The sequence below is a fragment of the Alterinioella sp. genome, from assembly GCF_058343375.1.
The window spans coordinates 1-55,382 of the sequence record NZ_JBTUJH010000008.1 but is presented as its reverse complement, the minus strand read 5'-3'; the positions used below and the strand labels follow the sequence as shown (position 1 = coordinate 55,382).

Genomic DNA, 55,382 nt, shown 5'->3' with positions numbered 1-55,382 from the left:
ATCGACCGCCATCCACATGATCGACACGGCGGTGCGCTGGCTGGCCACCTATTTCCCCGACAGCGATTACCCCGAACCGCTGCGCCGCCACTATAACAAACTGGTGGGCAACCTGTATGATGAGGTGCGCGATTTCATCTGCCTGCATTATGCGCTCGGCAATCGCACCGATTCGCAATATTGGATCGACGCGCGCACCGAATTGGAGGTTCCCGACAGTCTGGCCGAGAATCTGGAGGTCTGGCGGCACGCATTGCCCGGAGCCTATGATCTGAAATTCGATTCGCTGTTTTCCTATGGCACATATCAGGCGGTGCTGTTGGGCAAGCGGGTCTATGAGACCGGCTTTGCCGCACCGGGTTTCATGAAGAACCTGCATCTGCGGCAAGACCTGTGGCAGGGGCATCTGCAAAAGGCGCGGGCCACAACCGATATGCTGGTCGCCAGGATGGCCGATCATCACCAGCTGCTGCTTGAACTGCGCGGCGAACAGGTGCCGCCGAAACCGGCGGTGCCGAATTTCGCCATGGCACAGCCCACGGTGGGGATGCCGGGCGGGCCGCTGCCGCGGCTCAAGATCAACCCGACGCCCGCGCCCGCCCCGGTGGCGGCAGCGGCAGATAATGCGGCAGATAATGATGACGACGCAAGCCTGTTGTAAGCGGCAAAGGGGGGCACAAGATGGCCGGAGGATGGGCAAAGGACGGCGCGGTCAGCGAGCAGATCGAGGCGTCGGTTCAGGATGAGCTGGCGCGGATGCAGGCGCGCAAACCCCCGGTGGGCGAAAGCCGGACCGAGTGCGCCGAATGCGAGGAACCGATCCCCGAGGCGCGCCGTATTGCCCTTGCCGGGGTCAAACTATGTATCGACTGTCAGCAAGAGCGTGACGGCGGGTTTCAGGCGCGCGGCTTCAACCGGCGCGGATCGAAGGACAGCCAGTTGAAATAGGGCGCGGGAAAAGGCCTTTGCAAAGGCCTTGCAAGCGGTTTCGAAACCGCTTGGCCGCTCATTGCCGATCCCGCCCGCCCCGAAACCAACGCCAGAGCGGCCGGATATCGAGCGCCGCCACCGCCAGCCCGAGCGGGATCATCCAGAACCCCAGGATCGGCAGAAACCCCAACAGCCCGCCCGCGATCAGCGCCAGCCCCAGCAGCAACCGCAGGCCCGGCGGCACATTGGCCCGGATCCAGACCAACGCCCGCGTGACCTGTCTTCTGGCCTTCACCCAATGAGTTCGAAGATAGGCTCTGGCTTGGTCGATCATCGGGCGGCCCGCCTGTGGCCGGGCAGGCCCTTGCGCATGATCTGCGGTGGCCCGGCGCGCGCCCCGCTATCGCCCAACCCGCCGATCGGATCGTCATGCCGGGTCAGATCGGCGACGCGGCTCGCCTGTGATCTGTCCAGGGGGGCGATGAAAAGCGCGGCTGTGTCAGGTGTGGATTTTTGCCTGTCGGTATCGGTCATGGTTTCCTGGCCGTCATTTCAGGAGGTTGGATTCCAGAGGCCGGGTTCGTCCGGGGCCCGGCACCTTCGCGCGCGAAATTTTCCACTGGACGGTGTCCGGCAACCCTGTTTACCCCTCCATCGCCTCCAATTCATCAATGAAGCCTTCGATCATGGACAGGCCCTTGTCCCAGAAGGCCGGGTCGCTGGCATCAAGGCCGAAGGGTTCCAGCAATTGCTTGTGGTGCTTTGATCCGCCCGCCTTCAGCATCTCGAAATATTTCTCCTGAAAGCCGTCGCCGCCCTCGGCATAGACCGCATAAAGCGCGTTCACCAGCCCGTCGCCAAAGGCATAGGCGTAGACATAGAAGGGTGAATGCACGAAATGCGGGATATAGGCCCAGAAGGTTTCATAGCCCTCCATGAAGTTGAACACCGGGCCCAGGCTTTCGGCCTGCACCGACATCCACAGCGCGTTGATATCGTCGGGGGTCAGTTCGCCCGCTGCGCGGGCGGCATGCAATTTGCATTCGAAATCGTAAAACGCGATCTGGCGCACCACGGTGTTGATCATGTCCTCGACCTTGCCGGCCAGCAGCACCTTGCGTTGCGCGGGCGTCTCGGCCCCGTCGAGCAATTTGCGGAAGGTCAGCATCTCGCCGAAGACGGAAGCCGTTTCGGCCAGGGTGAGCGGGGTCGAGGACAGCAATTCACCTTGCCCCGCCGCCAGCCGCTGATGCACGCCATGGCCAAGCTCATGCGCCAATGTCATCACATCGCGGGGTTTGCCGAGATAGTTCAGCATCACATAAGGATGCACGTCGCTGACCGTGGGATGCGCGAAGGCCCCCGGTGCCTTGCCCTCCTTGACGCCGGCATCGATCCAGCCCCGGTCAAAGAACGGTTCCGCCAGATCGGCCAGGCGCGGGTCAAACCCCCGATAGGCCGCCATCACGGTCTTGCGGGCGTCGGCCCAGGTCACCAGCGCCGGATCCTCCATCGGCAAGGGCGCGTTGCGGTCCCAGACCTCCAGTGTTTCCAGCCCCAGCCATTTCGCCTTGAGCGCGTAATAGCGGTGGCTGAGGCGCGGATAGGCGGCGACGACGGCATTGCGCAAGGCCTCGACCACCTCCGGCTCGACATGGTTGGCCAGATGGCGGCCGGCCTGCGGTGTGGGCAGTTTGCGCCAGCGATCCTCGATCTCTTTTTCCTTGGCCAGCGTGTTATGGACGCGGGCAAACAGGCCGATGCGGTCCTGGAAGGTGGCCGCCAGCGCGCGGGCACCGGCCTCGCGCCGGTCGCGGGCAGGGTCCGTCAGCAGATTGAGCGTGGCCTCGATCGCCATGCTCTCGCCACCCACATCAAAACTCAGCCCCGCAATGGTTTCGTCAAACAGCTTGTTCCAGGCCGCCGCCCCGACCGGCGATTGGTCATGCAGGAATTTCTCCAGCTCATCGGACAGTTGATAAGGCTTCATCGCGCGCATCCGGTCCAGCACCGGGCGATAGCGCGCCAGATCCGCGTTGGCACCCATCAGTGCCTCATAGACATCATCATCAATGCGGTTGAATTCGAGGCTGAAAAACACCAGCGGCGTGGTGGCATTGGTGATCGCCTCCTGCATGTCGGACATGAATTTCCCGCGCGCGGGATCGGTGCTGTGCTGGTAATAGCGCAGCCCGGCAAAGGCCATCAGCCGCCCGGACACCATGTCGATCTTCTCATAGCGCTGGATGCAGGTCGCCATGTCGGATGCCGAAAGGCCCGCCAGCCTGCCCTCGAAATCGGCCGCGAAACCGGCGCATTCGGCCTCCAGCCAGGCCTTGTCGCGGGCGATCTCGGGCGCGTCTTCGCCAGTGTAAAGATCGCTCAGGTCCCATTGCGGCAAATCGCCCAGATCATCGCTGCCTCCGGTGGCGTTGGCATCATGCAACAATTCGGGGCGACCGGGGCGACCGGGGCGGAGATGGAACATCTGGAACAAGCCTCATTTCGAATATCATCAGGCAAGATATGCGGGCTGGTCCGGGCTTTGGCAATGGCCGGCAGGGGCAAAACCCACAGGGGTGGATTTCTGCCTGAACTTTGTTAAATTCGGAACCCGAGATTCCTTCGAGCGGTATGAAACCAGGGTCATGACCCGAATTCAAAAGGGAGCTTGAGAATGAAAAGATTCAGACTGTTTCTGACGCTCGGCCTGGCCAGCGTCATATTGACGGGGTGCGCTTTGTTCGGGGATTCATTTACCCCGGACGTCTCCATCGTCCGGGAGGATGTCCAGACCATAACCTATCTGGGCCTGGATTATCAGATCCAGGACATCACGTATGAAGATAGTGACGGGCAGCGCGAAAGCAGGCGATATGTCATTGTCGACACGCGTCGTATCCCTTGTGGTCGCGCGGATTGTCGGGATGCGCTGATGCGTGCCATCAATGATCAGGATGCCGGATCGGACGATTACTGAGGTCTCACAGCTCGACCGGGTCGGTCACGGCATCGGCCTCCGGTTCGGTCTCGACCTCTGGGTCGGGATCGGCCTCTGGCACGGGATCGACCCGGCGGCGGATGAGGATATCACCATTGGGCAGAATTTCGGGCGCGTGATAGGCTGACATGTCGCTGATCATGCCGTTCAGATCCTGCAACAGCGGGATCATCTGATCTTCGACAAAGGGGCGCATTTCATCCATCAACCCTTCCAGGATCAGCCGTGAGCCTTCGGAGAGCAGCCCCAGACCGTCGCGGATGCCGGGTTCCTCGGCGTCCTGCGCGGCAGCGGGCAGGGCGAGAAGGACAGACAGGGCCAGGGGCAGGATAGGTTTCATAGCCTTGAATATGGGGAAAATTGCGGCGCGTTTCAATCCCGTGGCCCCGGTTCGGCTGAAAGCTGCATGGAAACCGGGAAATGGTCGGACGCTGTCAGCAGCGCCTTGCAAAGCAGATCATCGCGCCAGCAGACCGGGTCATCGAACGGGTGCCAGATGCGCCAATTGGCGGCGCGCGGGCGAATCAGCGGGCAGACCATGAGGTAATCCAGCAGCGCCGAGAGATAGCGGTTTTCTTCGCGCAGAAAGAACCGCGCCGTGGCCGGTTTGGCGGCCAGGCGCGATTGCAGCGCGCGGGTGGCATGGGGGTCGTAGAGCTGCTGGCTCGATGGCAATTCGCTTCCCAGCACGATCTCGACCCCGGATCGCCCGAAAAGCTGCTCGAATTCATCCAGACCCGGCCCATCATTGAGATCACCGGCCAGGATCAACGGGTCGCGCGCCGCCAGATGATGGGCCACGCGTTCGCGCAGCCAGATACATTGGGCCAGCTGTTTGCGCCGGTTGGCAATGGCCAGCCGCATCATTTCATCGCGGTTGCGCGCCCCATGCGGTGCCTTTGATTTCACATGCACGCCGATCATGCGAAACAGGCTGTCGGCGGTCTCGATCTCGGCCTCGAGCGGCGGTTTGGAAAACCGGATCAGGTCTTCGGTGGCATCAATATCGAGATCAATCCGGTAGGTGCTGTCAAAGCGCGGCGCGATGCGCGAGCCTTTCTTGCCGGTTTCCGCGCCAATCGGGTCATGGCGGGCGGCCATCACATCGGGATCGTAGAGCAGCATGATCTCCTGCTGCGTGTCATTCTCGAAGCCGACCAGCACCTTGCGGGCGCGGATCCCGGCGAAGGCCGCGAAATTCTCCAGCGCCTGCGCCCCGTCGCGGTGGCGTGAGATGTCGGGGGCCTCGATCACCATCACCGCATCGGCATCGAGCGCCTGAAACACCTGCGCCAGAGCCGCAATCTGCTGGCTGCGCGTTACGTCCTGACGGCCCGACCAGCGGTCATCATCGAGCAGCGCACCCTCATCATCGAACAGGTTGGCGAACCATTCGACATTATAGGTGACGATGCGCATCGGCCCGTTACCCGCCATGATGGGACTGAATTTCCTCCCAGGCCCGGTTGATCGCAATCAGCCGGGTCTGGGCCAGTTTCACCGCCTCCTGCGGCACGCCGCGCGCCATCATCCGGTCGGGGTGGGTTTCGCGCACCAGATCACGCCAGGCCTTGCGGATATCGGCCAGTGCCATGGTGCTGTCGACGCCCAGAACGGTGTAGGGATCGGGGGCCGCATCGGGCACGTTGCGCGCCCGCAGGGCGGCAAATTCACGCGGTGACATCCCGAAGATTTCGGCCACGCGTTCCAGAAACAGGTTCTCATTCGGGTGATAGGTGCCATCGGCCACGGCGATATGGAACAACCCATCCATGAGATCGGACAGCACGGCGCTGTCGGCCTCGAACATGGTGGCGATCTTGCGGGCGTAATCCTCGAACCCCGCGACATCCTCACGCGCCAGGTTGAAGACCCGGGCGGCGGATTTCTCACCGGCCTGCGGGATGGCGAAGACTTCGCGGAAGGCGGTGACCTCGTTGCGTGTGACCTGCCCGTCGGCCTTGGCCATCTTGGCCCCCAGCGCGATCACCGCAATGGCAAATCCGACCCGAAGCTCCGGCGGCTTGCGCAGCGTGTCGAACATGGTGCCAAGCCCCTCGCCAGAGGCAAGGGCAGACAGGGCTTCGGTGATCCGGGTCCAAAGTGACATGGGGAAGCTTTTACCCGGATCGCGCGGGAATGTCAGAGGAATTTCTGTATCAGCACCAGATCATGCCAGCGCCCGAATTTGCGCCCGACCTGGGCCAGGCGGGCGGTTTGGCTGTCGCCAGGTGCGGTGTGAAAGCCGATGGCGGCGGGGATCACAGCGTGACGGTTCCGGCTGGCGTGGAAAAGGTTGCGGTGATCCGTGGCGCGGGGCCGGGCGCGATATGCAGGCGGGTGTCGGTGATGAGGGGGGCCAGGGCGGCGCGGAGCGCTTCTGCCGCCGGATGGGTCAGGGTCAGGCCGGTCAGGCGGATATCCTGATCGGCCAGGCGCGGCGCGGGATGGGCGCTGCCCTGCCATTCGATCAGCGCCGGAAAGCAGCCATCGAAGGGCAGTTTGCCATTGGCGGGAATAGCCATGCGCCAGCGGAAATCCCCGCGCGCAAGATCGCGGATAGTGCCCGACCCTTCCGGGGCCATGGCCAGCGCTGCGGCCAGATCGGGGGCGCGGCAGATCCAGTTGGTGATGCGTGGCGGCCCGGAGAAACCATCCAGATCGAACCAGCGCGGCTGATCGGGGCCGGGGGCACCCGGGTTGATGGCGATGACCTCAAGATATTGCGCGCGCCCAAGTGACAGCAGCCGGTTATGCGTGCCCATATGGGGGTGTTCACCAATGGGTGACAGATCGACGCCCAAAGCCGCCTCGACATGGGCGGTGCCGGCCTCCAGACCCTCACAGGCGATGGCGATATGATCGAGCGTCAGCATGGGCGGCGGCCTTTCGAAAATGTGCAGTCAGGTGATGAAACCCTCTTGGCAAATCGGGCGCAAGGGGATCAACCTCGCCGCCATGGATATGACCGGGAAAAAAGCCGCCCTGCGCCAGGCCGCCCTTGCCGCGCGCAGCATCGATTTCGGCACCGGGCTGGACGGAGCCGCGCAGGCGCGTTTGCTGGACCGGATCGGGCCGCTGCGGGGGGCGGTGATCGCGGGCTATATGCCGATGCGCACCGAGATCGACCCGCTGCCGGTGATGACGGAACTGGCGGCTGCGAACCGGATCTGCGTGCCGGTGATTGCGGGCAAGGGACTGCCGCTGCGGTTTCAGCAATGGCATCCCGGCTGCGCGATGATCGACGGGCCGTTCGGTGCCAAGGTGCCTGAGGCCGGCGATTGGCTGGAACCGGAGCTGCTGATCGTGCCGCTGGTGGCCTTCGATGCCGATTGCAACAGGTTGGGCTATGGCGGCGGGTTTTATGACCGCACGCTGCAACGGTTGCGCGCCCGGCACCCCACCCGCGCCATCGGATTTGCCTATGATGCGCAAGAGATCTCCGGGCTGCTGGTGGAACCCACCGATCAGGTGCTGGACGCCGTGGTCACGCCGACCCGCGTGATCGGGCCCTTGCCGCCACGCGCGCAAACGCCTAATCGGGATATATGAGACTTCTTTTTCTGGGCGATGTGATGGGCCGGGCCGGCCGCAGCGCAATCTGCGAGACGCTGCCGCGATTGCGCGCCGACTGGCGGCTGGATTTCGTGGTGGTGAATGGCGAAAACGCCTCCTCCGGGCTTGGCTTGTCACAGGCGCATGCGCAACTGCTGTTGCAGGCTGGCATTGATTGCCTGACGCTTGGCGATCATGCCTTTGATCAACGCGACATGCTGCAATTCATCGACAAGGAGCCGCGCATCCTGCGGCCGCTGAACTACGCCAAATCCGCCCCCGGGCGCGGCGCGCAACTGTTTACGGCACCGGGCGGGCGCAAGGTTCTGGTGGCGCAGGCCCTGGGGCAGGTGTTCATGAAACGCCCGTTTTCAGACCCGTTTTCCGCCCTTGAGGGCGTGTTGCGCAGCCATCCTCTGGGTGGTCTGGCGCAGGCCACGATCATCGACATCCATTGCGAGGCGACATCCGAGAAGATGGCCCTGGGCCATTTTTGCGACGGCCGCGCCAGCCTTGTGGTGGGCACCCATACGCATGTGCCGACCGCCGATACGCAGATCCTGCCCGGCGGCACCGCCTATCAAAGTGATGCCGGCATGTGCGGCGATTATGACAGCGTGATCGGCATGGAAAAGGATGAACCCCTGCGCCGCTTCATCACCGGCATGCCGAAGGACAGGTTCACGCCCGCGCGCGGGCCCGCGACGCTGTCGGGTGTGTATGTCGAGACCGATGACAAGACCGGCAAGGCGATCTCGGTTTCGCCGGTTCGCATCGGTGGGCGGTTGCAGCAGACTATGCCCGTGTTGTAGGGGCAGACCCGTTGATCCTGCGCCTTGTCAGGGAAAAACCTGTCAAACCAGTGGTGCCGGGTTCATGGGGCCGGAGCCCGGGCGGTGGTGTGGGATAAGCGGCACCGCCAGGTCTTTCTCATCGCTCAGGTGGCGGGCGAGAAAGGCTTCGATCACCTTTGTCACGCCGACCAGCCGCCCGGCCAGATCCGGCGCATCGCGGTCGCGGTTCAGGCCGCTTCAACGCCTTTCCCCAACACCTGCAAAACGAATGCCGCTCAGATAGGACATCTCACGTTTCCAGGTCGAAAGATCCCTGGTTTGGAAATCCGACAGGCTGGAATGGCCGCAAGCGCGCGCGAGGGTTTGCATGAGTTCCACGCTGGCACCGAAATAGCGGGCGAGCCGTTCGGCACCGGTCTGCACATTCAGACGCTGGCGCAGCTCCGGCTTCTGAGTGGCAATACCGACGGGGCAATTATTGGTGTCGCACATCCGTGCCGCGATGCATCCAACCGCCTGCATGGCTGAGTTTGAAACGGCAACGGCGTCGGCACCGAGGGCCATCGCTTTGGCAAAATCCTCGGCCACGCGCAGCCCGCCGGTGATGACCAGCGTCACCTCACGCCCCGTCCTTGCGTCCAGATGCGCCCGGGCCCGGGCCAGTGCCGGGATTGTCGGCACTGAGATGTGATCGCGGAAGATGAGCGGTGCCGCCCCGGTGCCGCCGCCGCGGCCATCGAGGATGATGTAATCGGCACCGGCCTCAAGCGCGAAATCGATATCATCCTCGATGTGATTGGCCGAGAGCTTGAAACCGATCGGAATTCCGCCTGACCGCTCTCGCACCTCATCGGCAAATCTGGCAAAATCAGCCGGTGTTTTGAGATCGGTGAAGGTTGCCGGAGAGATTGCCGACTGTCCCGGCTCCAGCCCACGCACCTTGGCGATCTTGCCCTGCACTTTCTCGCCGGGCAGATGCCCGCCGGTGCCGGTCTTGGCCCCTTGGCCGCCCTTGAAATGGAACGCCTGCACTTTTTCTGTCAGGTCCGGCCGCCAGCCGAACCCGGCCGAGGCAAGCTCGTAGAAATAGCGGGAATTTTCGGCCTGCTCCTCGGGCAGCATCCCGCCTTCGCCGGAGCAGATGCCGGTGCCCGCCATTTCCGCGCCGCGCGCCAACGCCGTCTTGGCCTCTTCTGACAGCGCGCCATAGCTCATGTCGGAGACAAAAAGCGGGATGTCGAGCCGCAAGGGCTTTGCCGCGCGGGGACCAATCACGACCGCGCTATCAACACCGACATCATCCAAGAGCGGCTTGCGGGCCATCTGTGCGGGAAGAAACTGGATCTCGTCCCAGTGTGGCAGATCCTTTCGCGGCACGCCCATCGCACCCATTTCGCCGTGGTGGCCGAGCCTGGACAGCCCATCGCGCGCCAGTTCATGGATGCGCGCGACGGTCGGTTCCTCTGGCGTGGGCGTGGCTTGGGGTATCTTGCGCTGCGGCGCGGGGGCGGCATCGCCTAACTGCAGGTCCTCCAATCGGGTATGGCTGCCGTCGCAGAAGGGTGCGGTCGCACTGGCCTTGCACTGGCAGAGCATCCTTGAGCCCGACGCCTCGGCCACGAAGCTGAGCGGTGTTATCCCCGTCCCCTTGTGGCTGCCGTCGCAGAACGGCTGGTTTTGCGAATGGCCACAGCGGCACCAGTGGTATTTCTTGCCTTCTTCCAGCTCTACACGGGCGGGTGCCTTGGCGGCAATGATAGGGACAGAGTCACGCATGTTTCAATCCAGTTTTGAACGGTCATGCGGCAAGCTATAGTTCATCTCGGGGCCGCGCGATACGATCCGGTTCGGCTTTGCCGTCTTGTGGCCGGCGCGATCGTCGAGGGCCCGCTATCGGTCAGCGTGCCGCGGGAATTCGGGATCGCCATTCTCGATCCCGTGCTTGTCGCATTCAAGGCCCGCTACCCCGAGATCCAGCTCACCGTCGATTTCGACGACCGCGCCGTGGATCTGGTCCGGGAGAACTACGATCTGGCCATTCGGATCACCGGCGAACCCGATGCCAGCCTTGACGCGGAGAAAATTGGCACTTTCTGCCACGCCCTCCATGGTGCCCGGACTATCTGTCGGGGCGGCCGGAGGTGACATCCCTTTGTGATCTGCATGATCACCCGATCTTGCACTTCGGACCCGCCCGCCGGGCCTATGGGATTTCCTGTCATCCGCGGGAAAGCCGGATCGCTTCGCGTTTGCGCCATTTCTCAATTCAAATAGCGGTTTGTTCCTGCTGAATGCCGTGAAGGCCGGTCAGGGCATTGCCCGGCCGCCGGATTTCATAGTGCGGGATGCTGTCGCGAATGGTGATCTCGTGCCCGTTCTCGAACAGATCTCGGTGCCGGAGCTGGGGATCTATAGCGCGTCGCGCCTGATCGGATTCGAGCATTCATCGGCCGGACCGAGGCAGCGTTCGCGCAATCGAATGCGTTCGGGCCGGCCGGTGAATTCGATTTGGCGCGACGCGCTCTATGTCATTCGCGCCGAGGGCCGTCGCCTGAACCGCATGATGCGGCTGTTCGCTGATGAAATGAAACAGATTTTCCTGCTCCGCCAACGGGGCTGACAAAGGTGCCATGTGGCTGAACCAAGCGCCAATCGCGGGTTTTTCGCCAGCCGAAAGGTGCCGGGAGGGCAGATTCCTTTTATCGCTGCCTTTTCAAAGCGGCCTTTGGAATCCTGATCCCAACTGTGCCGGCGGGGCTTTTCCTGGTTCAGCCGCGACCGAAACGGGCGCTTGCGGAAGGGTCGGCCCCCGGCCCATGATGGGCCTGCATCCCAAGGGGCATTTGCGACCATGTTAGCTGACCTTCTTTCGCCTGGCGCGCAGTCGATCCTGACCCTTGCCGTGGTTGGCGCGATGTTCGTGCTGTTCATCCGCGAAACCTATCCGACGGAAGTGGTGGCCATTGCCGGGGTGGCGGTGTTGCTGGCGGCGGGGCTGTTGCCCTATGAGGCCGCGCTTGGCGTGTTGTCGAACCCCGCGCCCTGGACCATCGCCGCGATGTTCATCACCATGGGGGCCTTGGTGCGCACCGGTGCCTTGGCGCAGTTTACCGCCATTGCCGAGGCGCAGGCGAAAACCCGGCCCAAACGGGCGCTGGCGGCATTGCTGGGATTTGTCGTGCTGGCCTCGGCCTTCATGTCGAACACGCCGGTGGTGGTGGTCATGATCCCGGTCTTCGTGCAGATCGCCCGCGCGCTTGGGCGGCCCGCGTCACGGCTGCTGATCCCGCTCAGCTATGGCGCGATCATGGGCGGCACGCTGACCTTGATCGGCACCTCGACCAATCTGCTGGTCGATGGTGTGGCGCGCGCCAATGGCATGGAACCGTTCACCATTTTCGAGATCACGCCGGTGGGCATCGTGGTGGTGATCTGGGGGATGATCTATCTTGCGTTTTTTGGCCCGCGCCTGCTGCCGGATCGCGATTCGATGGCCGATATGCTGTCAGGGCGCAAGCGGATGAAATTTTTCACCGAGGTGGTCGTGCCCGAGGACAGCGCCTTTATCGGGCGCAATGTGACCGAGGTGGATCTGTTTCGCCGTGACGGCGTGCGCCTGATCGACGTGCTGCGCGGCGACGCATCGCTGCGCCGGAACATGGGCCAGATCGTGCTGCAGGCCCGTGACCGGGTTGTGTTGCGCACCGATATGGCCGAGGTTCTGGGCCTGCAACAGAGCAAGCAATTGCGCACCGTCGACAAGCTGAGCTCGGTTCAGACCACCACTGTCGAGGTGCTGATCACGCCGGGCTGCAAGATGGTGGGCCGGTCCCTGGGGGCGCTGCGCCTGCGCCGCCGCTATGGGGTCTATCCGCTGGCGGTGCATCGGCGGAACCAGAATATCGGCCGGCAGTTGGATGAGCTGATCGTGCGGGTCGGTGATACTTTGCTGATCGAGGGCGACCCGGCCGATATCCGGCGTCTGGCCGCCGATATGGATCTGGTCGATGTCAGCCAACCCACGGAACGGGCCTATCGCCGTGGCCATGCGCCGATCGCCTTTGCGGCCATGGCGGGTATCGTGGTTCTGGCCGCGCTTGGCATGGTGCCGATATTTCTGGCCGCGGTGCTGGCGGTGGCGCTGGTTCTGGTCACCCGCTGCATTGATGCGGAGGAGGCGTTTTCCTTTATCGACGGGCGGCTTCTGGCGCTGATCTTCTCGATGCTGGCCATCGGGGCCGCGCTGGAGGCCACCGGGGCCGTTGCCTTGATTGTGGATGGGCTGGCCCCATGGTTGACCGGGCTGCACCCGTTCTTTCTGGTCTGGGCGATCTATCTGATCACCTCGGTCCTGACCGAACTGGTGTCGAACAATGCCGTGGCGGTGGTGGTGACGCCGGTGGCCATCGGTCTGGGCACTGCCATCGGGGTCGATCCGCGGCCACTGGTTGTTGCGGTGATGATTGCCGCCTCGGCCAGTTTCGCCACGCCGATCGGATATCAGACCAACATGCTGGTCTACGGCCCGGGCGGCTACCGTTTTACCGATTTCATGAAAATTGGCATTCCGCTCAATCTGAGCCTAGGATTGGTGGTAAGCCTCGTCATCCCGCTGCTTTGGCCGCTGTGATCCCCGGAAAAGGACCTCTCCCATGCGTCACTTGTTTCTTCTGCCCGTCCTGGTGGTCGCTGCCTGCGGCTTTGCGCAAGCGCCGCGCCCTGCCGAGGTGATGCTGACGCAGAACAGCCTGTCGGTGCGGATGGGCAATGGTGAGACCTGTCAGGGCCCGCGCCCGGCGGGGGTCAGCGGCGGCTGGTCGGGCCGTTTGCAGGGCTGTTCGGCGGCCTATGATTACCATATCGCGATGGAGCCCGGCACCAACCCGCTGCGGATGGCGTTTGACGAGATCCGGGGGGCCGTGGGGCTGCAAGGCACGGCGGTGCCGATAGCCACCATCACGATCAGCGATGGCACCGGGCGCGATTATGTCTATGCCACGCCGGAACGCCGGATGCGGTAGGGGCAGGAACCTCGGTTCAAAGCGGCCAGAACAGCAATATGGCCGGGATCGAGACCGCCACCACAATGATCTCGAGCGGCAGGCCCATGCGCCAGTAATCGCCAAACCCATAGCCGCCGGGGCCAAGAACCAGCGTGTTGTTCTTGTGCCCGATCGGGGTCAGGAACGCGGCCGATGCGGAGATTGCGACGGCCATCAGGAACGGGTCGGGATTGACGCCCAATGTGGTGGCCATCTGGATGCCGACGGGGGCCGCAACGATCGTGGTTGCGGTGTTGTTCAGCACATCCGACAGCGTCATGGTCACCACCATCAGCACGCTCAGCACGACCCAGGGCGGCATGCCTTGCGTCAGGCTCACCAGGGCACCGGCGATCAACTGGGTGCCGCCGGAGGCATCCAGCGCCGCGCCAAGCGGGATCATCGAGCCAAGCAGCACCACGACCGGCCATTCGATATGGTCATAGATCTCGGCCAGCGGCAGGATCCTGGCCAGCACATAGCCGATCACCACCAGACCAAGCGCGATGGGCAGATAGAGCAGCCCGAGCGAGGCCGCCAGCACCGCCGCCCCGAACAGCCCGATGGCGGCCCAGGTCTTGCTGTCCTGGGTCACCGCCAGACCGCGCCCGGCCAGCGCCAGCCCGCCGACCCAGTCGATCACATCATCGGTGGCGTCCGTCGGTGTCAGCAACAGCAGGATATCGCCCGGCTCGATCACCGTCTGGCGCAGGCGTTTGGTGATGCGCTGGCCGCGCCGGGCGATGCCCATCAGCACCGTGCGTTTGCGCCAGGAAAGCCCAATCGCCTGCGCCGTGCGCCCGGCAATGCGGCTGCTGTCGCGCACGACCACCTCGGTCAGGGTCACGCCTTCGCCGACCACATCGCTGATGGCGTGGCCTTCGGGCATGAAATCAAGTTTGGTGGCGGTGCGAAATTCGTCCAGCGCGTCGGGTGCGGCCTCCAGCACCAGAATATCGCCGGCCCGCAATTGCAGATTGCGCCCGGTGCCAAAGCGGCGTTTGCCATCCCGGATCAGGCCCAGAATGGCGACATCGGCCTTTTCGGCCGGCTCCATCAGATCGCGCAGGCGCTGACCGACCAGCCTGTTATCCTCGGGCAGGGTCAGTTCGGCAATATAGGGGGCCAGTTCGCTGAGCGGATCGGTGCCAACGCCGGAATCGCGCTTGGGGATCAGCCGCCAGCCAAACAGCGCCACAAATGCCAGACCGGCAATCGCGGCGGTGCCGCCCACGGGCGCGAAATCGAACATGGAAAACGGCGCGCCGAGCGATTCCTCGCGGATCGCGGCGATGATGATATTGGGCGGTGTCCCGATCAGCGTGACCATGCCGCCCAGGATGGTGGCAAAAGACAGCGGCATCAGCGACAGGCCGGGTGAGCGGCCCGCCTTGCGCGCGGTGGCGATATCGACGGGCATCAAAAGCGCCAGCGCCGCGACGTTGTTCATGAAGGCCGACAACACGCCGCCCACGCCGCCCATGATGGCGATATGGGCACCCAGTGACCTTGTGCTGTCGACCAGGGTTCGGGTGATCAGGAACACGGCCCCCGACCGGACCAGACCCGCCGACACGATCAGCACCAGCGCCACCACCAGGGTGGCGGGGTGGCCGAACCCGGAAAACGCATCCGCGACCGGCACCACACCCAGAACCACCCCCGCCATCAGCGCCCCGAAGGCGACAAGATCATAGCGAAACCGGCCCCAGAGAAGCAGGCCGAAGAACCCGCCAAAAAGCGCAAACAGGATGATCTGATCACTGGTCATGGTGCCGTTCTAACCCGGCCTGACCGGGGCGTCACGGGGGGTATCAGATGAATTCTGCCGTCGGGCCTGGGCGCGCATTGGCCACGGCCAGCGCATCCGACAGCGCGATCGATCTGTCAAACAGCGCCCGCCCGATGGTGGCCCCGGAAATATGCGGCACATATTTCAGCCGCGCGATATCATCCAGCGACCGCGACAGCCCGCGCGCGATCACCGGCGCGCGCGCGCCATCGGCCAGTTGCGAGACCAGCGCCAGCGAGCCATCGCTATCGGCAATATCGGCGTCGATATCGGTGATGATGAACGCGGCCAGCGGATCTTCGGCGAAGGCGGCAATGAAATCGGCCGGGGTGATCGCGGCGGTCGAGCGCCAGCCATCGCTCATCAATCCGCCCTGATACACATCGACAGAAACGACGATCTGATCGGGATAAAGCCTGGCAGCCTGTTTCACCAGGTCGGGGTTTTGCACGGCAAGCGAGCTGACAGCGATCCGCCCGGCACCATTGTCGATCCATTTGGCGATGCTGTCCAAGGTGCGAAAGCCGCCGCCAAGCTGCACCGGAATGCCGGAATGGCGGATGATCTCCTGGACGATCTCCTGGCTGCCATCATCGCCGACGACCCAGTCGAAATCGGTCAGGTGCAGCCATTCGGCACCGTCCTCGGCAAAGCCGTGCGCCTTGGCGACCGGATCGACATGCCAGATCTGCGGCTCTTCCAACCGGCCGCGATGCAGGCTGACGCAGCGGCCCTGCTGCAATTCGATGGTGGGATAGATCATCATGGTGGCACCCTCCGGTTTCCTGAGCAGCATCATTACCCGAATCGCGCCTGCGCGGGTAATCTGAAAACGGCACGGGCACGCCGTTCCGCGGCGTGAAGCGCCACCTTGCGCCGGTCGCGCGCGATGCAGTAGAAGCCTTGAAACTTGCGTGATTTGAGAGGGAGAGGTGCCATGGCGGGCCATTCAAAATGGGCGAATATCCAGCACCGCAAAGGTCGTCAGGATAAATTGCGGTCCAAGCTTTTTTCCAAGCTGGCCAAGGAGATCACGGTTGCCGCCAAGATGGGCGACCCCGACCCCGACAACAACCCGCGCCTGCGCATGGTGATCAAGGAAGCGAAATCGCAATCGCTGCCGAAAGATGTGATCGACCGCGCGATCAGGAAATCCCAGGCCGGTGAGGGCGATGATTACGAGGAGATTCGCTATGAGGGCTATGGCCCCGGCGGCGTGGCCGTGATTGTCGAGGCGATGACCGACAACCGCAACCGAACCGCGTCAACCGTGCGCTCGACCTTCGCAAAACATGGCGGAAATCTGGGCGAGACCGGATCGGTTTCCTTCATGTTCGAGCGCAAGGGCGAGATCGTTTACAGCGCCGATGCGGGCGATGAGGACACGGTGATGGAGGCCGCGATCGAGGCCGGGGCAGAGAATGTCGAATCGAGCCCGGACGGGCATGTCATCACCTGCGCCGATACCGATCTGAACGAGGTGTCCACCGCGCTTGAGGCGGCTCTGGGCGAGTCGGAGACTGCGAAACTGATCTGGGCCCCCTCGACCACGACCGAACTTGATCTGGAGGGCGCGCAGAAGCTGATGAAGCTGATCGACACGTTGGAAGATGATGACGACGTTCAGCGCGTCACGGCCAATTTCGAGATCTCGGACGAGGTGATGGCGCAGTTGGGCGAGACCTGAAACCGGCGGTCACAGGCCGTGCGCAAGCTGTGCACATCGCGTGCATAGCGGATATGCCCCCGCAGCCGACCCGGCCTGCGGGGCATTTTTCAGATCGGGCCCTGGACGCAGCATTTTGTTCGGTCTGTCGGGCGCGGGCCGGGCGTGGCGCGCGCGGGCCGGTCGACCTGACCCTCCGGGCAGGGTAAGGCCAGGGCGGAGCAGGCAGGGGGCAGATCATGGTGCAGGCGGCAATGGCCGGGTTTTATCTCGGGCTCAGTCTGATCCTGGCCATTGGGGCGCAGAACGCCTTTGTCCTGCGTCAGGGGCTGCGGCGGGCGCATGTGGCCCCGGTGGTGCTGACCTGCGCGATATCGGATGCGGTGCTGATTGCGCTTGGCGTCAGCAGCTTTGCGGTGATTGCCGATTTGATGCCCTGGGTGGTGCCGGTATTTCGCTATGGCGGGGCGGTGTTCCTGATCTTTTATGGCGGGCGCGCCTTTGGTGCGGCCTGGCGGGGCACCGTCGCGCTGATGGCGGCAGGGACCGGGGCCGGGTCGCTTCGGTCTGCGGTTCTGACAAGCCTGGCGCTGACCTGGCTCAACCCGCATGTCTATCTCGATACGGTCATTCTGATCGGCACCATCGCGACCCAATACGAAGACAACCGGCTGTGGTTCGGGGCCGGGGCCGTCACCGCCAGTTTCGTGTTCTTTTTCGCGCTTGGCTATGGCGCGCGGGCATTGGCACCGGTTTTCGCGCGCCCCCGCGCCTGGCAGATGCTCGACATCGTGATCGGGCTGATCATGTGGGCGATTGCGGCCAAGCTGATATTTGCATTCTGACCCGATAACCCGCTTGCCGCCGCCCGTGCTTTGCGGTCTCTTGCGCGCCATGTCTGACACCGCCCGTTCAACCCCTGTCGCGCGCCCCGGTTGGGGCGTGTTCTGGATGCTGGTGACCGGGGCCTGTTTCGTCGGGGTGACGGCGATTGTGAAACTGGTGGGCAATGACATTCCGCCGGCGCAATCGGCCTTCATGCGCTATGCGCTTGGTCTGGTTCTGATCATTCCGATGATCCGGCCGATGCTGCGGGCGGGCCTGAGCCGCCGGGCCTATATGCTGTTTGGTCTGCGCGGGCTGGTTCATACCGGCGGCGTGATCTTGTGGTTCTATGCCATGACCCAGATCACCATCGCCGAGGTGACGGCGATGAACTATGTCACGCCGGTTTATGTCACCGTTCTGGCGGCGCTCTTTCTGGGTGAAAGGCTGGCCTTTCGGCGCATTGCGGCGATTGGCGTGGCAATGATCGGTGCGCTGGTGATCCTGCGCCCGGGTATTCGCGAAATCGGCCCCGGCCATATTGCCATGCTCTTTACCGCGGCCGCATTCAGTGTCGGCTATCTGGTGGCCAAGATCATGGCCGATGAAACCTCGCCCTCGGTCGTGGTCGGCATGTTGTCGATCACCGTGACGCTTGGCCTGGCCCCGTTTGCCTGGGCCGTCTGGGTGCCGCCAAGCTGGGAACAGGTGGGCTGGATGTTTCTGGTCGCGGTCTTTGCCACGGCGGGGCATTTCGCCATGACCCTGGCCTTCAAGGCGGCCCCGCTGGCGGTGACGCAGCCGGTCACCTTCATCCAACTGGTCTGGGCGGCGCTATTGGGGGCGTTGTTCTTTGACGAGCCGACCGATGGTTTTGTGATGCTCGGCGGCGGGATAATCATTGCCGCGATCAGCTATATCTCGCTGCGTGAGGCGTTTTTGCGCCGCCGCGCGGTCACGCCCGCCGTTGCCCAGACAAAGCTGTAAACGGCCCCGCCAGAAAACCGATAATCACGCGCGAAACTTGATGGGGATCAAGGTATTGATCCGGTGACGGGGCTATGATCGGGCGATATCCGAAACACGAGGAGGACCGCAACCGATGTCGCATACCCCGCATGAGCTGGCCGATGATTTTCCAGATCAGATTGACCGTATCCACAGGCTGAAAGCCGAGAATAGGCATTTTGCCAAGCTGGTCGACGATTATCACGAGGTAAACCGCGCCGTGCATCGCGCCGAAACCGGGGTTGAGCCATGCGAGGATCTGGCCGAGATCGCCATGCGCAAGACCCGGATGCGGCTGAAAGACCAGATCGCGGCAATGCTGGCCGCCGCCTGAGGCTGTATCGGGGCAGGGTGCGGTGACGAGCGGCGGTGTTGGCCGATGGGTCAGGTGGTTTCCGCGCCCTCGCTTTCGACCGCTTCCTGAAACCGGTCAAAGAACTGACCGGCCATCTTGCGGGCAAAGCCGTCGATCAGGCGCGAGCCGAGCTGCGCGATCTTGCCGCCCACCTTGGCGTCGACCTCATAGGTCAGCTCGGTGCCGCCTTCGGCATCGGCCAGTGTCACCCGCGCCGAGCCCTTGGCAAAACCGGCCACGCCGCCCTTGCCCTCGCCGGCAATCGTATAGCTCTGGCCGGGCACCACATCGGACAGGGTGACCACGCCCTTGAAGGTTGCGCGCACCGGGCCGATCTTTTGCTTGACGGTTGCGGCAAAGCCGTCTTCGGGCGATCCGGTCAGTTCCTCGCAACCGGGGATGCAGGCGCGCAGCATATCGGCTGAATTCAGCGCCGCCCAGACGGTGGCGCGATCCGCGGCAATCAGCCGGGTTCCCTGCATTTCCATGATGGCTCTCCGTCAATTTCATTGCTTCGAAAATGGGCCAAGGCGCGCGGCCGGTCAACGCCCGATCTCGTAGGGCAGGGTGCCGCGATAGTCGGGGTCGATGCGCAATTGGCGTTCCAGCGGCGGCACGGATCGTTGGTGGCAATCGGTGCGCTCGCAGATGCGGCAGGAAATGCCGATCGGCTGATAGGCCTCGGCGGTGCCGATATCGAGCCCATCGGCATAGACCATCGCCTCGGCATGGCGCACTTCGCAGCCCAGACCGATCGCGTAGCGGCGTACCGGCGCATGAAACGAGCCGCCGGATTTGGAGACATCGCGCGCCAGGCACAGATAGCGCACGCCATCGGGTGTTTCGGCCAATTGGCGCAGAAAGCGGCCCGGTGTCTCAAAGGCCTGATGCACGTTCCACAAGGGGCAGGCCCCGCCGAAGCGGGCGAATTGCAGCCGGGTGGCGGAATGGCGTTTGGTGATGGTTCCGGCCTGATCGACCCGCACGAAGAAAAACGGAATGCCCTTGGCCCCGCGCCGTTGCAGGGTCGACAGGCGATGCGCCACCTGTTCGATCGAGGCTCCGAACTGATTGGCAAGCTGTTCCAGATCGTGGCGCGTCTCGGCGGCGGCCTCGGCGAAGCGGGCATAGGGCATCTGCACCGCGCCGGCGAAGTAATTGGCCATGCCGATCTTGGCGATGGCGCGCGCGGTGTCGGTCTGGAACCGGGCCAGATCGAGCGTCGCCTCCAGCAGCCGGTCCTGATCAATCAGCGCATATTGATGCAGCAGTTGAAAGCGCTGCGTTTCGGGGGTGCTTTGCGGCGATAGCGTCAGTTCCTTGCGGATCGGGTCATAATGGCGGATGCCTTCGCCGCTGGCATAGCGGATGGTCAGGCCGCGCGTTTCCAGCGTGCGGCGGATATGGGCATCGAGCGGGCCATCGGCCTGCGCCGCGAAATACTCGGCGGCGCGATCGACGGCATCAATGTAATTGTCGCAATAATGGAAGAAATCGCGCACTTCCTCCCATGGCGATGCGGCGATGCGCCCGCCATCGCGCCCCAGGGCCTCATCGAGCGAGGCCAGCCGTTCATGGGTCTGGCGATAGGCTGCGTGCAGATCCAGAAAGGCGCGCGCCAGTGCCGGCGCATTTGACGCGGTCAGGCGCAGATCGGGCAAGGGCGGCGCGGCATCGGTGAAAACCGGATCGGCCAGCGCCTCGCGCATATCCGAGACCAGCCGCTCGGTATCGCCCGAAGACAGCTCGGTGACGTCAAAGCCGAACTCCTGGGCCAGCCCCAGCATCACGCCCGAGGATACGGGGCGATTATTGTTCTCCATCTGGTTCAGATAGGGCAGCGACACGCCCAGCTTGGCGGCGAAATCCTTTTGCGTCAGGCCAAGCCGGCCGCGCAATTCGCGCAGTTTTGCGCCGGCATAGAGTTTCTGGATGGCCATCGGTTTGCTCCCTTTGCAGGAAACATTATGGGCTTTGCAAACTCGTGCGGCAAGGCGTTAGAGGCCGCTAAGCTGACGTTCGCGCATCATGGTATAGGTGATTGCCACCAGCGCCATCGCCGAGGAAACCAGCATGATCACCACCAGCGGCAAGGCGCTGGATTCGGGCCCCAGGACCCAGCCCGCAAAGGCCGACAGGATCGCACCGCCAAAGATCGTGATCGCGCCGCCGATACCGCTGGCCGAGCCCGCCAGATGCGGCCGCACCGACAGCATCCCGGAGGTGGCATTGGGCATCACCATGCCATTGCCCAGCCCCATCAGCGTGACCGAACCGAAAAAGATGAACGCAGAATGAAACCCCGCCAGGATCAGCAAGAAAGGGATGGCCATGCCGAGGGTCGAGACAATGGCCCCGGCGGTGATCATCCAGTTCACGCCCATGCGGATCGAATAGCGGCCCGAGATGAAATTGCCGGTGAAATAGCCCAGCGCCGGGGCCCCGACGCTGAAACCGACCTGCATGGAATTGAGGCCATAGACATTGGTCCCGACAAAGGGCGCGCCGCCGAGGAAGGCAAAAAAGGCCCCGGCGGCGAATGTGGCCGACAGGCAATAGCCCCAGAACCGGCGCGAGGAGAATAGTTCAGGATATTGGCGGACCTGTTCGCGGAAACTGGCCGAGGTGTTTTTGGCGGTTTCGCCCAGATCGGACCAGGTCAGCCACAGGACCGCCAGCCCCGCGACCAGCAGCAGCACGAAGTTTGACTGCCAGCCGAAGGCCTGGTCGAGCACACCGCCAAAGACCGGGCCGATCATCGGCACCACCGCCATGCCCATGGTGACATAGCCGATCATCGAGGCGGCTTCCTCCTGCGGCACCATATCGCGCACCACGGCGCGGCCCAGAACCAGCCCCGCCACGATCACCGCCTGCGCCATTCGGAAGATCAGGAATATCGTGGCCGTCGGGGCCAGGATGCAGCCAAGCGTGGCAATCGAGAACAGGATGAGACTTCCCAGCAACACCGGGCGGCGCCCGAACCGGTCCGATATCGGCCCGATGAAAAGCTGCAACACCGCATTCACCGCCAGATAGGCCGAAACAGAAAGCTGCATCACCCGGTAATCGGTGTCGAAATACGCCGCCATTTCGGGCAGCGAGGGCAGGAATATGTTCATCGACAGCGCGCCGAGGCCGGTCAGCACGATCAGGGTCGAAATATGCGGTGGCGACGTCCGGTCCAGATACTGGCCACGGGGCAAAGAAGACATTCTTCCTGAGTAGCTTGGCAGATGCCAGAATGTCCATGTGCACCCCTGCACAATCGGTCCGGTCGGCCTCCACGAAACTTTGCAGATTTGCAAATGCAAATTCAGCAAATGGAATGTATTTGCAAATATTCGGAAATCCGCTGGGATAATTCACCCCGCGGCGTTAGGTTCCGGCGAGTTTGGCATATGCGCCCAAGGGGAAGGGGACGATATGAAAGATATTCTGCACGCGTTGGAGCAGCGCCGCGAAGAGGCCCGCCAAGGCGGCGGCGCAAAGCGGATCGCCAGCCAGCACGCCAAAGGCAAGCTGACGGCGCGCGAACGGATCGACCTGCTGCTGGATGAGGGCTCGTTTGAAGAGTTCGACATGTTCAAGACCCATCGCTGCACCGATTTCGGCATGGAAAGACTGAAACCCCGCGGCGATGGTGTGGTGACTGGCTGGGGCACGGTGAACGGGCGCATGGTCTATGTCTTTTCGCAGGATTTCACCGTTTTTGGCGGGTCGCTGTCGGAAACCAATGCCGAGAAGATCTGCAAGATCATGGATATGGCAATGCAGAACGGCGCGCCGGTGATTGGCATCAACGATTCCGGTGGTGCGCGGATTCAGGAAGGCGTGGCCAGCCTGGCGGGCTATGCCGAAGTGTTCCAGCGCAATATCATGGCAAGCGGCGTGGTGCCGCAGATCAGCGTCATCATGGGGCCCTGCGCCGGTGGCGCGGTCTATTCCCCTGCGATGACCGATTTCATCTTCATGGTCAAAGACAGCTCCTACATGTTCGTCACCGGCCCGGAAGTGGTCAAAACCGTAACCAATGAACATGTGACGGCCGAGGAACTGGGCGGGGCCTTGACCCATACCCGCAAATCCTCGGTCGCCGATGGCGCGTTCGAGGATGATGTGGAGGCGATGTCGGAGGTGCGCCGCCTGATCGATTTCCTGCCGCTCAACAACCGAGAAAAGCCGCCGGTGCGGCCGTTTTTCGATGATCCGGCCCGGGTCGAGGACAGTCTGGACACGTTGATCCCCGATCATGCCAACGCGCCCTATGACATGAAGGAGCTGATCCACAAACTGGCCGATGAGGGCGATTTTTACGAGATTCAGGAGGAATTCGCCAAGAATATCATCACCGGCTTCATCCGCCTGGAAGGGTCGAGCGTGGGCGTGGTGGCAAATCAGCCGATGGTTCTGGCGGGGTGTCTGGATATTGACAGCAGCCGCAAGGCGGCGCGGTTCGTGCGCTTTTGCGATGCCTTTGAGATTCCGATCCTGACCCTGGTCGATGTGCCGGGGTTTCTGCCCGGGACCGCCCAGGAATATGGCGGCGTGATCAAGCATGGGGCCAAGTTGCTTTTCGCCTATGGCGAGGCGACGGTGCCCAAGGTGACGGTGATCACCCGCAAGGCCTATGGCGGGGCCTATGACGTGATGGCGTCGAAACATCTGCGCGGCGATTTCAACTATGCCTGGCCCACGGCGGAAATTGCAGTGATGGGGGCCAGAGGCGCCACCGAGATCATCCACCGCGCCGATCTGGGCGATGCCGACAAGATTGCCGCCCATGCCGCCGATTACGAGGAGCGGTTTGCCAACCCGTTCGTGGCCGCCGAACGCGGTTTCATTGATGAGGTGATCCAGCCGCGCAGCACCCGGCGCCGGATCTGCCGCGCCTTTGCGTCCTTGCGGGGCAAACAATTGCAGAATCCGTGGAAAAAGCACGATAACATTCCCCTTTGAGCTTTTTCCATGGGCAAACCCCGCCTGCGCTGCAAGATCGGCGTGGGCGGGGATACCCGAACCCTGATGAGGACAATGAATGCGTGAACGACCGGGCAGCGACATGGGATATGCAGGGCGCGGGGCCCCTGAGCCATTGGCGTGCGGCAGGCGAAAACCGCTGCCGGCGGTTGCGGGTATTGGCGCGCTCGCATTATTGGCCGGCTGTCGCGATGAGGGTTTTGCACTGCCATCGGGGCCGGAGGTCGAACTGGTCGAGATACTGACCGAGGCGCAGCCTTTTTCGCAGGAGGTCTGGCTGATCGTGCGGGTGTTGGCCCCGGGGATTGCCGAACAGGATATCAGCGTCGAGGCGCGCGCCGCTGATACTGATGCGCTTTGTGCCCAATGGGGGGTGCCTGCGGCCACAGATGCCGCGCAACCACCCGATCAGATCGTGGTCCAAATGATGAGTGAAACAGTGGAACGCGGCCGTGCGGCCCCCGGCGTGACCCAGGTTTTCGCCGGGTATCGGTTCGAAAACGGCATCTGTATATGGGAGGATTTCTGATGCACACACAATATGTTGCGAGGCGACGTTGCTGTGGATATCTTTCTGATGCAGCCAAGGCACAGAACATCGGCCCGCCATATTCGGGCTGCCCTGACGCCGCCGTTCCCGGTATCATTGCAGGTGGCCATATCTTTGTGGCCACACCCGGGACTCTGTCCGGCCTTCGGGCTGGCCAGAGCCGAAAAAACAGGAGAGCAGGATGTCATATCGCATCAAAGCGCTTCTGGCTTTGGGGCTTTTCGTCGGCGTTTCCGCCTGCGCATCGGTGCCGGAACCAGAAGAGATCATCATCATCGAGCCCGCGCCCATCATGGCCGAGCCGGAGTATAACAAATACTCCTGATGACGGGTTTGCCGGACGGGTCGCAAGGCCCGTCCGGGTTTCCGGGGTCCAGCCCCTGCCGGGGGCGGGCGCATGATCAAGCATCGCGGTTTTCCTTCGCGCCTGCCCGGCACCGATTTCCAGTTCACCATCCGACGTGACAACAAACAGGGGGCCACGCCGCTGGTTGCGCGCGAACGCTATGGCGACCGGCGCCCGGCCGACAGGCGCGCCGATGCGGGTTTTGTCGAGGCGCTGTGGCTGAATTTCGGCGATCAGCCTTTCATCCGCGGCAATCTCGATGCCGGGCGGCTGAGCTGGCTTTTGGGGCGCGAAGTGATCGCGCTGGGCGATCCCTTTGACCCGGAGGATTACGAGGCCCTGCTGCAGCTTGATGTGGCGCGCGCGCGGGCCTCGTTTCCCGATGCATTCAGCGGCAAGGGCATCTGGGGGGGCTCGGCGTGAACCTGCCTATGATCTTTGTAATTGCGCAGAAACGCGCCCAAAAATCGCGCGCCGGCGTTTGCGTCTTCTGTGCGTCATCGGCGCGTGCCAACGTCCCTGTGCCGACCCATGTCCCCAGCTTCAAACGGGTCGGTGGTAATGTGACGTGTTACCCTTCCCCTTCAAAACGGCCCGTCGGCAATGACGGCGGGCCGTCTTTTTTCGGTCCGGGTGCAGGTTGCCAAGAAAATGAACGGGAAGAGGCAGTATTATCATGTATAGAAACAAAACATTGGCGGTCAGCGTTCTGGCCCTGGCGCTGCTTTCGGGTTGCCTGGGAAACTCTGATCTGGACCGCGCCGCAATCGGTGCCGGCGTGGGCGCGGTGGGCGCGGCGGTTGTCGGCGGCAATGTGGCCGTTGGCGTCGGTATCGGAGCCCTTGCGGGCGCGGTATGCGACGATGTCGGGATCTGCAACTGATACCCGGAACAGATCTCGCCTGACCGGGCGAATTCACACTGCTTATGAAGGATCATTCCGGCGGATGCCGGGGTGGTCCTTTTTCGTTTCCGCCTAGCGCGTGTCAGCGCAAGGCCAGGTAAAGAAGGACGGGGGACCGATGTTCAAGAAACTGCTGATCGCCAATCGGGGCGAAATTGCCTGCCGCGTGATCAAGACCGCCCGCAGGATGGGCATTGCGACGGTGGCGATTCATTCCGATGCCGACCGCAACGCTTTGCATGTGAAAATGGCCGATGAGGCGGTGCGCATCGGCCCGGCCCCGGCCAACCAATCCTATATCGTGATCGACAAGGTGATGCAGGCGGTGCGCGCCACCGGTGCGCAGGCCGTGCATCCCGGATATGGGTTTTTGTCCGAGAACGCCAAATTCGCCGAGGCGTTGAGGGCCGAGGGCGTGGCTTTTGTCGGCCCGCCGGTGGGTGCCATTGAGGCGATGGGCGACAAGATCACCTCGAAAAAGATCGCGCAGGAAGCGGGGGTTTCGACCGTGCCCGGCTATATGGGGCTGATCGAGGATGCCGAGGATGCGGTGAAGATCTCGAACCAGGTTGGCTATCCGGTGATGATCAAGGCCAGCGCGGGCGGCGGCGGCAAGGGGATGCGGATCGCCTGGAATGACGAGGAGGCGCGCGAGGGGTTTCAATCGTCGAAAAACGAGGCCGCGAGCAGTTTTGGCGATGATCGCATTTTCATCGAGAAATTCATCACCCAGCCGCGCCATATCGAGATTCAGGTGCTGTGCGATACCCATGGCAACGGCATTTATCTGGGCGAGCGCGAATGCTCGATCCAGCGGCGCAATCAGAAAGTGGTGGAGGAGGCCCCTTCACCCTTCCTCGACGCCGCCACCCGCAAGGCAATGGGTGAACAGGCGGTGGCGCTGGCGCAGGCGGTCGATTACGCCAGCGCCGGCACCGTGGAATTCATCGTCGATGGCGCGCGCAATTTCTACTTTCTGGAAATGAACACCCGGCTTCAGGTCGAACATCCCGTGACCGAGCTGATCACCGGCATTGATCTGGTCGAACAGATGATCCGGGTGGCCAATGGCGCGCCGCTCTCGATCACGCAGGATGATGTGAAACTGACCGGATGGGCGATTGAAAACCGGCTTTACGCCGAAGACCCCTATCGCGGGTTTCTGCCCTCGATCGGGCGTCTGACCCGCTATCGCCCGCCCGCCGAACAGGCTGCGGGCCCGTTGCTGGAAAATGGCAAATGGCAGGGTGATGCGGGTGCGGGGCCGGTGGCGATCCGCAATGATACCGGCGTCTATGAGGGCGGCGAGATCTCGATGTATTACGACCCGATGATTGCCAAGCTCTGCACCTGGGCCCCGACCAGGGGCGAGGCGATCGAGGCGATGCGCAACGCGCTGGATGCGTTCGAGGTTGAGGGCATCGGCCACAACCTGCCCTTTCTGGCGGCTGTCATGGATCACCCGGTTTTCATTGCGGGCGAAATGACCACCGCCTTTATCGAGGAACAATATCCCGACGGGTTCGACGGCGTGATGCCGGATCAGGCGGTGGCGCAGAAACTGGCCGCGGTGGCGGCGCATATGAAGATGCTGAAGGAGGTGCGGGCGGCGTCGATTTCGGGCGCGATGGCCAATCATCGTCGCCGCGTGGAACCCGATTGGGTGGCCTTTATCGGGCGCGAGGCGATTCCGGTTCATATCGAACATGTCGATGGCGGCACCGATGTGCGGATGCTGGACGGCACTCATTTCAAGGTGGTGTCCGACTGGACGCTCGGCGACACGGTGTTTCGTGGCACTGTCGGCGGCGCGCCGATGATCGTGAAGACCGAGTTCATCCGCGGCGGGGCAAGGCTGCGCTATCGCGGCACCGATGTGAAGGTCGGCGTGCGGACCCCGCGCCAGGCCGAGCTGATGGCATTGATGCCGGAAAAGCTGCCGCCCGATACGTCGAAATTGCTGCTATGCCCGATGCCGGGGCTGATCGTGAAGGTCAATGTCGAGGTCGGCCAGGAGGTGCAGGACGGTCAGGCGCTGTGTTCCATCGAGGCAATGAAGATGGAGAACATCCTGCGGGCCGAGAAAAAGGGCGTGATCGCCAGGATCAACGCCGGGGCCGGCGATAGCCTGGCGGTTGATGATGTGATCATGGAGTTCGAGTAGGCAATGGCGGGCGCGCCCCGGAGGGGGTTCACAGTGCCGGACCGGCGCGTCGGCCGCGACCCCGGCCTTTGCGCAAGGCGAGGGCGGGCAGGCGCGCGTTACTGGGTCAGGCCCAATTCCTCCAGCCTGAGCGGCAGGTTGTCGATGGCGCGGGTGATCTCGCGCACGTCCCATGCTGTCGGTTTTCTGAGCGCGACATTGCCGTCGCGTTGCAGGATCACCATGGAAAAGCCGCGCGGGCGCAGCGCCAGCCGGACGCTGGAACGGGCATCGGGATCGGCGTCCAGAATGACGATGACATCGCGTTCGATCAGCGGCTCGGGACGGGCCAGCAGCATGTCAAGCTGGTCCTGGAACCTTGGATCGCGCGGCGTATCAGCAAAGATGACGATCGGGCGTGACACCCAGAGATGGTCCTCCAGCGTGGTCTCGCTGGCGTCCAGCACGACAAGCGCCGGGGCCTCGGGTTCAGGCTCGGGCACAGGCCCGGGCTCGGGGGGGGTGGGCTCAATCATGGGCTCAATCGTGGTCTCCTGCGCGATGGCAGGTGTTCCAAGGCCAAGGGCCAGGATCAGGGTCAGGGTCAGGGCGCGGCGCATATGTCCTCCAATTCAGGAAGATATAGGCGCACCAGACGGAATTGCGAAGAGGTTTGCGGGGTTTATCGCATTTAGCGCCCCCCGTGCGCGGGATATGGAACAGACCCAAACCGGCCTGCAAGGGCCGAGGGCAGAGCGAAGACGCAAGAGGATAGGATGATGAGCGACAAGATCGACGCATGGGCCGCAATGGCCAAAAAGGAATTGCGGGGCCGCCCGCTGGACGATCTGACATGGGCGACGCTGGAGGATATAGCCGTCAAGCCGCTCTATACCGAGGCCGATACCGCCGATCTTGCCCATATGGGCACGATGCCGGGGGCCGAGCCGTTCACCCGCGGCGTCAAGGCCACGATGTATGCCGGGCGGCCCTGGACGATCCGGCAATATGCCGGGTTTTCGACCGCCGAGCAAAGCAATGCGTTTTATCGCAAGAACCTGGCCGCCGGGCAGCAGGGCGTTTCCGTTGCCTTCGATCTGGCCACCCATCGCGGCTATGACAGCGACCATCCGCGCGTTGAGGGCGATGTCGGCAAGGCCGGTGTCGCCATCGATTCCGTCGAGGATATGAAGATCCTGTTCGACGGTATCCCGCTGGACAGGGTTTCGGTGTCGATGACGATGAATGGCGCGGTGATTCCGATCCTGGCCAGCTTTATCGTGGCCGGTGAGGAACAGGGCCATGACAAGGCGCTGCTGGCGGGCACCATTCAGAATGACATTCTGAAGGAATTCATGGTCCGAAACACCTATATCTACCCGCCGGAACCCTCAATGCGGATCATCTCGGACATCATCCAATACACCTCGGCGGAGATGCCGAAATTCAACTCGATCAGCATTTCGGGCTATCACATGCAGGAGGCCGGCGCGAACCTGGTGCAGGAGCTGGCCTATACGCTGGCGGATGGGCGCGAATATGTGCGCGCGGCGATCACTGCGGGCATGGATGTGGATGCGTTTGCCGGGCGGCTCAGCTTCTTTTTCGCCACGGGGATGAATTTCTTCATGGAGGCGGCCAAATTGCGGGCCGCGCGGCTGTTGTGGCACCGGATCATGGAGGAGTTTGGCGCGCAGGATCCGCGCTCCAAGATGATGCGGACGCATTGCCAGACCTCGGGCGTGTCACTGCAGGAACAAGACCCCTATAACAACGTGATCCGCACCGCCTATGAGGCGATGAGCGCGGTTCTGGGCGGCACCCAATCGCTGCACACCAATGCGCTGGACGAGGCCATTGCCCTGCCGACCGAATTTTCCGCCCGCATCGCGCGCAACACGCAGCTGATCTTGCAGGAGGAAACCGGCATCACCAAGGTGGTCGATCCGCTGGCGGGGTCTTACTATGTCGAAAGCCTGACGGCGGAACTGGCCGACAAGGCCTGGGCGCTGATCGAAGAGGTCGAGGCGATGGGCGGCATGACCAAGGCGGTGGCCAGCGGCATGCCCAAGCTGCGCATCGAGGAATCGGCGGCCCGGCGGCAAGCCATGATCGACCGCGGCCAGGAAGTCGTGGTCGGGGTCAATAAATACCGGCTGGATCATCAGGACCCGATCGACATTCTGGATGTCGACAACATGGCCGTGCGCGCGGCGCAGGTCGCCCGTCTGGCGATGATCCGCGACAGCCGCGACGCGGTGGCCTGTGACGGTGCCCTCGCAAATCTGGAAGCCACCGCCAGGACAGGAACCGGAAACCTGTTGGCGGTGGCCATTGAGGCCGCGCGCGCGCGCGCAACAGTCGGAGAAATCAGCATGGCGATGGAAAAGGTATTCGGACGGCACCGGGCCGAGGTCAAGACGCTGGCGGGCGTCTATGGCGCGGCCTATGAGGGCGATGCGGGCTTTGCCGCCATTCAGGCCGATGTCGAGAAATTCGCCGAGGAAGAAGGCCGCCGCCCGCGCATGCTGGTCGTCAAGATGGGGCAGGACGGGCATGACCGGGGGGCCAAGGTGATTGCCACGGCATTTGCCGATATCGGCTTTGATGTCGATGTCGGGCCGCTGTTTCAAACGCCTGAGGAGGCGGCGCAGGATGCCATCGACAATGACGTCCATATCGTCGGCATCTCAAGCCAGGCGGCGGGGCACAAGACGCTGGCCCCCAAGCTGATCGCGGCGCTGCGGGCCGAAGGTGCCGGTGATATCATCGTGATTTGCGGCGGGGTCATTCCGCAGCAGGATTACGCATTCCTGAAAGAGGCGGGCGTCAAGGCGATCTTTGGGCCGGGCACCAATATTCCCGATGCGGCCAGGGATATCCTGGCATTGGTGCGCCAGGTTCGGGCCGAATGAGGGGCAATGCGTGGTCGGCGGCGGGCAATCCCCGCCGCCGTGGCCGCATGTTATTGCGCTGCTTCGGGCGCGGCCTCTGCCTCTGCCTCTGGGGCGCTGCGGCTGAACCGCAGGATGGTGAAACCGATCACGCCCGAAACCAGCGAGCCTGACAGCACGCCCACCCGCACCGCGTTCATCATTTCGGGATCGGCAAAGCTGAGCGAACCAATGAACAGCGACATGGTGAACCCGATACCTGCCAGGCAGGCCAGGCCATAGATATGGGCCCAGGTCACGCCATGCGGCAACTTGGCCAGACCCAGTTTGACGGCCAGCCATGTCATGCCGAAAACGCCGATCTGCTTGCCGACAACAAGCCCAAGCGCGATGCCAAGCGGCAGCGGGGCCATCAGATCGGCAAAGGACATGCCCTGAAGCGACACACCGGCATTGGCGAAGGCGAAAATGGGCACGATAAGGAACAGAACATAGGGGGCCAGCGCGTGTTCCAGCGCGTGCAGCGGCGACTTGCCCCACTTATCCGTCAGCGGAATGCAAAAGGCGGTGACCACACCGGCCAGCGTCGCGTGGACGCCCGATTTCAGCACCAGCACCCAAAGGATCACACCCAGCAACAGCGCCGGAGCGATCCGGTGCGCGCCTTTGAGGTTCAGCCAGATCAGACCGGCCAGCGGGGCAAGCCCCATGAGAAGGTAATTGACCTTGAGTTCGGCGGTATAGAAGAGCGCGATGATCACGATCGCCCCGAGGTCGTCCAATATCGCCAATGTCAGCAGAAAAACCTTGAGCGAGGTCGGCACCCGGCTGCCGACCAGCGCCAGCACGCCAAGCGCAAAGGCGATATCGGTAGCCGCCGGAATCGCCCATCCTCGGAGGGTTTCGGTATTGCCCCAGTTCAGCGCCACGAATATCAGCGCCGGAACCGCCATGCCGCCAACCGCCGCCAGACCCGGCAGGACAACATCGCGCGGGTTCTTCAGCTTGCCTTCCATGATCTCGCGCTTCAGTTCCAGCCCGATGAGAAAGAAAAACACCGCCATCAACCCGTCATTGATCCACAGGATCAGCGGTTTTTCGAGCCCGCTGCCATCCAGCGTCACGGCAAAGGGGATGTTGAGCAACCAGTCATAGCCCGGTTGCAGCGAGGAATTCGCGACCAGAAGGGCTGCGATGGCAGACAGGCCCAGAAGGATTCCGCCCGAGGCGTCATGAGAGAAAAATCGGTCAAGGGCGCGTAGAAGCATTGTCAATCCTGAGTTAAAGCCAAAGTTATGGACGGAGATGGGGCCTCGGCGGCATGAGTGAAAGTGTTTTATTCGGGTTTTGCCCTTTTCGGGCGCATTTTTTCGCCGCGGCATCGGATTTGTGTGTTTTGGAGGCAGCAGAGGCAGCACAGAGTCGGCGGTGGGGGCAGTTTGCCATCGCATCCGGGCGGTGGCTGCGAAAATGGTTTAGGGCTTGAACACGGGCGGCCAGCGGGCCAGCTTTGGGGCAGAGCAACACAAGGCGATGGGGCAGGGATTGACAACATGGCGCTTCCGGTAAAACAGCAATTCCTCTACTGGGCGGCGTTTTGCGCGGTTTTTCTGCTGCTGCTCTGGGGGCTTGGGCAGGTCTTGTTGCCCTTTATCGTGGGGGCCGCGATTGCCTATATCCTCGATCCGCTGGCCGACCGGCTGGAGGTTGCGGGCTTGTCGCGGGTCTGGGCCACGATCGTGATCTTTGCGCTGGCCATTCTGGTCGCGGTTCTGGCGCTGGTGCTGGTTTTGCCAATGCTGGTCAGCCAGATCATCGCGCTGGTGCAGGCGGCACCTGAATTTTATGACACCGCGCGGGCGCAGATCATCGCGCGGTTCCCCTCGGTGATCAACGAAGACAGCGCCGCGCGTCAGGTGATTGCCGATATTCTGGCCTCGGCGCAGGCGCAGGCGGGGTCTGTGGCCTCGCAGATCCTGACCTCGGCCGGGTCGGCGCTGAGCGGGATCGTGGTTCTGGTGATCTCGCCGGTGGTGGCGTTCTACCTGCTGCTGGACTGGGACCGGATGATTGCCCGCATCGACGATCTGTTGCCACGCGACCATGCGCCGGTGATCCGGCAACTGGCGGCGCAGATGGATGCCACATTGGCCAGTTTCGTGCGCGGGCAGGGCACGGTCTGCCTGATTCTGGGCGCGTTCTATGCCATCGCCCTGATGGCGGTGGGGCTTCAATTCGGGTTGGTGGTCGGGCTATTGGCCGGGCTGATTTCCTTTATTCCCTATATCGGCGCGCTGTTTGGCGGCATTCTGGCCATCGGTCTGGCGCTGTTTCAGTTCTGGGGCGAATGGTACTGGATCGCCGCCGTGGCCGGGATTTTCATGATCGGCCAGGCGGTGGAGGGAAATGTCCTGACCCCCAATCTGGTGGGCGGGTCCGTCGGGCTGCACCCGGTCTGGCTGCTGTTTGCGCTGGCCGCCTTCGGATCGGTCTTTGGCTTTGTCGGCATGCTGATTGCGGTGCCGGTTGCCGCCATCATCGGCGTGCTGATGCGCTATCTGAGCGACCAGTATCGGCAGGGTTTGCTTTACAAGGGGCTTGCAGGGCAGGCCGAAGATGACGACATCTGAGCCATGGCCGAACAACTGACCTTTGATTTGCCGATGCGCAATGCATTGGGGCGCGATGATTATTTCGTCTCGCCGGCCAATGGTGTGGCGGTTGCGGGCATTGATGGCTGGCGCGATTGGCCGCATGGCAAGATGGTGCTGGTCGGCCCCGATGGTGCGGGCAAGACCCATCTGGCGCATGTCTGGGCCGAGATGGCGGGTGCACCGGTGATATGTGCGGCTGATCTGGAGGGGCTGGAGCTTGAGGGTATCGGCCCCGGTCTGGTCGTGGAAGATGCCGACAGGGGGTTGAGCGACGCTCAGGAAACGGCCCTGTTTCATCTGCATAACGCGCTGGATGGCAAGGGTGGCGCATTGCTGCTGACCGCGCGGCTGGATCCGGCCCGCTGGCCGCTGCGCCTGCCCGATCTGCACAGCCGGGTGCAGCAGGCGGGGGTTCTGAAACTGGGCCCGCCCGATGATGCGCTGCTGGCGGCGCTGCTGGTCAAGCTGGCCACTGATCGGCAAATTCAACTGGATCCGGGAATGATCACCTATGCGCTGCTTAGAATGGAACGCTCCTTTGCCGCCGCGCAGGCATTGATCGCCGAGATCGACACCCGCAGCCTGCGCGACAAAACGCGCCCCGGCAAGGCGATGGTCCGGGCGATACTTGCGCAGGGGAGCAAATGAATGGCACGCTCTTGCCAGCGCCACCATTTTCCGGGTCTCATATGAACAACGCCGATTTCCTGACCGCCCCCTTGCCCGAACCCATCGACCTGCCCGAGGCGCAGACCTCGGGGCCGGAGCGGTTTTTCAACCGGGAGCTGAGCTGGCTGGCCTTCAACTGGCGCGTGCTGGAGGAGGCCGAGAACACCCGCGTGCCGCTGCTGGAACGGCTCCGGTTCATTTCGATTTCGGCGGCGAACCTTGATGAGTTCTACACCGTGCGTGTGGCGGGATTGCGGGAATTGGTGGTCGAGGGCAACGCGACCCCGTCTGATGATGGCCGCACGCCGGTCGAACAGCTGCGCCTGATCAATGCCGATGCCCGCAACCTGATGCGCGCGCAGCAGGAGGCCTGGAGCACGCTGCGCGACGCGCTGGAGGCCGAAGGCATCTCCGTCGTGACCCGCAAGGCCCTGACCGATGCCGACAAATCCGCCCTGAACGATTATTTCCTGGCCAATGTGTTTCCGGTCCTGTCACCGCTGGCGATTGACCCGGCGCATCCGTTTCCGTTCATTCCGAACGAAGGCATTTCGCTGGCGCTGCAAATGAAGCGGATCAGGGATGGTCGGCCGTTGCAGGCCCTGTTGCCGATCCCGGCGCAGATCGACCGTTTCGTGAAACTGCCGGCCCCGCAGGGTGAAACCCGGGTGCTGCCGCTGGAAGAATTGCTGCTGCTCCATATCACGGCGCTGTTTCCGGGCTACAAGCTGATCGGAACCTGCACCTTCCGGGTGCTGCGCGACAGCGATCTGGAGGTCGAGGAAGAGGCCGAAGATCTGGTGCGCGAATTTGAAACCGCCCTGAAACGCCGCCGCCGCGGCCATGTCGTGCGCTTGCAGGTCTCGACCGGTGCGCCCGAAGCGCTGAAGCGCCAGATCATCGAGCATCTGCATGTGGTCGGCGATGAAGTGGTTGAAGTGCGCGGCATGATCGGCCTGGCGCGCCTCAAGGAGCTGGTTCCGGGTGACCGGCCCGATCTGCTATGGCCAAACTTCACCCCGCGTGTGCCGGAACGGGTGCAGGATCACGAAGGCAACATGTTCAACGCGATCCGGCAAAAGGACATGCTGCTGCACCACCCCTATGAGACCTTCGACATGGTGGTCCGCTTTCTGGCGCAGGCGGCGCGCGACCCCAATGTGGTGGCGATCAAGCAGACGCTGTATCGCACCTCGAATGAAAGCCCGATTGTCGAGGCGCTGTGTGAGGCCGCTGAAAGCGGCAAATCCGTCACCGCATTGGTGGAGCTGAAAGCGCGCTTCGATGAGGCCGCGAATATCCGCCAGTCGCGCAAGCTGGAGCGCGCGGGCGCGCATGTGGTTTATGGCTTCATCAACTATAAAACCCATGCCAAGATCAGCGCCGTGGTGCGGCGCGAAGGCGACCGGCTGGTCACCTATACCCATTTCGGCACCGGCAATTACCATCCCATCACGGCCCGGATCTATACCGATCTGAGCCTGTTTACCTGCGATGACGCGCTTGGCCGCGATGCCACCAAAGTGTTCAACTATATTGGCGGCTATGCGGAACCCGAGGGGCTGGAAAACCTCTCCATTTCGCCGATATCGCTGAAATCGACCATTCTCGACAGTCTCAAGGCCGAGGCCGAACATGCCCGCGCCGGGCGCCCGGCGATGGTCTGGGTCAAGCTCAATTCGCTGATCGAATCCGATGTGATCGACGCGCTTTATGCGGCCAGCCAGGCGGGGGTAAGGATTGATCTGGTGATCCGCGGCATCTGCGGGCTCAGGCCCGGGGTCCGGGGCCTGTCGGAAAATATCCGGGTGAAATCGGTGGTGGGGCGGTTTCTGGAACATTCGCGCATCGTCTGTTTCGGCAATGGCCATGGGCTGCCGGCGAAAAAGGCGCGGGTCTATATCAGTTCCGCCGACTGGATGGGCCGCAACCTCAACCGCCGCGTCGAAACGCTGGTCGAATGCACCAATCCGACGGTCAAGGCGCAGATCGTCAGCCAGATCATGGCCGCCAACCTGGCCGATGTGGCGCAATCCTGGGTGTTGCAGCCCGATGGCAGTTTTCTCAGGCCGAACCTTGATGAAATCGACAAGCCGTTTTCCTGCCACCGGTTTTTCATGCAGAACCCGTCGCTTTCGGGGCGCGGGTCGGCGGGGGCCAAGGATGTGCCCGACCTGACCCATAGCCATGATTGACGTGGCCGTATCGGGCATGCCATGAGCGGTGCCATGAGCGTTCAGGCTGACCCACAGGTTGCACAGAGTCCCGATGGCGGGCTGTTTACCCGGCCGCTGTTCCAGGAACCTGACGCGCATGGGCTGGCGCGGGTGGGCGTAATCGATATCGGCTCGAACTCGGTCCGAATGGTGGTGTTCGATGGTGCCGCGCGCTCTCCGGCCTATTTCTACAACGAAAAAATCCTCTGCGGGCTTGGGGCCGGTCTTGTCGAAACCGGGCGTCTTTCGGCCACCGGACGGGCGCGGGCGCTGTCGGCGCTGAAACGCTTTGCGGCGCTTGCCGCCGGGATGGATGTTTCGGCGCTGGTGACAGTGGCCACAGCCGCCATGCGTGAGGCCGAGGATGGCGCGGAATTCACCGCCGAGGCCGAGGCCGCGACGGGGCTGACCGTCCATGTTGTCAGTGGCCGCGAAGAGGCGCGCCTGTCGGCGCAGGGCGTGCTGTTGGGCTGGCCCGGTGCGCAGGGCATGGTCTGCGATATCGGCGGATCATCAATGGAACTGTCCGAGCTTCTGGGCGGTGGATTGGTCGGGCGCTGCGAAACCTCGGATCTGGGGCCGCTCAAATTACAGGGCATCAAGGGCGGCAAAAAAGCCATCCGGGCCCATATCGCCGCCACCATCGCAGGGCTTCGGGCCAAATTTCCCGATCAGCCCAAGCGGCTGTTTCTGGTCGGCGGCTCGTGGCGCGCGATTGCCCGGATCGACATGGAGCGCACCGGCTACCCTTTGCGGGTGCTGCATGAATACCGGATGCGCCGCAAGGATGTGCGCGCCACGCTGGATTATATCGCCAGGGCCGATCTTGAGGAGCTGCGCTCGCGCACCGGCACCAGCGCGGAACGGATGCAGCTGGTGCCGCTGGCGGCGATGGTGCTGAAGGAACTGGTGAAGCAGTTCAAGCCCGAGGAAATCGCCTTGTCGGCCTATGGAATCCGCGAGGGGCTGCTCTATGAGCAGATGTCGGATGCGCAGCGCCAGCGCGATCCGCTGATCGAGGCCGCCTATCAGATGGAGGAGGCCAATGCCCGGATGCCGCAATTTGGCCGGGTGCTGTATAAATTCATCGAACCGCTCTTTGGGTCGGTCAGGCCGATGCGCAAACGGGTGATGCGTGCGGCCTGTCTGCTGCATGATGTCAGTTGGCGCGCGCATCCCGATTACCGCGCCGAGGTCTGTTTTGACAATGCCACCCGCGCCAATCTGGGCGGGCTGACACATCAGGACCGGGTCTATCTGGGGCTGGCGCTGCTGCACCGGTATAAATCCACCCGCCGGGGCACGAAATTTGATCCGCTGATGGCGCTTCTGCCCGAAGCCGATATCCGGCAGGCCGAAATTCTGGGCCGCGCGATGCGGTTCGGGGCCATGTTCACGCTGCAACGCCCGTCCGATCATGGCAAGCTGCGGCTCTATCCGAAAAAGCGCATTCTGGAACTGACATTGAAATCGGCCACCGGGCGCGATCTGTTCGGCGAGGTTGCGCAATCGCGGTTCGAGGCGCTGGCCGCCTCCATCGGGGCCACGCCCGTGGTCAAGCACAGAGGCCGCTAAGGCGCGCTGCTTCAAAGGGCAATTGCCTGCGCCCGGGCTTTGGCATAAGCCTTGCCTCGACCCGAAGCCCAAAAAAAGAGTGCCCATCCGATGCGCCTGTCCCGTTATTTCCTGCCCGTCCTGAAAGAAACCCCCGCTGAAGCCCAGATCGTCAGCCACCGGCTGATGCTGCGCGCGGGCATGATCAAGCAGGCCAGCGCGGGCATTTATTCCTGGCTGCCGCTTGGCCTCAAGGTGCTGCGCCGGATTGAACAGATCGTGCATGAGGAACAGGCGCGCGCGGGCCATTTGCCGATGCTGATGCCGACCATCCAATCGGCGGATCTGTGGCGCGAAAGCGGGCGTTTTGACGATTACGGCGAGGAAATGCTGCGCATCAAGGACCGCCACGGGCGCGATATGCTGTTCACGCCGACCGCCGAGGAGCTGATCACCGATATTTTCCGCGCCCATGTCTCCAGCTACAAGGATCTGCCGCTGACGCTGTATCAGATCCAGTGGAAATTTCGCGATGAGATCCGGCCACGGTTTGGCGTCATGCGGGGGCGCGAGTTTCTGATGAAGGACGGCTATAATTTCGACCTGACCAAGGAAGACGCGCTGCACGCCTATAACCGCCATCTGGTCAGCTATCTGCGCAGCTACGAACGCATGGGGCTTCAGGCGATCCCGATGCGCGCCGATAGCGGGCCGATCGGCGGCGATGACAGCCATGAGTTTCTGGTGCTGGCCGATACCGGCGAAAGCGAAGTGTTCTATGACAGTGACATTACCGATCTGAAATTCGGCGAGCGCGAGATTGATTTCGATGATGTCGCGCAATGTCAGGCGGTTCTGGAGGAATTCACCAGCCGCTATGCCCGCACCGACGAGACCCATGACGCGGAGCTGTTCAACGCTATCCCTGAAGAACGCCGCCGCGTGGCGCGGGGTATCGAGGTGGGCCAGATCTTCTATTTCGGCACCAAATATTCCGAGGCCCTGGGGGCCATGGTGCAGACCGGGGATGGCGACAAGGTGGCGGTGCATATGGGCAGCCACGGCATTGGCGTTTCCCGTCTGGTGGGCGCGATCATCGAGGCCAGCCATGACGATAATGGCATCATCTGGCCCGAGGGTGTGACGCCGTTCCATTGCGGCATTGTCAATCTGCGTCAGGGCGACGCGGGCACGGACGGGGCCTGCGACGCGCTGTATGGCGCGCTCAAATCCGCCGGGCTGGATCCGCTTTATGATGACCGCAAGGAACGCGCGGGCGGCAAGTTTGCCACCATGGATCTGATCGGCCTGCCCTGGCGCATCACCGTCGGGCCGCGCGGCTTGAAAAACGGCGTTGTCGAGCTGACCAGCCGCCGGACCGGCGAAAGCGTGGAAATGACGCCGGAGGATGCGGTGAAGAAAGTGGTCGATATCTACGCGCCGCACCACCCCCATATCGCCGCAATGACCGAGCCGATGGCCAATCGCAGTTTCCACACCTGGATCTGAGACCACGCGCTTTCCTGATCGCGAATGGCCATCCGCATCTGGCGCTCAACAGGGCGGGTAATCTGTGCTATATTGCGCCAAACGGCATGAAAAAAGCTGAGCAGGTCATGAAAATTCTGGTGATGGTGGCAGGGATTGCGGGTGCCACGACGCTGGCGCAGTTCCCTGAGGCGTCCACCCAATATGTGCAGCGTCTGGCAGGCGCAGTTGATGAATTGTCAGTTGTGGTTGCCGATTTCGACCGCTCCGCCGAGGCGGCGGGGCTGACCCGCTATCAGGCGCTGGACGAGCTGACCGGCACTGCCTTTTTGAATGCGCGCAATGCCGACATGACCCGGACCCTGACCCGCTATGAGGCGCTGAGCGCCGATCTGGTGCAATTGCGCGCCGCCGGGCCGGTGCAGCGGCTGTTTCTGGCCCCCGGCCGGTTTGATCCCGAGATCGGGTTGCGCACCTATCAGGATTTTCAGCCGGCATTGCCGATGACGGTTTCGGGCTTGAGTTTCGCCGCGATCGGGTTTCTGGCGGGCAGTGCCCTGTTTGCGCTGCTGTCGGGGCTGGTGGCGCGGCTGTGGCGCAGATCGTCTGCGGCCTGACCGGCAATGGCGAACCACCCTAACCCCCGGCATATTTGCGCTGCCATATGCGGGGTGGGATGCGGTTATTTCTGATCACGGCAGGCCTGTCTGCGCGGCAAGCGCGCGGGCTGGTATCGCGCGCTCAGATCGCGGTTTCCGCCACTGCCGGCATCGGATAGAGTCCGCGCAAGCGCCCCCAAGCGGTGCAGAAATCAGGAGCAGCCATGCCATCCGCGCCCAGACCCTTTGCCCGGTTCGAGTTCCTTATCGCCTGGCGTTACCTGCGCGCCAAACGCGCCGAGGGCGGCGTCAGCGTGATGACCTGGATCAGCTTTCTGGGCATCATGCTGGCGGTGATGGCGCTGATTGCCACGCTGGCGGTGCGGGCCGGGTTTCGCCATGAATTCGTCGGCACCATTCTGGGGGCCAACCCGCATGCCAGCATCATTCCGCTGGCGCGTGAGGATGAGAATGGTCGCCTGCTGCGCGTGCTGCCCGATTATGACGCGGTGGCCGCCCGTCTGCGCGAGGTTCCCGGTGTCACGCGCGCCTTTGCGATCATCAAGGGGCAGGTCATGGCGGCGGGGCAGGGGGCCAATGCCGGCGTCGAGGTGATCGGCATCACGGCGGCCGATCTGGCCCAGATCCCGCTGGTGGCGCAGCCCGAAATGGCGCAGGGCGACCTGGCGAATTTCGAGGAGGGCATTGCCATCGGCATCGGCGTGGCGCGCAGCCTCAATGTCGGTGTCGGCGACAGGATCAGGCTGATCTCGCCCGATGGGGCGCGCACCGCCTTTGGCACCAGCCCGCGCATTTCCGCCTATGAGGTCACCTATATCTTTCAGGTCGGGCGCTTTGACATCGACCGGGTGCGCGTCTACCTGCCGTTCAATGAGGCGCAGATCTATTTCAACCGCGATGGTGTGGCCGACGAGATCGAGGTTGCCGTGGCCGACCCCGAGGCGGTGCAGGCCATGGTTCTGCCGCTGGCGCGTGCGGCGCAGGCCGATGCCATCGTCTGGACCTGGCGCGACAGTTCCGGGGCCTTTCTGCGGGCGCTGCAGATGGAGGATAATGTGATGTTCATCATCCTTTCGATCCTGGTGCTGGTCGCCACGATGAATATCGTTTCCGGCCTGATCATGCTGGTGAAAAACAAAAGCCGCGATATCGGTATCTTGCGGACCATGGGGCTCAGCGAAGGCTCGATCCTGCGGATCTTCTTTATCTGCGGGGCCTCGATCGGGGTGGCGGGCACGCTGGCGGGGGTTGCCATTGGCGTCGCCTTCGCGGTCTGGATCGACCCGATCTTTGCCTTTGTGAACTGGATGGCGGGCGGCGGTGTCTGGGATCCATCGGTGCGGTTCCTGTCGACCCTGCCGGCGCGGCTGGAATGGGGCGATGTTCTGTCGGCGGTGGCGCTGTCGCTTGGGCTGTCCTTCACCATCACCTTCATTCCGGCGCGCCGCGCGGCCCGGATGAACCCGGTCGAGGCGCTGCGCTATGAATGATCCGGTCTTGCGCCTGGACGGCATCGAAAAAGGCTACAAGCTGGGCCAACCCGGCGAAATACGGGTGCTGCGCGGGGCCTCGGCCAGCATTGCGGCGGGCGAAATCGTGGCGCTGGTGGCCCCCTCGGGTGCCGGCAAATCGACGCTGCTGCATATTGCCGGGCTGTTGGATACGCCCGATGCGGGAATTGTCGAAATCACCGGCCAGCGGTTGGACAAGGCCCGCGACCGGGCCCGCACGACCGCGCGCCGCCAGCAGATCGGCTTTGTCTATCAGTTCCACCATTTACTGCCCGAGTTTACCGCCGCCGAAAACATCGTGCTGCCGCAACTGGCCAACGGGATTGCCGTCGGGCCTGCGATGGGCCGGGCGCTGGAGCTTCTGGGTCAGGTCGGGCTTGGCGACAGGTCGGATCACCGCCCCTCGGCGCTGTCGGGCGGCGAACAGCAGCGGGTGGCGTTTTGCCGGGCGCTGGCCAATGCGCCGAGGCTTCTGCTGGCCGATGAACCCACCGGAAACCTTGATCCCGGCACTTCCGATCAGGTCTTTGAGGGGTTGATCGCGCTGGTCCGCGAGACCGGCATGGCGGCGCTGATCGCGACCCATAACCTTGCCCTGGCGGCCCGGATGGATCGTGTTTTGCGGCTGGATCAGGGCGTGCTGAAAGACGGGTTGGCCTAACCCGCCCTGGCCCTGGCCTTGGCGTTGCTGTGGCCATCGAACCAATCGGTGATGGCGTCGATACACGGGGTTCGCAGATCAGGCACCTCCATCAGCACTTCATGGCGCGCCTGTTCCACCACCTCGAGCCGTCCATTGGGCCAGTTGGCCATGCGGTCATGGACCGCCGAGGGTTCGACAATCTCTTCTTCGGTGCCCAGAAAAGTCAGGATGGGAATGTCCAGCGGGTCCATCTTCAGCAATGCGCCGGTTTCTTCCAATGCCGCATGAACCCAGGTGATCGACGGTCCGCCAAGGGCCAGTTCGGGATGCCGGGCGACCTGGGATTCCATATAGTCAAACTGGCTGCGGTCATGCGTCAGCGGGTTGTCCTCGAACACCATCGGGGCCGCCGGGCCGGTCGTTGGTGCGAAATTCTTGTCCAGACCCAAGGGTTTGGACAGGCCCAGAACGATGCCGGAAATGGCGCGCAGAAACCCGGTCATGCGGATGCCCCACATCGGCGAGGTGAACACCACGGCGCAGGCCGGCAGCCCGTCATAAAGCGCGCGCAGACCGATGGCACCGCCCATCGAATGGCCGATCAGGAAACAGGGTTTTTTCAGATCGAGATTGCGCAGCGCCTGACGCAGGGCGGCCACATCCTCGCGGTATTCGTCAAAGCTGGTGACATGGCCCATATCGGGGCGATGCGCCGGGCGGTCGGACAGGCCCTGACCGCGCCAGTCAACCGCGACCATGCCATAACCGCGCGCCGCAAATTCCGTGGCAACGCGGCCATATTTTTCGATATATTCGGTGCGGCCCGGAAACATCAGGATGGTGCCCTTGGCCCCCTCGGGCCAGACACCCACCCGGATGCGGGTTTCATCACCGGCGTGCAGCCAATAGGCCCGCCCGCCTTGGGGCCCCTCGGCGATGTCCGAAAGAAACGGTGCCGGTTCCATCGCGCTTACCCCAGAAGGCTGCCAAGCCGCATCGCCGTGCCCATGTCGCCATCCAGCTTCAGCCGCCCGCCCATAAAGGCCGATGTCGGGTTCAGGGCACCCGAAAGGATCTCCTGAAAGGTGTCGGCATCTGCGGTCAGGGTGACATCGGTTTCTTCATCGGCGCTGCCGGCACGCACGCCTGATCCGTCGATCAGGATGGCCCCTTCGCCTTCGATGTCGAATTTCGCGGTCCCGTCGAACCCGTCGCCAAGTTTTTCCTGCAAAGCCGCGATGCCGGCGGTGACGATATCACTCATGATTTTTTGGTCCTTTTGCGCTTGGGCACCGGAAAGGGCTGGAATGATCGGTGCCAGATGTTAAATTCAATCTGGAACATGATGATTAAGCCTTCAATATACAATGTTATCGTGGCGGCAGCTATTGCGCTTTGGGCCGCAGGGGTGCCTGTCGCTGCACAGACCGACCGGCTGGATGGTCTGTTTGACAGCCTGCGCGACCCCGGAACCACCGATTGGCGGCGCGTCGAGGATGAAATTGAACGCCGCATGTCGATGTCCGGCTCGGCGTCGGCCGATCTGTTGCTCAGGCGCGGCATAGCGGCGCTGGAGGCGCAGGATTACACGGCCGCAATCGACCATCTGACCGCGCTGGTCGATCACGCACCGGAATTTGCCGAAGGTTGGAACAACCGCGCATCGGCCTATTTTCTGGCCGGGCTTTACGGCCCGGCGATGGAGGATCTGGCCCGGGTTCTGGTGTTGGAGCCGCGCCATTTCGGGGCGCTGAGCGGAATGGGCATTATTTTCGAGCAAACCAACCAGCCGCTGCGCGCGCTGGCCGCCTTTCGCGCCGCCGCCGCCATTCATCCGCAAAACCCTGAGATTCTGGCCGCAATCCTGCGTCTGGAACGGGCCACCGAAGGCACGGCGCTTTAACGCGGCATTGCCGGAACTCGAAAAAAGTCCACGAAGGGTAGGATCATGCAACGCCAAGGGCGTATCGCGGCCGTTCTGGGGCCGACCAATACCGGCAAGACGCATTACGCGATTGAACGGATGCTGGCCCATCGCACCGGCATTATCGGCCTGCCGCTGCGCCTGCTGGCGCGCGAGGTCTTTGACCGGATCGTTGCAATGCGCGGGCCCCGCGTCGTGGCGTTGATCACCGGCGAGGAACGTATCGTTCCCGACAGCGCGCAATATTGGGTCTGCACGGTCGAGGCGATGCCGCCCGGCATGGGCTGCGATTTTCTGGCCATAGATGAGATCCAGCTTTGCGCCGATGCCGAACGCGGCCATGTCTTCACCCAACGGCTGCTGCATGCGCGCGGCTTGCATGAAACCTTGTTTCTGGGCTCGGATACCATGCGCAGCGCCATTGCGGCGCTGGTGCCTTGGGTGCAGTTCATGCGCCGCGAAAGGTTCTCGGAGCTGAGCTATACCGGCTCGAAAAAGATCAGCCGCATGGTGCCGCGATCGGCCATTGTCGGGTTCTCGGTCGAAAACGTCTATGCCATCGCGGAACTTCTGCGCCGTCAGCGTGGCGGGGCCGCCGTGGTGATGGGCGCGCTCAGCCCCCGCACCCGCAACGCGCAGGTGGAGCTGTATCAGAATGGCGATGTCGATTTTCTGGTCGCGACCGATGCCATCGGCATGGGGCTGAATCTGGATATCCGGCATGTGGCCTTTTCCGGATTGCGCAAGTTTGACGGGCGCAAGATGCGGATGCTTGCCCCGAATGAGCTGGCCCAGATCGCCGGCCGCGCAGGGCGCTACACTGAACCCGGCACATTTGGCGTGACCGGTGAGGCCCCGCCATTGGCACCAGAGTTGGTGAGCGCCATCACCAGCCACGCCTTTCGCCCGGTGAAAAAGCTGCATTGGCGCAACGCACGGCTGGAATTCGGCTCGGTCGGGCACCTTGTCGCCAGCCTTGAAGCCCCGACCAGCGATGAATGGCTGACCCGCGCGCGGGAGGCTGACGATCTGGTGGCGCTGAAAGCAATTGCGGCCCTGCCCGAGATGGCGGCGCGTCTGACACAGCCGGGGGATGTGAAATTATTGTGGGATATCTGCTGCATACCTGATTTCAGGGGCATCAGCCACATTGAACATGCGGCGCTGCTGGCGCGCATTTTCGCCTATCTGCAGGATCTGAACCGGGTGCCCGATGATTGGTTGGCGGCCCAGGTCAATCGGCTGGACAGGACAGATGGCGACATTGACACGTTGTCGAAACGTTTGGCCTATATCCGAACATGGACCTATGTGGCGCAACGCAAAGCCTGGGTCGATGACGAAACCCATTGGCGCGAGGCGACGCGTGCCGTAGAAGACCGCCTGTCGGATGCTCTGCACGAACGTCTGACCCAGAGATTTGTTGACCGGCGCACATCGGTGCTGTTGCGCCGGTTGAAACAGAAGGAGGGCCTTGTGGCCGACGTGAATGACAAAGGTGAAGTAACGGTCGAAGGCGAATTCGTCGGCCGTCTGGAAGGGTTCCGGTTCCGGCAGGATGCATCCGCCAGCCCCGATGCGGCCAGGACGCTGCGCCAAGTGGCGGTAGCGGCGCTTGCGCCAGAGCTGCATCTGCGGGCGGATCGGTTCTATAACGCGCCCGATACCGAGTTTGACTATACCGAACAGGGTGGTCTGATGTGGGGCGATCAGGCGATCGGCAAGCTGGTAAAAGGCACCGAGCCGCTGAAACCCGTGGCCGAAGCCTTTGTCGATGACGAGGCGGGCGCGGAGGTGATTCAGAAAGTCCAGCGCCGGTTGCAGCATTTCATCGACCGCAAGATCGCGACCCTGTTCGAGCCGCTGCTGGCGATGTCGCGCGACGAGGCCATCACCGGCCTGGCGCGTGGTTTTGCCTTTCAGCTGGTCGAAGCGCTTGGCGTCTTGCCGCGCGCCCCGGTGGCTGATGATGTGAAGGCGCTGGATCAGGAGGCGCGCGGGTTGTTGCGCAAACATGGCGTGCGCTTTGGTCAGTTCACCATTTTCCAGCAGCTTTTGCTGAAACCGGCCCCGACGCGGCTCAGGCTTGTGCTTTGGGGTCTGGCCAATGGCGATGCGGAATTTGCCGAAAGCCCGCCGCCGGGTCTGGTCACCATTCCCGCCGTCGAAGGCGCGGCGCAGGCGTTCTATACCAATGCCGGTTACCGGCTGGCCGGCAGCCGCGCCATCCGCATCGACATGCTGGAACGTCTGGCCGATATGCTGCGCCAGCAAGATACCCGGGCCGGGTTCGAGGCGAATGCCGACATGCTGTCGATTACCGGCATGACGCTGGAACAATTCGCTGATCTGATGACCGGGCTTGGCTATGCCGCCGAAAAGGGCGAACGCGTCAAGGTCAAAGCCGCAAGCGACGATCCCAAGCCGGCCGCGGACCCGCCTGTGGAAGTGCCGGGGGACGCGCCCGGAGAAACCCCCGAGACCCCGCCGCAGGAAACCCCGGTCGAAACCCCGGTTGAAACACCGGTGGAGACTCCGACCGAACTGCCCCCTTCTGAAACCCCGACCGAAATACCGGACATGCAGGCCGAGCCACCCGTCGAGGCACCGGCCATGCAGGCCGAGGCACCCGTCGAGGCCCCTGAGATGGAGGTTTTCTACACCTTTTCCTGGGCTCCGCGCCGGCGCCAGGGCCAGCAAGACAGCCGCCCCGGCAGCGACCGCAAACAGCGCGCCAAACCGCGCGGCAAGGGCAAACCGGGTGCCAAGACCCATGCCAAGACCCATGCCAGGACCCCGCCGGGCGACAAGCCCAGGACCTATGCGGCAAAGCCCAAGCGGCATGAAAAGCCGATCGACCCGGACAACCCGTTCGCGCAGGCCCTTATGGGCCTCAAGAGCAGCAACTGACGGACGCGCCGAACCCCACGCTGCGGCTGGATAAATGGCTGTGGCAGGCGCGGTTTTTCAAAACCCGCACCCTGGCGGCCAGGACGGTTTCGGGCGGCCATGTGCGGGTGAATGGCACCAAGGTTCACAAACCCGCGGCATCGGTCGGCCCCGGCGATGTCCTGACCTTTCTGCAAGCGCGCGACATTCGCGTGGTGCGGGTTGTGGCGCTTGGGCAGCGGCGCGGCCCGGCCGCGCAGGCGCAGGCGCTTTACGAGGATCTGACACCGGAAAAACCGGCCGCCCCCCGCAACCCGTCCTATGATGGAAAGGGCCGCCCCTCGGGTCGGGATCGTCGGGCGCTCGGATCTTTACGTCGCAGGCCGCTTGAATGATCCGGCAGAGCGGTCTAAATCCGGCTTGAGATCTGAACTGGATACGCCATGACCTACGCCGTGCTCGATAACTGCATCAACTGCAAATACACCGATTGCGTCGAGGTATGCCCGGTGGATTGTTTCTATGAGGGCGAAAACTTTCTGGTCATCCATCCCGATGAATGTATCGACTGCGGCGTTTGCGAACCCGAATGCCCCGCCGATGCGATCCGCCCGGACACCGAGCCGGATATGGAAAAATGGGTCGAGATCAACCGGAAATATTCAGAGCTGTGGCCGGTCATCGTGTCGAAAAAAGACCCGCTGCCCACCGCAGAGGAATTTGACGGCAAGCCGGACAAGCTGCCGTTTCTGTCCGAAAAGCCCGGCGAAGGCGGGTAAGCGATTCGGACCTATTTTGATGTTTCGCAGTCGCCAAATACGATGATGCAACTGCGGCAAAGTGCTGTAAAAACAGGGCTTTTGGGTTGAAATCACAGCGTCTGCTTTGAATATGCCGATTTTTGTGCTATATATCCCCTACATACACAGTCTGTGAAAGTTATCCACGCGGGCCGCCAGCCGCGCATAAAATCAACATCAATTCACCTCGTTGAGGAAAGTGCGTCTTTCCCCGTGGTGTTCTTGTCGCCTGAGCCCCGGGGCCAAAGAGGAAATACCATAATGAGCAAATCGCGCAAACAAGATTTCAGCCCCGATGAATATGTCGTCTATCCCGCGCATGGCGTGGGACAGATCGTGTCGATCGAAGAACAGGAGATCGCCGGGCTGGTTCTTGAGCTGTTTGTGATCTCGTTCGAAAAGGACAAGATGACCCTGCGGGTGCCGACCGCGAAGGCGACCGCGGTGGGCATGCGCTCGCTTTCCAGCCCCGATGTCGTGAAACGCGCGCTCGATACGCTGAAAGGCAAGGCCCGCGTCAAACGCGCCATGTGGTCGCGCCGGGCGCAGGAATATGAACAGAAGATCAATTCCGGTGATCTCATTGCCATCGCCGAAGTCGTGCGCGATCTGCACCGTGGCGATGATCAGCGTGAGCAGAGCTATTCCGAGCGTCAGCTTTATGAGGCGGCGCTGGAGCGTCTGACCCGCGAATTGGCCGCCGTCAATGACATGGATGAGGTCGGTGCGCAGAAACGTATCGGTGATGTCCTGACCGCCCGCGCGGCAGCCTGAGCGAACCAAGGCACGCATTGCCCCGTCGCAGGATCTGCGGCGGGGCTTTTTCATGTCAGATAGGCCGCCAGAACCGCCAGGGTGGCAATCTCGGAAATCTGCTGTGACGCGCCCAGAATATCGCCGGTCTGGCCGCCGATCTTGGCCTGCGCGAAACCCGCAAGTCCCAGGGTCAGGCCAAGCGCCAGCGCCAGCGCCCAGATCGCGGCACCACCACTGAGGATCAGCGCCAGCGCCAGTGCCAGCGCCCCTGCGATGAACGCGGCGCTGAGCGGCGGTCGCCCAAGCTTGCGCGCCAGCCCGCCGGGCCGGGCCGGTTCCATCAGCGCCATCATGAAGATCATCGGAACCCGTGACATCATCGCCGCCGCGATCAACGGGGCCAGGACTGCCCCCGATGTGATCAGCCCCACGATAAGCGACCAGCGCGCCAACAGCGCCAGCATCAGCGCGATGACACCGTAAGCACCGATGCGGCTGTCTTTCATGATCTCCAGCCGCCGGTCGCGGTGCCACCCGCCCCACAGCCCGTCGGCGGTATCGGCCAGCCCGTCCTCATGCATCGCACCCGTGACCATGATCATCGCAGCCAGTCCCACGGCCGCCGAAACACCGGCAGGCAGCCCTGATGTCAGCCAGATGGCGACCCCAGCGATCAGCCCCGCCGCCAGCCCGGCCAGCGGCCAGGCCCAGGCCGCCGCCGCATCGCGGCTCGGATCGGGCGGGCCGGGCAGGGGCAGGCGGGTCAAAAGCCCGAGCGCCAAACGGATGTCGCCGAATACCCGGTGCAAAATGTCGGTTCTGGCCATGCCGCGCCCTCCTTTCGGTCGCAATCCTTTTCCCGATCGGCCATACCGGCCCGGACATGACCTTGCAATGAAAGAGACACCGATCGCCATGACCGCTCCCTTTACCTCGCTTGCCGAATTCCAGGCCCTTCTTTCTGCCGCCCCCGGGCCTGACAGTGCCGCGCGCGCCGGCGCTGAGGCGCGCAATGGTCAGCTGACCAAGCCGCCCGGCGCGCTTGGCCGGTTGGAGGATCTGGCGATCTGGTATGGTGCCTGGCGCGGCAATGCCCGCCCCGAGATCACCCGCCCGCAGGTGATCGTTTTCGCGGGAAATCATGGGGTTGCGGCGCGTGGCGTCAGCGCCTTTCCGGCCGAGGTCACGGTTCAGATGGTGGCCAATTTCAAGGCTGGCGGGGCCGCAATCAACCAATTATCCAAAGCCGCCGGCGCGAGGATGGATGTCCATGCGCTGGATCTGGACCGGCCAACGGATGATTTCACGCAAGGCCCCGCGATGGATGAGGCGGGCGTTGTTGCAGCACTTCTGACCGGCTGGAACGCGGTCGATGACCGTGCCGATCTTTTGGTGACCGGCGAGATGGGCATCGGCAACACGACCTCGGCCGCCGCCATCGCCTATGCGCTTTATGGTGGCGATGCGGCCGACTGGACCGGGCGCGGCACCGGCGTCGATGATGCCGGGCTGGCGCTGAAGATGCAGGTGGTGACTGACGGGCTGGCCGCCAACCCGAGCGCCGAAAACAATGGGCTGGAGGCGCTGCGCTGTCTTGGCGGGCGCGAATTGGCGGCCATGGCGGGCGCGATTGCGCGGGCGCGGGTTCTGGGCATTCCGGTGATACTGGACGGGTTCATCTGCACCGCCGCCGCCGCCTGCCTGCACGCGGCCCATAAGGGCGCGCTGGATCACGCCGTGGCCGGGCATCTGTCAGCCGAGGGTGCACATCAGGCGCTGCTGACCCGGATCGCCAAAGAGCCGCTGCTGGCGCTTGGCATGCGGCTTGGCGAAGGGTCGGGCGCGGCGCTGGCGATCCAGATCCTGAAAGGGGCGGTGGCCTGTCATTCGGGCATGGCAACCTTTGCCGAGGCCGGTGTGGCCGCAGGCGAGGGCTGATCCCCCTCTCCCTCCTCCTCCTCCGGGCTATCCTGCATCAGGGAATCGGGTAGCTCGGCCGCGTCAATCTGCGTCGCCAGCGCGGTTTCCAACGTGTTGTTCAGCTCGCGCGCGCGGGCCAGATATTCCTCGTTTTCGGTCAAGGGGATGCCCGGTTTCCACAGCTCGGCCAATTCGCGCAGCACCTGACGATCATGGCGGTAGAAGGCCTGTTCGACCTCATGCGCCTCATATTCCGAAAGCCCGGTATTTTCCAGCACGTAGCGCGCCGCGCGCAGGGACCCGTCAAACATCTCGCGGACAATGTCATTGGCCCCGGCCTGAAACAGTTCATAGACATGCACCCGGTCAAAGGCGCGGGCCACGATATGCAGATCGGGGCGGCGCTGGCGGGCATAGCGCACCAGCCGTTTGGCCGCTTCCTTGTCATCCATCGCCACGACCAGCACCCTGGCCTGATCGAGACCCGCCGCATGCAGCAATTCGGGCCGCGTCGGATCGCCGAAATAGCCGTGATATCCGAACCGTCGCATCAGTTGGATGGTGGGCAGATCATTGTCCAGAACCACGGTGCGTTTGCCGGTCATCTGCACCATGCGATTGACAACCTGCCCGAACCGTCCGGTGCCCGCGATGATGATATCCTCAGGGGCGTCGATCACGTCATCGACGGCCTCATCCTCAACATTGTCGGCGATGTAGGAGACCAGGATATTGTAGAAAATGAACACCAGCGGCGTCAGCAGCATCGACAGGGCAACAACCAGCAGCAGCACCTCGACCAGCGCATCGGGCAGCACATGTTGCGCCACGGCGAATGAGATCAGCACAAAGCCAAATTCGCCCGCCTGCGCCAGGCCAAGGGTAAAGAGCCATTTGTCATGCCGCCGCAGCCCGTAGGACCAGCCGATGACAAAGAGGATCAGCCCCTTCACGATCATGATCGCCAGCGTCAGCCCGGCAATGGTGGCAAAGTTGGAAAACAGCACGCCAAACTTGATGCTGGCCCCCACGGTGATGAAGAAAAGCCCAAGCAGCAGCCCCTTGAACGGCTCGATATTGGCCTCAAGCTCGTGCTTGAATTCGGAATTGGCCAATACCACACCCGCCACAAAAGCCCCAAGCGCCGGTGACAGGCCAACCAGCACCATCAGAAACGCGATGCCGACGACGATGACCAGCGCCACCGCGGTATATATCTCGCGCAGGCGGGCCATATGGACGAACTGAAACAGGGGCCGCGTCAGGAACTTGCCGCCGATGATAACCGCCGCGACCGCCGCAATGGTCACCAATGTCACGCCCCAGGCGGGCATCCCCTGAACCAGCGACATCCCCGTTTCCGCCGCGGCCTGCGCTTCAGCGGCGGGCCGCTGGATGGAGCCATCGGGAGAAAAAGCCGCAGGCAGCGGTGTGGCCAGCAGCGGCATGATCGCCAGCATCGGAATAACCGCAATATCCTGTGTCAGCAGCACCGAAAAGGAGGATCGCCCGCCAGTGGTGCGCAACAGGCCCTTTTCGGTCAGCGTTTGCAGCACGATCGCGGTCGATGACAGCGCAAAGATCAGCCCGACGGCCAGCGCCGGTTGCCAGGCCAGCCCAAGCGCAAAGGCCCCGGCCCCGATGGCTGCGGTCGAAACCACCACCTGGGCGGTGCCAAGATGCAACAGCTTGTCGCGCATTTCCCACAGGCTGCGCGGGTCCAGCTCCAGCCCGATCAGAAACAGCATCATCACCACGCCAAACTCGGCGAATTGCTGCAGGGCGTGCGGGTCGACCCCGGCCTGAAACAGGATCGGCCCGATGGCGATACCCGCGATCAGATAGCCCAGAACCGAGCCAAGCCCGAGGCGCACCGACAAAGGCACCGCAATGACCATTGCGGCAAGGTAGATCGTGGCTTGGAAAAGGATGCTGTCCATGGGGTCTGTTCGGTCTCCTTGCGGGGGTCAGATCGGCAGCGGGGCATCGGCCTTGGGCTGGTCCATGACGATCTGCGATTGCACCCGTGCGACATCGGGATGGGGCAAAAGCCGGCCGTGGATCAACCGGTGCAGCGCCTGCAGATCGGCGCACCAGACCCGGAGCAGGTAATCGGCCTCACCGGTCAGGGTGAAGGCGGCGGTGACTTCGGGGGTGCCGCGCAAGAGGGCGGCAAAGCTGCTGTCAACCTCGGCGCTGTGGGTGCTGAGCTGCACCTGCACGAATGCCTGCACATGAAGACCGACACATTCGGGCGAGACCACGGCGCGCGCGCCGGTCACGATGCCGGCGTTTTCCAGCCGCTGGCGCCTGCGCCCGGCCTGACTGGGCGACAGGTTCAGCATCTCGCCCAGGTCCTGCACGGTCAGTTGCGCATTGCCCTGAATGGCCTCCAGCAGGCGGCGGTCGGTGGCGTCGATCATGTGCGTAATCCTCGCACAAATTCCGTTAAAGGCGCAAAGTTACCGCGCATAATCGGCTATACCACCTTTCATTCGCGCAAACAACGCACAACCCGTGCGATATCTTCGCCAGAGCGAACAGAATCACTCAGGAGACACCCGATGGGCCCCTTCCCGCACAGCGCCCCACGCGCCACCATATCCGCAGAAAACCCGGCCGGAACAGACGGGTTCGAATTTGTCGAATTTGCCCATCCCGAGCCGGAGGAACTGCGCAGCCTGTTTCGCAAAATGGGGTTTGCCCATACCGCGACCCATAAACACAAGGCCATCGAGCTATGGCAGCAGGGCGATGTCTCCTATCTGCTGAACGCCGAGCCGGGCAGCTTTGCGGCGCGGTTTGTCGAGCAACACGGGCCTTGCGCGCCCTCGATGGGATGGCGCGTGGTCGATGCCGCCCAGGCCCTGGCCCATGCGGTATCCAGGGGGGGCACGGAATATACCGGCGACGACAAGGCCATGGATGTGCCCGCGATCATGGGCATCGGCGGCAGCCTGCTTTATTTCGTAGATCAGTATTTCGACCGCTCGGCCTATAATGCCGAATTTGACTGGATCCGCGACGCCCACCCGCAAGGGGCGGGGTTCTACTATCTCGATCACCTGACCCATAATGTCCACAAGGGCAACATGGATGTCTGGTTCAAATTCTACGGAGATCTGTTCAACTTCAAGGAAATCCGGTTCTTCGATATTGCCGGAAAATTCACCGGCCTGCGGTCACGCGCCCTGACCTCGCCTTGCGGTCGCATTCGCATCCCGATCAACGAGGATCGTGGCGAAAAGGGCCAGATCGTCGAATATCTCAAGCGCTACAAGGGCGAAGGCATCCAGCATATCGCGATCGGGACCGAAGATATCTATGCCTCGACCGACCAGATCGCCGCCGCCGGCATCAAATTCATGCCCGGCCCGCCCGAAGCCTATTACGACCTCAGCTATTCCCGCGTGAAAGGCCATGATGAACCGCGCGACAAGATGATGAAACACGGCATCCTGATTGATGGCGAAGGCGTGGATGATGGTGGCGAAACCCGGATCTTGTTGCAGATATTCTCCAAAACCGTGGTCGGGCCGATCTTTTTCGAGTTCATCCAGCGCAAGGGTGATGATGGCTTTGGCGAGGGCAATTTCAAGGCGCTGTTTGAAAGCATCGAGTCCGAGCAGATCCAGCGCGGCGTGTTTGACATCGAACAGGCCGGCTAGAGCGCGTCGCGCCAAATCGAATTCACCGGCCGACCCGAACGCATTCGATTGCGCGAAGGTTGCCTCGGTCCGGGTGATGAATGCTCGAATCCGGTCAGGCGCGACGCGCTATAGACCGGTCTTGGCGCAGCCCCCCGGGGCCATTGCCACAGGCTTCTGCCTCGGGGAGGGGGCAGAAGCCTTTTTCATTTGCCGGAACAGGTTTCGGAAGTCATGACAGGGGAAAGACCCACCAGATGAGGCGCAAAATGAAACGTTCCGAGATCAACCAGATCATGGCCCGCGCCGATGATTTCATCCGCTCCTTCGGCTTTGTCCTGCCGCCCTTCGCCTATTGGAGCCCGGCGGAGATGCAGGCCAACCGGCCCCGGATCGATGCCATCATCCAGGGCGGATTGGGCTGGGACATCACCGATTACGGACAGGGCGATTTTGCGGCCCTGGGGCTGTTCCTCTTCACCCTCAGAAATGGCCGCCAGGCTGATCTGAAACGCGGTGGCGGCATGTGCTATGCCGAAAAGCTGCTGATTTCGCGGCAGGACCAGATCAGCCCGATGCACAGCCATTACCTGAAGGCCGAGGATATCATCAACCGCGGCGGGGCCACGATGGCCATTCAGCTCTACGGCGCAGCCCCCGATGGCAGTTTTGACGAGACCGCGGGCGGAACTGTGCTGTGCGATGGCATGGCGCGCGATTTTCAGCCCGGCGAGGTGCTGCGCTTCCAACCGGGCCAAAGCGTCACCCTGATGCCCGGTGACTGGCACGCTTTCTGGGGCGAAGGCGGCGACGTTCTGATCGGCGAAGTGTCGACGGTGAATGATGATCAGACCGATAACTGGTTCCGCGACCCCATCGGTCGCTTTGCCGATGTCGAGGAAGACGTGCCCCCGACCCATCTCCTGGTCTCGGATTACCCACAGTATCTCTGACCTACTCATTCATCTTGGTAAAAATACCTTGGGGAGCGCGAGGGGTGAAACCCCTCGCCCCGGTCGGCGCGCGTAAGCGCGGCGAAACCCCATCCGGACCTCACCGCCCCCGAATACGCGGGTCCAGCGCATCGCGCAGCCCGTCGCCGATATAATTGACCGACAACACCGTCAGCGAGATTGCCAGACCGGGCCAGATCACCCGCTCAGGGTTGCGTTGCAGCCAGTCGGTGCCATCGAACAGCAGCCGCCCCCAGGTCGGGTAATCCGACGGAAAGCCAAGCCCCAGAAAGGAAAGCGCGCTTTCGGTGATGATCGCGTTGGCAATGCCAAGCGTGGCCGACACCATGATC

General features: G+C 62.9%; 57 protein-coding genes and 1 pseudogene (1 of these 58 running past the window's edge). 36 read left to right on the top strand and 22 right to left on the bottom strand.

What is annotated here, in order from left to right:
• Both ACW8PS_RS01740 and ACW8PS_RS01735 read left to right on the top strand, forming a co-directional pair.
• Positions 1-661, top strand: the 3' portion of a protein-coding gene (locus ACW8PS_RS01740) for a tryptophan halogenase family protein (RefSeq protein ID WP_491525526.1). The gene continues 1,052 nt to the left of window position 1, outside the view; the window shows 661 of its 1,713 coding nt (coding positions 1,053-1,713); its start codon lies off the left edge, out of view; it ends in the stop codon at positions 659-661.
• A gap of 20 nt (positions 662-681) precedes the next feature.
• Complete coding sequence (locus tag ACW8PS_RS01735) at positions 682-948, top strand: DksA/TraR family C4-type zinc finger protein (RefSeq protein WP_491525525.1); 267 nt, start codon at positions 682-684, stop codon at positions 946-948.
• A gap of 58 nt (positions 949-1,006) precedes the next feature.
• On the opposite strand, the gene ACW8PS_RS01730 is transcribed toward ACW8PS_RS01735, so the two are convergent.
• The 3 genes from ACW8PS_RS01730 to ACW8PS_RS01720 form a co-directional block, all read right to left on the bottom strand.
• A complete protein-coding gene (locus ACW8PS_RS01730; RefSeq protein ID WP_491525524.1) occupies positions 1,007-1,264 on the bottom strand; it encodes a hypothetical protein in 258 nt (85 codons plus the stop codon).
• Complete coding sequence (locus tag ACW8PS_RS01725) at positions 1,261-1,464, bottom strand: hypothetical protein (protein WP_491525523.1); 204 nt, start codon at positions 1,462-1,464, stop codon at positions 1,261-1,263. The genes ACW8PS_RS01730 and ACW8PS_RS01725 overlap by 4 nt, the downstream gene beginning before the upstream one ends.
• 109 nt (positions 1,465-1,573) lie before the next feature.
• Positions 1,574-3,418, bottom strand: a complete 1,845-nt coding sequence (locus tag ACW8PS_RS01720; RefSeq protein ID WP_491525522.1) for a M3 family oligoendopeptidase — start codon at positions 3,416-3,418, stop codon at positions 1,574-1,576.
• A gap of 189 nt (positions 3,419-3,607) precedes the next feature.
• On the opposite strand from ACW8PS_RS01720, the gene ACW8PS_RS01715 reads away from it, so the two are divergent.
• Complete coding sequence (locus ACW8PS_RS01715) at positions 3,608-3,910, top strand: lipoprotein (RefSeq protein ID WP_491525521.1); 303 nt, start codon at positions 3,608-3,610, stop codon at positions 3,908-3,910.
• A gap of 4 nt (positions 3,911-3,914) precedes the next feature.
• Here ACW8PS_RS01715 and ACW8PS_RS01710 read toward each other — a convergent pair whose 3' ends face one another.
• From ACW8PS_RS01710 to ACW8PS_RS01690, 5 genes are read right to left on the bottom strand one after another with little or no spacing between them, the layout of a single operon-like run.
• Entirely contained in the window at positions 3,915-4,271 is a 357-nt protein-coding gene (locus ACW8PS_RS01710) for a hypothetical protein (RefSeq protein WP_491525520.1), read from the bottom strand.
• A gap of 32 nt (positions 4,272-4,303) precedes the next feature.
• Entirely contained in the window at positions 4,304-5,350 is a 1,047-nt protein-coding gene (locus tag ACW8PS_RS01705) for an endonuclease/exonuclease/phosphatase family protein (RefSeq protein ID WP_491525549.1), read from the bottom strand.
• Between the two features lie 7 nt (positions 5,351-5,357).
• Entirely contained in the window at positions 5,358-6,041 is a 684-nt protein-coding gene (locus ACW8PS_RS01700; RefSeq protein WP_491525519.1) for a TerB family tellurite resistance protein, read from the bottom strand.
• Between the two features lie 32 nt (positions 6,042-6,073).
• Positions 6,074-6,196: a hypothetical protein gene (locus ACW8PS_RS01695; RefSeq protein ID WP_491525518.1), complete on the bottom strand. Its 123-nt coding sequence runs from the start codon at positions 6,194-6,196 to the stop codon at positions 6,074-6,076.
• Positions 6,193-6,807: a VOC family protein gene (locus tag ACW8PS_RS01690; RefSeq protein ID WP_491525517.1), complete on the bottom strand. Its 615-nt coding sequence runs from the start codon at positions 6,805-6,807 to the stop codon at positions 6,193-6,195. The genes ACW8PS_RS01695 and ACW8PS_RS01690 overlap by 4 nt, the downstream gene beginning before the upstream one ends.
• An 82-nt stretch (positions 6,808-6,889) precedes the next feature.
• Here ACW8PS_RS01690 and ACW8PS_RS01685 point away from each other — a divergent pair, with 82 nt between their 5' ends.
• Positions 6,890-7,483, top strand: a complete 594-nt coding sequence (locus tag ACW8PS_RS01685) for a 5-formyltetrahydrofolate cyclo-ligase (protein WP_491525548.1) — start codon at positions 6,890-6,892, stop codon at positions 7,481-7,483.
• Positions 7,480-8,298 (top strand): TIGR00282 family metallophosphoesterase, encoded by an 819-nt coding sequence (locus ACW8PS_RS01680; RefSeq protein WP_491525516.1) that lies wholly within the window; start codon positions 7,480-7,482, stop codon positions 8,296-8,298. The genes ACW8PS_RS01685 and ACW8PS_RS01680 overlap by 4 nt, the downstream gene beginning before the upstream one ends.
• A 219-nt stretch (positions 8,299-8,517) precedes the next feature.
• Here the strand turns inward: ACW8PS_RS01680 and ACW8PS_RS01675 are convergent, their stop codons facing one another.
• The gene (locus ACW8PS_RS01675) at positions 8,518-10,056 is read right to left on the bottom strand and encodes a glutamate synthase-related protein (protein WP_491525515.1); all 1,539 of its coding nucleotides are present in this window, start codon (positions 10,054-10,056) and stop codon (positions 8,518-8,520) included.
• A gap of 24 nt (positions 10,057-10,080) precedes the next feature.
• On the opposite strand from ACW8PS_RS01675, the gene ACW8PS_RS01670 reads away from it, so the two are divergent.
• The 4 genes and pseudogenes from ACW8PS_RS01670 (at position 10,081) to ACW8PS_RS01655 (ending at position 13,301) form a co-directional block, all read left to right on the top strand.
• On the top strand, positions 10,081-10,425 hold the full coding sequence (locus ACW8PS_RS01670) for a LysR substrate-binding domain-containing protein (RefSeq protein WP_491525514.1): 345 nt from the start codon (positions 10,081-10,083) through the stop codon (positions 10,423-10,425).
• A 43-nt stretch (positions 10,426-10,468) separates the two neighbouring features.
• A pseudogene (locus tag ACW8PS_RS01665) lies at positions 10,469-10,900 on the top strand (LysR substrate-binding domain-containing protein); the annotation flags it as partial.
• A 231-nt stretch (positions 10,901-11,131) separates the two neighbouring features.
• Positions 11,132-12,910: an SLC13 family permease gene (locus ACW8PS_RS01660; RefSeq protein WP_491525513.1), complete on the top strand. Its 1,779-nt coding sequence runs from the start codon at positions 11,132-11,134 to the stop codon at positions 12,908-12,910.
• 22 nt (positions 12,911-12,932) lie between these two features.
• Complete coding sequence (locus ACW8PS_RS01655; RefSeq protein WP_491525512.1) at positions 12,933-13,301, top strand: hypothetical protein; 369 nt, start codon at positions 12,933-12,935, stop codon at positions 13,299-13,301.
• Between the two features lie 16 nt (positions 13,302-13,317).
• On the opposite strand, the gene ACW8PS_RS01650 is transcribed toward ACW8PS_RS01655, so the two are convergent.
• Both ACW8PS_RS01650 and ACW8PS_RS01645 read right to left on the bottom strand, forming a co-directional pair.
• A complete protein-coding gene (locus tag ACW8PS_RS01650) occupies positions 13,318-15,093 on the bottom strand; it encodes an SLC13 family permease (protein ID WP_491525511.1) in 1,776 nt (591 codons plus the stop codon).
• Between the two features lie 43 nt (positions 15,094-15,136).
• Complete coding sequence (locus ACW8PS_RS01645) at positions 15,137-15,880, bottom strand: 1-(5-phosphoribosyl)-5-[(5-phosphoribosylamino)methylideneamino]imidazole-4-carboxamide isomerase (protein WP_491525547.1); 744 nt, start codon at positions 15,878-15,880, stop codon at positions 15,137-15,139.
• 171 nt (positions 15,881-16,051) lie between these two features.
• On the opposite strand from ACW8PS_RS01645, the gene ACW8PS_RS01640 reads away from it, so the two are divergent.
• The 4 genes from ACW8PS_RS01640 to ACW8PS_RS01625 all read left to right on the top strand — a co-directional run bounded on the left by ACW8PS_RS01640 (position 16,052) and on the right by ACW8PS_RS01625 (position 18,947).
• On the top strand, positions 16,052-16,801 hold the full coding sequence (locus ACW8PS_RS01640; RefSeq protein ID WP_491525510.1) for a YebC/PmpR family DNA-binding transcriptional regulator: 750 nt from the start codon (positions 16,052-16,054) through the stop codon (positions 16,799-16,801).
• 221 nt (positions 16,802-17,022) lie between these two features.
• Positions 17,023-17,625, top strand: coding sequence for a LysE/ArgO family amino acid transporter (locus tag ACW8PS_RS01635; protein ID WP_491525546.1), 603 nt, complete (start codon positions 17,023-17,025; stop codon positions 17,623-17,625).
• A 49-nt stretch (positions 17,626-17,674) separates the two neighbouring features.
• Positions 17,675-18,592, top strand: coding sequence for a DMT family transporter (locus ACW8PS_RS01630; RefSeq protein WP_491525509.1), 918 nt, complete (start codon positions 17,675-17,677; stop codon positions 18,590-18,592).
• A gap of 115 nt (positions 18,593-18,707) precedes the next feature.
• Positions 18,708-18,947, top strand: a complete 240-nt coding sequence (locus ACW8PS_RS01625) for an HP1242/YdcH family protein (RefSeq protein ID WP_491525507.1) — start codon at positions 18,708-18,710, stop codon at positions 18,945-18,947.
• Between the two features lie 50 nt (positions 18,948-18,997).
• On the opposite strand, the gene ACW8PS_RS01620 is transcribed toward ACW8PS_RS01625, so the two are convergent.
• From ACW8PS_RS01620 to ACW8PS_RS01610, 3 genes are read right to left on the bottom strand one after another with little or no spacing between them, the layout of a single operon-like run.
• Positions 18,998-19,456, bottom strand: a complete 459-nt coding sequence (locus ACW8PS_RS01620) for an SRPBCC family protein (protein ID WP_491525506.1) — start codon at positions 19,454-19,456, stop codon at positions 18,998-19,000.
• Positions 19,457-19,510: 54 nt separating this feature from the next.
• Positions 19,511-20,908: a helix-turn-helix domain-containing protein gene (locus ACW8PS_RS01615; RefSeq protein ID WP_491525505.1), complete on the bottom strand. Its 1,398-nt coding sequence runs from the start codon at positions 20,906-20,908 to the stop codon at positions 19,511-19,513.
• 57 nt (positions 20,909-20,965) lie between these two features.
• Positions 20,966-22,183 (bottom strand): multidrug effflux MFS transporter, encoded by a 1,218-nt coding sequence (locus tag ACW8PS_RS01610; protein WP_491525504.1) that lies wholly within the window; start codon positions 22,181-22,183, stop codon positions 20,966-20,968.
• 211 nt (positions 22,184-22,394) lie between these two features.
• Here ACW8PS_RS01610 and ACW8PS_RS01605 point away from each other — a divergent pair, with 211 nt between their 5' ends.
• From ACW8PS_RS01605 to ACW8PS_RS01580, 6 genes are all read left to right on the top strand, one after another.
• Positions 22,395-23,927 (top strand): acyl-CoA carboxylase subunit beta, encoded by a 1,533-nt coding sequence (locus ACW8PS_RS01605; protein ID WP_491525502.1) that lies wholly within the window; start codon positions 22,395-22,397, stop codon positions 23,925-23,927.
• 79 nt (positions 23,928-24,006) lie between these two features.
• A complete protein-coding gene (locus ACW8PS_RS01600) occupies positions 24,007-24,477 on the top strand; it encodes a DUF6497 family protein (protein WP_491525501.1) in 471 nt (156 codons plus the stop codon).
• Between the two features lie 202 nt (positions 24,478-24,679).
• On the top strand, positions 24,680-24,823 hold the full coding sequence (locus tag ACW8PS_RS01595) for a hypothetical protein (RefSeq protein WP_491525500.1): 144 nt from the start codon (positions 24,680-24,682) through the stop codon (positions 24,821-24,823).
• A 72-nt stretch (positions 24,824-24,895) separates the two neighbouring features.
• A complete protein-coding gene (locus ACW8PS_RS01590; RefSeq protein WP_491525499.1) occupies positions 24,896-25,267 on the top strand; it encodes a hypothetical protein in 372 nt (123 codons plus the stop codon).
• A 253-nt stretch (positions 25,268-25,520) separates the two neighbouring features.
• A complete protein-coding gene (locus tag ACW8PS_RS01585; RefSeq protein ID WP_491525498.1) occupies positions 25,521-25,727 on the top strand; it encodes a YMGG-like glycine zipper-containing protein in 207 nt (68 codons plus the stop codon).
• Positions 25,728-25,866: 139 nt separating this feature from the next.
• The gene (locus tag ACW8PS_RS01580) at positions 25,867-27,912 is read left to right on the top strand and encodes an acetyl-CoA carboxylase biotin carboxylase subunit (RefSeq protein ID WP_491525496.1); all 2,046 of its coding nucleotides are present in this window, start codon (positions 25,867-25,869) and stop codon (positions 27,910-27,912) included.
• A 98-nt stretch (positions 27,913-28,010) separates the two neighbouring features.
• On the opposite strand, the gene ACW8PS_RS01575 is transcribed toward ACW8PS_RS01580, so the two are convergent.
• On the bottom strand, positions 28,011-28,511 hold the full coding sequence (locus ACW8PS_RS01575) for a DUF4174 domain-containing protein (protein WP_491525495.1): 501 nt from the start codon (positions 28,509-28,511) through the stop codon (positions 28,011-28,013).
• 159 nt (positions 28,512-28,670) lie between these two features.
• Here ACW8PS_RS01575 and scpA point away from each other — a divergent pair, with 159 nt between their 5' ends.
• A complete protein-coding gene (gene scpA, locus ACW8PS_RS01570) occupies positions 28,671-30,806 on the top strand; it encodes a methylmalonyl-CoA mutase (protein WP_491525494.1) in 2,136 nt (711 codons plus the stop codon).
• 50 nt (positions 30,807-30,856) lie between these two features.
• Here the strand turns inward: scpA and nhaA are convergent, their stop codons facing one another.
• Positions 30,857-32,053, bottom strand: coding sequence for a Na+/H+ antiporter NhaA (gene nhaA, locus ACW8PS_RS01565; RefSeq protein WP_491525493.1), 1,197 nt, complete (start codon positions 32,051-32,053; stop codon positions 30,857-30,859).
• Between the two features lie 285 nt (positions 32,054-32,338).
• Between nhaA and ACW8PS_RS01560 the strand changes: the two genes are divergently transcribed.
• The 8 genes from ACW8PS_RS01560 to ACW8PS_RS01525 all read left to right on the top strand — a co-directional run bounded on the left by ACW8PS_RS01560 (position 32,339) and on the right by ACW8PS_RS01525 (position 42,158).
• Positions 32,339-33,415: an AI-2E family transporter gene (locus ACW8PS_RS01560; RefSeq protein ID WP_491525492.1), complete on the top strand. Its 1,077-nt coding sequence runs from the start codon at positions 32,339-32,341 to the stop codon at positions 33,413-33,415.
• Positions 33,416-33,418: 3 nt separating this feature from the next.
• On the top strand, positions 33,419-34,087 hold the full coding sequence (locus ACW8PS_RS01555) for a P-loop NTPase family protein (protein WP_491525491.1): 669 nt from the start codon (positions 33,419-33,421) through the stop codon (positions 34,085-34,087).
• A 41-nt stretch (positions 34,088-34,128) separates the two neighbouring features.
• A complete protein-coding gene (locus ACW8PS_RS01550; RefSeq protein ID WP_491525490.1) occupies positions 34,129-36,303 on the top strand; it encodes an RNA degradosome polyphosphate kinase in 2,175 nt (724 codons plus the stop codon).
• Between the two features lie 33 nt (positions 36,304-36,336).
• Positions 36,337-37,899 carry a Ppx/GppA family phosphatase gene (locus ACW8PS_RS01545; protein ID WP_491525489.1) on the top strand — a complete coding sequence of 521 codons (1,563 nt, stop codon included), beginning with the start codon at positions 36,337-36,339 and terminating at the stop codon, positions 37,897-37,899.
• 90 nt (positions 37,900-37,989) lie between these two features.
• Positions 37,990-39,387: a proline--tRNA ligase gene (gene proS / locus ACW8PS_RS01540; RefSeq protein WP_491525488.1), complete on the top strand. Its 1,398-nt coding sequence runs from the start codon at positions 37,990-37,992 to the stop codon at positions 39,385-39,387.
• A gap of 107 nt (positions 39,388-39,494) precedes the next feature.
• Complete coding sequence (locus ACW8PS_RS01535) at positions 39,495-39,983, top strand: DUF2937 family protein (RefSeq protein ID WP_491525487.1); 489 nt, start codon at positions 39,495-39,497, stop codon at positions 39,981-39,983.
• 206 nt (positions 39,984-40,189) lie between these two features.
• Positions 40,190-41,476, top strand: coding sequence for a lipoprotein-releasing ABC transporter permease subunit (locus ACW8PS_RS01530; protein WP_491525486.1), 1,287 nt, complete (start codon positions 40,190-40,192; stop codon positions 41,474-41,476).
• Positions 41,469-42,158, top strand: a complete 690-nt coding sequence (locus ACW8PS_RS01525) for an ABC transporter ATP-binding protein (protein ID WP_491525485.1) — start codon at positions 41,469-41,471, stop codon at positions 42,156-42,158. The genes ACW8PS_RS01530 and ACW8PS_RS01525 overlap by 8 nt, the downstream gene beginning before the upstream one ends.
• Here the strand turns inward: ACW8PS_RS01525 and ACW8PS_RS01520 are convergent.
• Together ACW8PS_RS01520 and ACW8PS_RS01515 are read right to left on the bottom strand one after the other, a co-directional pair.
• The gene (locus tag ACW8PS_RS01520; protein ID WP_491525484.1) at positions 42,155-43,105 is read right to left on the bottom strand and encodes an alpha/beta fold hydrolase; all 951 of its coding nucleotides are present in this window, start codon (positions 43,103-43,105) and stop codon (positions 42,155-42,157) included. The genes ACW8PS_RS01525 and ACW8PS_RS01520 overlap by 4 nt on opposite strands.
• Positions 43,106-43,110: 5 nt before the next feature.
• Complete coding sequence (locus tag ACW8PS_RS01515) at positions 43,111-43,404, bottom strand: SCP2 sterol-binding domain-containing protein (protein WP_491525483.1); 294 nt, start codon at positions 43,402-43,404, stop codon at positions 43,111-43,113.
• A 111-nt stretch (positions 43,405-43,515) separates the two neighbouring features.
• Here ACW8PS_RS01515 and ACW8PS_RS01510 point away from each other — a divergent pair, with 111 nt between their 5' ends.
• From ACW8PS_RS01510 to ACW8PS_RS01490, 5 genes are all read left to right on the top strand, one after another.
• Positions 43,516-44,043: a tetratricopeptide repeat protein gene (locus ACW8PS_RS01510; protein ID WP_491525482.1), complete on the top strand. Its 528-nt coding sequence runs from the start codon at positions 43,516-43,518 to the stop codon at positions 44,041-44,043.
• A 45-nt stretch (positions 44,044-44,088) separates the two neighbouring features.
• Positions 44,089-46,974 carry a helicase-related protein gene (locus tag ACW8PS_RS01505; RefSeq protein WP_491525481.1) on the top strand — a complete coding sequence of 962 codons (2,886 nt, stop codon included), beginning with the start codon at positions 44,089-44,091 and terminating at the stop codon, positions 46,972-46,974.
• Positions 46,971-47,348 carry an RNA-binding S4 domain-containing protein gene (locus ACW8PS_RS01500; protein WP_491525545.1) on the top strand — a complete coding sequence of 126 codons (378 nt, stop codon included), beginning with the start codon at positions 46,971-46,973 and terminating at the stop codon, positions 47,346-47,348. Before ACW8PS_RS01505 ends, ACW8PS_RS01500 begins: the two co-directional genes overlap by 4 nt.
• 48 nt (positions 47,349-47,396) lie before the next feature.
• Entirely contained in the window at positions 47,397-47,732 is a 336-nt protein-coding gene (gene fdxA / locus ACW8PS_RS01495; RefSeq protein ID WP_491525480.1) for a ferredoxin FdxA, read from the top strand.
• Between the two features lie 282 nt (positions 47,733-48,014).
• Positions 48,015-48,527, top strand: coding sequence for a CarD family transcriptional regulator (locus ACW8PS_RS01490; protein WP_491525479.1), 513 nt, complete (start codon positions 48,015-48,017; stop codon positions 48,525-48,527).
• A 50-nt stretch (positions 48,528-48,577) separates the two neighbouring features.
• On the opposite strand, the gene cobS is transcribed toward ACW8PS_RS01490, so the two are convergent.
• A complete protein-coding gene (cobS, locus tag ACW8PS_RS01485) occupies positions 48,578-49,336 on the bottom strand; it encodes an adenosylcobinamide-GDP ribazoletransferase (protein ID WP_491525478.1) in 759 nt (252 codons plus the stop codon).
• Positions 49,337-49,424: 88 nt separating this feature from the next.
• On the opposite strand from cobS, the gene cobT reads away from it, so the two are divergent.
• A complete protein-coding gene (gene cobT / locus ACW8PS_RS01480) occupies positions 49,425-50,447 on the top strand; it encodes a nicotinate-nucleotide--dimethylbenzimidazole phosphoribosyltransferase (RefSeq protein ID WP_491525544.1) in 1,023 nt (340 codons plus the stop codon).
• Here the strand turns inward: cobT and ACW8PS_RS01475 are convergent.
• Together ACW8PS_RS01475 and ACW8PS_RS01470 are read right to left on the bottom strand one after the other, a co-directional pair.
• Positions 50,393-52,369, bottom strand: coding sequence for a monovalent cation:proton antiporter-2 (CPA2) family protein (locus tag ACW8PS_RS01475; RefSeq protein WP_491525477.1), 1,977 nt, complete (start codon positions 52,367-52,369; stop codon positions 50,393-50,395). The genes cobT and ACW8PS_RS01475 overlap by 55 nt on opposite strands.
• Before the next feature lie 27 nt (positions 52,370-52,396).
• Positions 52,397-52,852: an Lrp/AsnC family transcriptional regulator gene (locus ACW8PS_RS01470; RefSeq protein ID WP_491525476.1), complete on the bottom strand. Its 456-nt coding sequence runs from the start codon at positions 52,850-52,852 to the stop codon at positions 52,397-52,399.
• A 141-nt stretch (positions 52,853-52,993) separates the two neighbouring features.
• Between ACW8PS_RS01470 and hppD the strand changes: the two genes are divergently transcribed.
• Both hppD and ACW8PS_RS01460 read left to right on the top strand, forming a co-directional pair.
• On the top strand, positions 52,994-54,097 hold the full coding sequence (gene hppD / locus ACW8PS_RS01465; RefSeq protein WP_491525475.1) for a 4-hydroxyphenylpyruvate dioxygenase: 1,104 nt from the start codon (positions 52,994-52,996) through the stop codon (positions 54,095-54,097).
• Positions 54,098-54,345: 248 nt separating this feature from the next.
• Entirely contained in the window at positions 54,346-55,029 is a 684-nt protein-coding gene (locus tag ACW8PS_RS01460) for a D-lyxose/D-mannose family sugar isomerase (protein ID WP_491525474.1), read from the top strand.
• Positions 55,030-55,129: 100 nt separating this feature from the next.
• On the opposite strand, the gene ACW8PS_RS01455 is transcribed toward ACW8PS_RS01460, so the two are convergent.
• The coding region (locus ACW8PS_RS01455; RefSeq protein ID WP_491525473.1) for an ABC transporter permease subunit at positions 55,130-55,382 on the bottom strand (253 nt) is incomplete at its 5' end.

Coding starts and splice junctions, on each gene's coding strand:
- ACW8PS_RS01735 (WP_491525525.1), top strand. CDS start 682: ATGGCCGGAGGATGGGCAAAGGACGGCGCGGTCAGCGAGCAGATCGAG.
- ACW8PS_RS01730 (WP_491525524.1), bottom strand. CDS start 1,264: ATGATCGACCAAGCCAGAGCCTATCTTCGAACTCATTGGGTGAAGGCC.
- ACW8PS_RS01725 (WP_491525523.1), bottom strand. CDS start 1,464: ATGACCGATACCGACAGGCAAAAATCCACACCTGACACAGCCGCGCTT.
- ACW8PS_RS01720 (WP_491525522.1), bottom strand. CDS start 3,418: ATGTTCCATCTCCGCCCCGGTCGCCCCGGTCGCCCCGAATTGTTGCAT.
- ACW8PS_RS01715 (WP_491525521.1), top strand. CDS start 3,608: ATGAAAAGATTCAGACTGTTTCTGACGCTCGGCCTGGCCAGCGTCATA.
- ACW8PS_RS01710 (WP_491525520.1), bottom strand. CDS start 4,271: ATGAAACCTATCCTGCCCCTGGCCCTGTCTGTCCTTCTCGCCCTGCCC.
- ACW8PS_RS01705 (WP_491525549.1), bottom strand. CDS start 5,350: ATGCGCATCGTCACCTATAATGTCGAATGGTTCGCCAACCTGTTCGAT.
- ACW8PS_RS01700 (WP_491525519.1), bottom strand. CDS start 6,041: ATGTCACTTTGGACCCGGATCACCGAAGCCCTGTCTGCCCTTGCCTCT.
- ACW8PS_RS01690 (WP_491525517.1), bottom strand. CDS start 6,807: ATGCTGACGCTCGATCATATCGCCATCGCCTGTGAGGGTCTGGAGGCC.
- ACW8PS_RS01685 (WP_491525548.1), top strand. CDS start 6,890: ATGGATATGACCGGGAAAAAAGCCGCCCTGCGCCAGGCCGCCCTTGCC.
- ACW8PS_RS01680 (WP_491525516.1), top strand. CDS start 7,480: ATGAGACTTCTTTTTCTGGGCGATGTGATGGGCCGGGCCGGCCGCAGC.
- ACW8PS_RS01675 (WP_491525515.1), bottom strand. CDS start 10,056: ATGCGTGACTCTGTCCCTATCATTGCCGCCAAGGCACCCGCCCGTGTA.
- ACW8PS_RS01670 (WP_491525514.1), top strand. CDS start 10,081: ATGCGGCAAGCTATAGTTCATCTCGGGGCCGCGCGATACGATCCGGTT.
- ACW8PS_RS01660 (WP_491525513.1), top strand. CDS start 11,132: ATGTTAGCTGACCTTCTTTCGCCTGGCGCGCAGTCGATCCTGACCCTT.
- ACW8PS_RS01655 (WP_491525512.1), top strand. CDS start 12,933: ATGCGTCACTTGTTTCTTCTGCCCGTCCTGGTGGTCGCTGCCTGCGGC.
- ACW8PS_RS01650 (WP_491525511.1), bottom strand. CDS start 15,093: ATGACCAGTGATCAGATCATCCTGTTTGCGCTTTTTGGCGGGTTCTTC.
- ACW8PS_RS01645 (WP_491525547.1), bottom strand. CDS start 15,880: ATGATGATCTATCCCACCATCGAATTGCAGCAGGGCCGCTGCGTCAGC.
- ACW8PS_RS01640 (WP_491525510.1), top strand. CDS start 16,052: ATGGCGGGCCATTCAAAATGGGCGAATATCCAGCACCGCAAAGGTCGT.
- ACW8PS_RS01630 (WP_491525509.1), top strand. CDS start 17,675: ATGTCTGACACCGCCCGTTCAACCCCTGTCGCGCGCCCCGGTTGGGGC.
- ACW8PS_RS01625 (WP_491525507.1), top strand. CDS start 18,708: ATGTCGCATACCCCGCATGAGCTGGCCGATGATTTTCCAGATCAGATT.
- ACW8PS_RS01620 (WP_491525506.1), bottom strand. CDS start 19,456: ATGGAAATGCAGGGAACCCGGCTGATTGCCGCGGATCGCGCCACCGTC.
- ACW8PS_RS01615 (WP_491525505.1), bottom strand. CDS start 20,908: ATGGCCATCCAGAAACTCTATGCCGGCGCAAAACTGCGCGAATTGCGC.
- ACW8PS_RS01610 (WP_491525504.1), bottom strand. CDS start 22,183: ATGTCTTCTTTGCCCCGTGGCCAGTATCTGGACCGGACGTCGCCACCG.
- ACW8PS_RS01605 (WP_491525502.1), top strand. CDS start 22,395: ATGAAAGATATTCTGCACGCGTTGGAGCAGCGCCGCGAAGAGGCCCGC.
- ACW8PS_RS01600 (WP_491525501.1), top strand. CDS start 24,007: ATGCGTGAACGACCGGGCAGCGACATGGGATATGCAGGGCGCGGGGCC.
- ACW8PS_RS01595 (WP_491525500.1), top strand. CDS start 24,680: ATGTCATATCGCATCAAAGCGCTTCTGGCTTTGGGGCTTTTCGTCGGC.
- ACW8PS_RS01590 (WP_491525499.1), top strand. CDS start 24,896: ATGATCAAGCATCGCGGTTTTCCTTCGCGCCTGCCCGGCACCGATTTC.
- ACW8PS_RS01585 (WP_491525498.1), top strand. CDS start 25,521: ATGTATAGAAACAAAACATTGGCGGTCAGCGTTCTGGCCCTGGCGCTG.
- ACW8PS_RS01580 (WP_491525496.1), top strand. CDS start 25,867: ATGTTCAAGAAACTGCTGATCGCCAATCGGGGCGAAATTGCCTGCCGC.
- ACW8PS_RS01575 (WP_491525495.1), bottom strand. CDS start 28,511: ATGCGCCGCGCCCTGACCCTGACCCTGATCCTGGCCCTTGGCCTTGGA.
- scpA (WP_491525494.1), top strand. CDS start 28,671: ATGAGCGACAAGATCGACGCATGGGCCGCAATGGCCAAAAAGGAATTG.
- nhaA (WP_491525493.1), bottom strand. CDS start 32,053: ATGCTTCTACGCGCCCTTGACCGATTTTTCTCTCATGACGCCTCGGGC.
- ACW8PS_RS01560 (WP_491525492.1), top strand. CDS start 32,339: ATGGCGCTTCCGGTAAAACAGCAATTCCTCTACTGGGCGGCGTTTTGC.
- ACW8PS_RS01555 (WP_491525491.1), top strand. CDS start 33,419: ATGGCCGAACAACTGACCTTTGATTTGCCGATGCGCAATGCATTGGGG.
- ACW8PS_RS01550 (WP_491525490.1), top strand. CDS start 34,129: ATGAACAACGCCGATTTCCTGACCGCCCCCTTGCCCGAACCCATCGAC.
- ACW8PS_RS01545 (WP_491525489.1), top strand. CDS start 36,337: ATGAGCGTTCAGGCTGACCCACAGGTTGCACAGAGTCCCGATGGCGGG.
- proS (WP_491525488.1), top strand. CDS start 37,990: ATGCGCCTGTCCCGTTATTTCCTGCCCGTCCTGAAAGAAACCCCCGCT.
- ACW8PS_RS01535 (WP_491525487.1), top strand. CDS start 39,495: ATGAAAATTCTGGTGATGGTGGCAGGGATTGCGGGTGCCACGACGCTG.
- ACW8PS_RS01530 (WP_491525486.1), top strand. CDS start 40,190: ATGCCATCCGCGCCCAGACCCTTTGCCCGGTTCGAGTTCCTTATCGCC.
- ACW8PS_RS01525 (WP_491525485.1), top strand. CDS start 41,469: ATGAATGATCCGGTCTTGCGCCTGGACGGCATCGAAAAAGGCTACAAG.
- ACW8PS_RS01520 (WP_491525484.1), bottom strand. CDS start 43,105: ATGGAACCGGCACCGTTTCTTTCGGACATCGCCGAGGGGCCCCAAGGC.
- ACW8PS_RS01515 (WP_491525483.1), bottom strand. CDS start 43,404: ATGAGTGATATCGTCACCGCCGGCATCGCGGCTTTGCAGGAAAAACTT.
- ACW8PS_RS01505 (WP_491525481.1), top strand. CDS start 44,089: ATGCAACGCCAAGGGCGTATCGCGGCCGTTCTGGGGCCGACCAATACC.
- fdxA (WP_491525480.1), top strand. CDS start 47,397: ATGACCTACGCCGTGCTCGATAACTGCATCAACTGCAAATACACCGAT.
- ACW8PS_RS01490 (WP_491525479.1), top strand. CDS start 48,015: ATGAGCAAATCGCGCAAACAAGATTTCAGCCCCGATGAATATGTCGTC.
- cobS (WP_491525478.1), bottom strand. CDS start 49,336: ATGGCCAGAACCGACATTTTGCACCGGGTATTCGGCGACATCCGTTTG.
- cobT (WP_491525544.1), top strand. CDS start 49,425: ATGACCGCTCCCTTTACCTCGCTTGCCGAATTCCAGGCCCTTCTTTCT.
- ACW8PS_RS01475 (WP_491525477.1), bottom strand. CDS start 52,369: ATGGACAGCATCCTTTTCCAAGCCACGATCTACCTTGCCGCAATGGTC.
- ACW8PS_RS01470 (WP_491525476.1), bottom strand. CDS start 52,852: ATGATCGACGCCACCGACCGCCGCCTGCTGGAGGCCATTCAGGGCAAT.
- hppD (WP_491525475.1), top strand. CDS start 52,994: ATGGGCCCCTTCCCGCACAGCGCCCCACGCGCCACCATATCCGCAGAA.
- ACW8PS_RS01460 (WP_491525474.1), top strand. CDS start 54,346: ATGAAACGTTCCGAGATCAACCAGATCATGGCCCGCGCCGATGATTTC.